The following is a 57,671-nucleotide window of genomic DNA, read 5'->3' as shown; positions in this document are numbered from 1 at the left end:
GGACCACATCCAGCATAAAAGATGTTAATTAACTCATCAGGATAGGCTTTTTGTTTTTCTTGAATGGCCATAACAACAGCTTTCAAGAACTTTACGGTTCTTTTATAATCTAATAGGCATTGGGCAGCGTGATTCAAGCCTAAAGCTTTTCCTTTTGCGGTAGGAACAGCAGCTAAATACTCTATTTTAGTGTCAAAGTCAGTAATCTCAGTTATTTTCTGAAAAAGCACATAGATTTCATTTACACTTTTTTCTATCTCAGTTTGATTGTAGGGTTCTTTTAATAATGAAAAAGATAATTTTTTAATGTCAAGAATCGATTTCTTTTTAGTCATAGTTGGTATTTAAATTCTCATTTCATTTTTATTTTAGCTGAGAGAAGCTAGTAATTTGGTGTACGCGTTGAGGTTGCATATCTATAGAATTCATATGTTACCTAGCATAGCATAAGAGTTATTTTGAACTGTCGGTCACAACAGCAACAATTCTTAAAGGTGCTCCAGTACCTCCTTCTATTTTCATAGGCAAGGCAATAATTTCAAAGCCATTTACAGGTAATTTATCCAGATTGGTGAGATTTTCAAAGGCAGGAATGCCTTTTTCAAGAAGGATAACGTGACTTTTAAAATATTCAGATTGCCCGTAATCAATACTAGGGGTGTCAATCCCTATGGCATTAATATTGCGATTTTTCACTAACCATTCAGCAGCTTCAGGAGAAAGTCCTGGAAAGTGCAATAATTTAACGGCATCCTCTCCACGTTGGTCTGTCCCCATGTATTTGACTTTATCAGGGTAATATTTAGAAAAACCAGTTTGTATTAAAACAATACTTCCATCTGGAATTTCAGTACCTTGACTTTTCTCCCAGGCTTTAAAATCGTCTATGCTAACCAAATAGTCGGGGTTATTAATGGCTTTTGTATATACATCAATTTTAATAGCATTTCCTATTAACTTTTCAAGAGGTATTTCGTCTACAGTTTGCCCGTTTTTAGCAAAGTGAATAGGTGCATCTATATGAGTACCTCCATGCTCTGCAGTACAGAAGTTATTGGCAGAATAAAAATAGCCTTTATCTGTTTGTCCCTTAAAAACGGTATCTAATTTAAATTCTTTAGAGGTCACCCAATAAATAGTTTTATCGGAATAACTATGCGACAGGTCAATAACCCTTTTTTGCAAGGTTTTGGGTTCGCTTGTAGTACTGGTTTTCTCTTCAGGCTTTGCTTGGTTGTTACAGGCAATTAAGGTTAAAAATAATAGTGGATAAAAAATAGATACTTTCATTTTTATATGTTGGGTTTAACGTTTATGTTCTGGGCTATCAAATCCTACTTTACATCCAGCTTGCCATTCATCGGGTAAATTACCATATGCAGGTATACCACCGTTATCTTTGAGCATTCTGGCTAGGTGTAGGCAATTCCAGACCAAAAAAGTGGTATTTCTATTTGTGAAATCATTTTCAGGTCCGCCTGAATTTTCATCCATATAAGAGGGGCCAGGTCCAGCTTCTCCCATCCAACCAGCATCAGCTTGAGGCGGAACGGTATACCCAATATGAGAGAGTGAAAATAATATATTCATTGCACAATGTTTAACACCATCTTCATTTCCCGTAATTAACGTAGCGCCTACTTTTCCGTAATCTCTATACTGCCCTTTTTCATTAAATTGGTGTGTGTAGCCATACATACGTTCTAATGTTCGGTTACAGACCGATGATTTCTCTCCTAACCATACCGAGGTACAAAGAATAAGTATATCGCATTCATCTACTTCTTTTTGGATGATTGGCCAATCGTCTCTGTCCCATTCTGGGGTTTTAGACATATCCAAACCTAGACCGGCAGGAATCACATAATCTACAGGCCTGATAATTTTAGTAGTCGCACCATTTGCCTCAAATATTTTTTGAGCAATTTTTATAAGCCCTTCCGTATGAGAAAGAACAGGCGTTCTGTTTAATGTGCAATTTAAGAACAAAACTTTTAAATCATCATATTTTGCGGGTGGTTGTTCACAATGCCTTTTGGTCATGGTTTTTAGTTGTTCGCTCATTATTTAAAGTTTTATTTATGCCTACTCTAAATTGGTTTTCGGCTTTTCCGTTTTGCTAATGATTATATAGTTGAAGTGATTATTACAAATCGTAAGTACTTACGCATAAATATAGATATTTTTTTGATTAACTTAAAATTGTACTTAATATAGAATAAAAAGCTGTTTCCCAAAATTACCACTCTTTGTCCTTTTATAACAGTTGATTGATGGTATGGCTGTTTTATTTTTGCTGTATTAATTAAAAAATATAAAAAAATGAATAAAAGAGCATTAATAATAGGAGGGAGCAGTGGTATTGGAAGAGCTACTGCCGAAAATTTACTAAATGAAGGTGTAGAAGTGCACGTAGTTGGGACGAATGACAATAAATTGCAAGCGTTTAAAATTGAAGCTAGTGAAAACTTGTTTACTCATAAGGTTGATATTACCAATAGGCAAGAGGTAGCAGGGTTAAAAGAAACTATTTCATCGTTTGATAACTTGGATTACCTGGTTAATGCATCTGGTATTTTTGGTCCTAAAGCATTTTTAGAGCATACCGAAGTAGATTACGATTCGTATTTAGATTTAAATCGCGGTTTCTTTTTTATTACACAGGAAGCAGCTAAAAAAATGGCTGAAACATCTGGTGGAGCTATTGTGAATGTGGGTTCTATGTGGGCGAAACAATCTGTAAAAGCAACCCCGTCTTCTGCTTATTCTATGCAAAAGGCAGGGTTACATAGTTTAACACAACATTTGGCTATGGAATTGGCAGATCATAAAATTAGAGTAAACGCAGTATCACCTGCAGTGGTTGAAACACCAGTATACGAAAGTGTTTTTGGAGGTAAAGAAGAAGCGCAAGATGCACTTCAAAATTTTCACGGATTTCACCCTATAGGAAGAAACGGAAAAGCACAAGATGTTGCAGATACTATTTCCTTTTTATTGTCTGATAAAGCATCATGGGTTACAGGTGCTATCTGGGATACAGATGGTGGCGTTATGTCTGGTAGAAACTAAAAAAATAAATTTTTAATAAGATTGTTTAAAAAATGATTTATACAATTGCGTACTTTAATACATGCCGAACTGAGAGAGTAGCTGAAGTGCTCAATATGGTATAGGACCCTATTTTAAACAGTCTTTTTTATTTAAGACACACTTTTGATTATGTACGATATGAACCACCTAAAAAAATTAGGTACATTAGGAAAACATGCAGAAAATGCCATGAAAGCATTTCAGTCTTTAGATAAAGAAGCATTGGATGATGGTACTATTCCTAAAAAATACAAAGAATTAATAGCCATAGCTGTTGCTTTAACAACGCAGTGTCCTTATTGTCTTGAGATTCATAAGAAACATGCCATTGAGGCTGGAGCAACCCAAGAAGAACTGGCAGAAGTTACTTTTGTTGCCGCGGCATTAAGAGCTGGGGCAGCTGTTGTTCACGGTACACATTTGATGCACGAATCTTAATGAAAATAAAACACTCAAAATATATTATTATTGGAGCTGGTTTATCTGGTTTAACCACAGCTTATAAACTTAAAAAGAGTGGGGAAGAAGACTTTCTTGTCTTAGAAGGACGTTCTCAATTTGGAGGAAGAATATGTACTTATGAAGGTATTGAGTTGGGAGCTACTTGGTTTCAAGAACATCATACATATTTAAGGGCTTTGTTAGAAGAATTAAATATGCAAAATTTTCATCAATACACCAGTGGTCAAAGTGTTCTAGTGTATAACTCTATGGCACCTGCTCATTATTTTGAAGTGGATAAAAATACACCATCAGCTAGTAGAATAGCTGGTGGTTCTATAATTTTAATTGAAAAGTTATCAGGGATATTAAAAGATAAAATCGTACTTAATTCTAGAGTCACTGAATTTATAGACGATAACGATAAAGTTGTTTTAAACACCGATGAAAATAGTGCATATTCGGCAGAAAAAGTAATTGTAACAATACCACCAAAACTAACATCAACATTAAAGTTTGAGCCCGAATTACCTAAGCATTTTATAGAGGTAATGAAGCAAACGCATACATGGATGAGTAATGCTATTAAAGTAGGATTGACCTTTGATACACCATTTTGGAGACATAAAAAATTTTCTGGCACCGTAATAGGTCAAATAGGACCGGTAACTGAATTATACGATCATTGTTCTGCAAATGATAAAATCTATGCCTTAAAAGGATTTGTAAATGAGGGGTTAAGGGATGTACTCCCAGAAGTTAGAAAAGAACGTATTTTAAGTTACTTGGAATCTTATTTAGGGAAAGAAGTTAGATTGTACACTAATTATTTTGAGAAAGACTGGTCTCAGGATCATTTTACGTCATGTGAAAATTTAAAATCGGTTTATATGAGCCCACACTATGGGAACGAATTTTTTAATAGGTTTTATATGCAAGGAAAATTATTCTTTTCTGGTACAGAAACCTCTCCTGTTCACGGTGGGTATTTAGATGGTGCTGTATATAGTGGGTTAAGAGCAGCAGGGCACATTCTCAATAATTAGTTTAACTTTGAAGTTAAAGATTATTAAATATTGTGGACAAGGACTCAATAAAAATAGAGCAATATCATCTTCATAAGGGGCATCCTGAAAAACTTCAATTCGAGGTTTATAATTTGAAAGATTATTTAGAAACTAGTGGTGTGCATGCCCAGCTGCCCCATTCGCATAGCTTTTATCAAATTTTATGGATTTATAATGAAGGGGGGATTCATTTTATAGATTTTGATGCCCATCCTGTAAAAGCGAATTCTATATTCTTTATTTCTAAAAATCAAATTCATTATTTCGATAAAGATGCCAATCATGAAGGAGTCCTTATTCATTTTAATGAAAGCTTTTTAATGCAGTCGGATGTTGATATTTTCCTTAAATACAATGTGTTTAATAATCGAGGAAAACCTTGCTATTGTATTACCGATGATATTATTGACTTAGCAAAGTCGTATATCGATCTTATTAAAAAAGAGAAAACTAAAGCAGCAGGTTTTGGGCATCAGCAGGTTATTAGATATTTGCTAAAATCGTTGCTTATTGTTTTAGAGAGAGCGCATCGCCAGAATAACGAAGAAAATATCCATTTAACTAAACAGTATGAACTACAATATTTACAATTTAGAGAGCTAATAGAACAGCATTATAATAAGAATTATACGGTTAGTGACTATGCCGATCTATTGCATATTTCAGCTAAAACACTAACAACAGTTACAAAGGCAGTTACAACAAAACCACCTTCAGCACTAATATCCGAGCGGATTATTCTAGAAGCTGAGCGTTTATTAGCTTTTACCTCGCTAAAAATTAACGAAATAGCTTATAAATTAGGGTTTGAAGACGCCTCATATTTTGTAAAGTATTTTAAAAGGCATCTTAAGAAATCGCCAACTCAGTACAGAGAATTAATTCTTAGTACTTAATACTGTTTCTAATGACATTCAATAGTACTGGAAACACTGTCTACGATGGGGGCAGGTGATATATAAGGTATACCAAGACCTAAACCGCGAATAATAAAAAGAAGACCGATGCAAACTACAAAAACAGGAATTGCTTTTTGTATTTTTTGCCTTGCCGTTCCTTTTAAAAAGTTACTTAAATAAATAGCCGAAGTCATTAGTGGTATGGTTCCCAACCCAAAAACAGCCATATAAAAACTACCTTTTAATGTGTCACCACAAGCAATAGCTCCAAATAAGGCCATATAGACAAGACCGCAGGGTAAAAAACCATTCAAGAAACCAATGGTTAAAAAAGTATCGCTTGTTTTCTTTTTTAAGGCACTTCCTAAAGCTGATTTTACTTTCGATATGAGTCTATAAATAGGTTTTGAAATATGGTATTTGTTAAATGTTTTTTGAGGAATTAAAACAATTAAAATCATTAAAATACCAGTTATAATAGAAAGCTGCTGTTGAAGTCCAAAAAGGTACAGGCTTTTGCCAATAAGTCCAAAAGCCAAGCCAATAATACTGTAAGCTAGTAGCCTGCCAAAATGATAAATAGTGATTTGAGATACTTTCTTATAAGCATTTGTTCGATCTAAAGGAAGCATAAAAGCAATAGGGCCACACATCCCCAGACAGTGGAAACTTCCTAAAAGGCCTAATATAAATGCTGAAACTAGCATACTTAAATAATTAATTCTTTAAATAAATAAGAAATTCTGTTATATTGTCAATTAAATTTAATGTTCCAACGACCATCTACCAAACGATTGTCAGGTATGAGCAAATTGGGTTTAGATAGTGAAATAGCAGTTTCAAAATCTAAGTGTTTGTTAGATGGTCTAAGTTGGAGCATTTCTTTTAGTATCATTTAATAATTAATAGATGCTTTAAATAAATAAGAAATTCTATTATATTGCCAATCAATTTTAATGTTCCAACGACCATCTACCAAACGATTGTCAGGTATGAGCAAAGTGGGTTTAGATAGTGAAATAGCAGTTTCAAAATCTAAGTGTTTGTTAGATGGTCTGTATAGGAACACATTTCCAGTAATTTTTTTAATGTCTATTGCTTCGGGAAATTGAATAACTAAACCTTCAGCTGTTTTCTTATATGTAATGTTTTCTTTTAATTTTTTTGCATTTTTTAATTTGTCTATATCTTTTTGATACACTAGTTCTTCAGCATAATAATCCTCTGTTACTAAGTCATGATCGTAAGCATCATCGACATTCATCGTAATAATAAAATACATTATAAAGCTTATAAAACCTATAAAGGCAATTATAATTCCTGTTCCCCAGTTTATTTTCATGACTCAATATTTTAAATTATCCTTGTATTTGATTTTAATGTTTTTTCCATCACTTTGTCATATCTCGAATCCATACAAATACTAAGATCGGTTGTTATGAATTTACCATTATAAAACAGACTGAATATTGTGGCTGGACTTGGAGCTTTTTGTGCCTGTTCCATAGATTCTAATTTAATTATTTTTAGTGGTAGGTTCCTGTTTTTTGCCGTTTCTATCAAAGAGTTTTTTGAATGAAATTCTGCAAAAGGACACCGATTAGAATAATAAACAACAAGGCCATTTTTTTCAGGACACTCCCCACTTTTAACAGACGTATTAAAAGTAGGAGAAGAAGCTTTTGGGTTTATTTTTTTTGCCAAAAGGCTAAATCCGCTTGAAATTTTTTCTACTTCTTCAAAGCCTTGATGGAGTAACCATTTTGTATCACTCATAAAATGAAATTTCTTAGTCCCGACAACAGTTACTAATCCATCTCTGTTTTGGTTTTTTGCATCTTCAATAGCAGTTTCTAATAATGCTTTTCCATATCCACTATTCTTATATTTTCCAGATACCCAAAGACAATTTATATTGATATAGTTTTCAGCTTTAATAGGGATCCAAGCATGTTCTGCTGGACCATACTCTATAAATACTTTTGCTCTTTCATCAATTCTACGAAAAACATAACCATTATTAAATTCTTTAGTCAGCCAATCTTTTTTACCTTGGTAGCTATCCGCACACTTCTTATCAGATATAGCACAGCAGATGTGTTCTGTTGAAATATTTTCCGAAGTCAAATTGATGAGCTGTTTCATTTTAATTTTTTTTGACTATAACTTATTTATAACTCCTTGGGCCTAAAAAATTGGCTGTTGTCGTTTCAATTAATTCATCGTTTGTGTATACACCTATCTTTATTTTGTTTCTATCGCCGGTTAAGGCAGCGTTGTTGATTTCTATAAATAGTGTACCTTCTGCAATGCCTTGACCTGGTACAACAAAACTATCGTGGGTAGCTACTAATTTTAGATTTCCTTTATGGGACATGAGCTTAAAGCTTACATTGTCAATATCCTTTGTTGTTTTGTTTACCAATTTGTAAGTAAATACATTGCTAATTATATTATTTTCTTTATGTTCGTATAGTTGCCCTGGTAGCCTTAAAACATTAGCTTCAACATCATTTCTTAAGAATAACATGCCAATTAATATACCAATCATAATGGTTAGAACAGCAATGTAACCTTTCATTCTTGCGGTGAGCTTAAAAGGAACTTTCTTTTCTATATTTTCCTCACTGGCATAACGAATCAACCCTTTTGGTAAATTAATGCTTTCCATAATATGATCGCATTCATCAATACAAGCCGTGCAGTTTACACATTCCAGTTGTGTGCCGTTTCTAATATCTATTCCTGTAGGACAAACATGGACGCATTGAAAACAGTCTATACAGTCACCATGCCCCAGAGCATTTCTATCTTCATTTTTTCTGAATTTCTTTCTGCCGTTTTCACCCTCACCACGTTTATGATCATAAGCAACCACAACAGATTTTGTATCTAAAAGAACACCTTGTAACCTTCCGTAAGGGCAAGCAATAATACATACTTGTTCTCTAAACCACGCAAAGACAAAGTAAAATACAGCCGTAAAGATTAATAGCGAAATTAAGGTGCTTATATGGTTAGAAGGGCCGTCTACTACATATTGGATTAACCGATCACTTCCAATTAAATAAGCCAAGAACACATTCGCAATCAAAAAGGATATAATAGCAAAGATGAAAAACTTAAGGCCTTTTTTTTTGATTTTTTCTGCATTCCATGGTTGCTTTGATAAACGAATTTGTTTTCCTCTATCCCCTTCTATCCAATATTCTATTCTACGGAATACCATTTCCATGAAAATGGTTTGCGGACAGATCCACCCGCAGAAAATACGACCAAAAGCCACGGTAAAAAGCGTGATGAAAATAACGCCAATGAGCATAGATATGACGAATAAATGAAAGTCTTGTGGCCAAAACGGGAACCCAAAAATATTAAAGCGACGTTCTAAAACATTGAATAATAAAAACTGATTTCCACCTATTTTAACAAAAGGAGATAGCAGTAAAAATGCTAGCAACCCATAACTAACCCATTTTCGGTATTTATAAAATTTTCCGCTAGGTTTTTTAGGAAATACCCAAGCACGTTTGCCTTCTTCGGTAACCGTGCCAATAGAATCTCTGAATATTTCATTTTCTGGGGTTTCCAATGTTTTTAGATTTTAGACCAGCTGGGTTTATGAAACTACCCAACTGGTCTTTCAACTTAGTTTAGTTTATAGTTTGCGTTGAATCTATGGTAATTTAATTAACGTTTTCAGCCGCTGTTTCTGCATTTTCATCTAACCAAACATCACCCTCAGGTGCTTTAGGGTTAGCGGGCGTTGTGCCTTGTAAGGTTAAAACATAACTTGCTACTTGTGCTATTTGCAAAGGTTTTAATTGTTGTTTCCAGGCAATCATACCTTTACCAGATCGTCCTCCTTCAGAGACTGTTTTAAAAACATTTTTAATACCCCCGCCTAAAATCCAGTTTTGGTCTGTTAAATTGGGACCAATACCACCACCGCCATCTGCCATATGACAAGCAACACAATTGGTTTCAAAAATAGATTTACCTGCACTTAAGTCTGATGCTTCGGTAAGTAATGTCACGGTATTTATATCGACTAAGTTCTTAGCTGTTTTTTTATAAGCCTCTATAGCCGTTTTTGCCTCTGCCAATTCGGTTTCCAGTTCATCAAATTGATTATCTCCATTAAAAACATGGTACTTCAATAAGTAAATAGCAGCGAAAACTATAGAGATGTAAAAACCATATAACCACCATGGGGGCAAATTATTGTCTAATTCTTTTATCCCATCGTAATTATGGTCTAAAATAATTTCCCCTTCTTCTTCAAGAGGTTTTTGACCAAGAAGTTTTGTATATGTCTTTTTAAGCCAGGTGAACTTATATTGTTTTTCTTCTAGAAACCGCGCTCTGGCTTCTTCATCTAGTTTATGAAGCATGACGTTTTCTAATGCTCCCACAATAGCTTCAATTGCTATCAAAATAAGCAATACTAAAAAGAGAAATAGTAATACTACTGGGTATTCGATAAATGCAGGTTTTTCACCAGAATCTACAAAGAATTCTACAGCCCCGAAAATAATAAAGAATGCTACGGGAACACGAATCCAAGATGGAACTAAATTTCTCATAATATATCGTCGTTTTGGTTGTCTAATGGAATGTTACTTACAGTTTTTATATAGTCTTTTTTAGCAGTAATAACCCACCAAAAAAGCACTACAAAAAAGATAAAAAAGATGAGCAAAGAAATCATCGGATAAATTTCGACGCCAGTAATGCTCTCCATATGGTTTTTTACAAATTTTAACATACTTTCTGTTTTTGATGGTTATTGTTGTGCTGTTTCTACTTTAATATCGGTGCCTAAACGCTGTAAATAGGCTATAAGTGCTACAATTTCCCTGTTCTTCATCTCTACAAATTCTTCGCCATTTTCAGTAGCATATTTTTTATCAGCTTCGTAGGTATTGGCAAAATCAGGATCGGTATATAGGTTTTGTTCTATTTGAGAGCCTTGAGCTAACATATCTTTTTGTGCATTGGCAATGTCTTCTTCAGTATAAGGAACTCCTAATGATACCATTGCTTTCATCTTGGCTTCAGTCATAGATTTATCTAATTTACTACTACTACCCGTGATTAACCATGGATAACGAGGCATGATAGAGCCAGAGGACGTACTTTGTGGGTCGTACATGTGGTTAAAGTGCCAATTATCAGAATATTTACCTCCCAGTCTGTGTAAGTCTGGCCCCGTACGTTTACTACCCCAAAGGAATGGATGATCGTAAACGAATTCACCAGCTTTGGAATATTCGCCATACCGTTCTACTTCACTTCTAAAAGGACGAATCATTTGAGAATGACAGCCCACACAACCTTCACGTATGTAAATATCACGCCCCTCTAATTCTAATGGTGTATAAGGTTTTATACTAGCTATGGTTGGAATATTGGATTTCACCATAATGGTCGGTACTATTTGAATAACACCTCCAATTAAAATAGCAACTGTCGCTAAAAGTGTTAATTGAACTGGTCTACGCTCTAACCAGGTATGCCATCCTTCATTAGCAGTACGTTTTTTAGTAACACGTTCTAGTGCTGGTGCTTCAGCTAATTCATTTTCAACGTTACTACCTTGTTTAATGGTTACTATAACATTGTAAACCATAATTAGCATACCAGCAATAAACATGGTACCTCCGATAGCACGCATCCAATACATAGGTATAATCTCGGTAACAGTTTCTAAGAAATTACCATAGGTTAGTGTACCATCAGGGTTGAACTGTTTCCACATACTTGCTTGTGTAAATCCAGCAACGTACATGGGTAAGGCATACATAATGATACCTAGTGTACCTATCCAGAAATGCAGATTTGCTAATCCAACTGAGAATAGTTTCGTTTTAAACAATTTAGGTACTAAGAAATAAATCATACCAAACGTTAAGAATCCATTCCATGCTAAGGCACCTACATGTACGTGAGCGATAATCCAGTCTGTAAAGTGGGCAATAGCGTTTACGTTTTTAAGGGATAGGGTAGGACCTTCAAAGGTTGCCATACCATAACCTGTAATGGCTACGACCATAAATTTTAAAACAGGGTCGGTACGTACTTTGTCCCAGGCACCACGTAAGGTTAAGAGCCCATTTATCATACCTCCCCATGATGGCATTAAAAGCATCACAGAAAAAGCAACCCCTAAGTTTTGAGCCCATTCTGGTAATGCTGTGTATAATAAGTGATGTGGACCTGCCCAAATATATATGAATATCAATGACCAAAAGTGGACGATGGATAGTCTATAAGAATATACAGGTCGGTTAGCGGCCTTAGGTACAAAATAATACATGAGCCCTAAAAATGGCGTGGTTAAAAAGAAGGCCACGGCATTATGTCCATACCACCATTGTACCAAGGCATCTTGTACTCCTGCATATACCGAGTAACTTTTTAATGCACTAACAGGCAGTTCTAAACTATTGAAAATATGAAGTACAGCAACAGTAACAAAAGTGGCTATATAAAACCAAATGGCAACATATAAATGGCGTTGTCTTCTCTTTAAAATAGTACCAATTAAATTCCATCCAAAAACAACCCAAATAAGTGCAATGGCAATATCGAAAGGCCATTCTAATTCGGCATATTCTTTCGATGTTGTATACCCTAAAGGTAATGTAATTGCCGCGCCTACAATAATAAGTTGCCAGCCCCAAAAGTTAATTTTACTTAAAGTATCATTAAACATTCTAGCCTTTAACAAGCGTTGTGTAGAATAGTAAACCCCTGCAAAAATAGCATTACCAACAAAAGCAAAAATAACGGCATTGGTATGTAATGGTCTTAATCGACCAAAACTAAGCCATGAAATTCCATCTGTTAGATTAGGGAACAAAAACATAAATGCTAGTAGTAGTCCTACTAACATCCCCACAACGCCCCAAAGCATGGTGGCATATATGAAATTTTTAACGATCTTATTATCGTAATGAAATTGCTGCATTTCCATAATTATAGTTTAATCTTTTTTGGTTAGTATTGTTTTATTGGAATTGTCTTTAACGAGTTCATCTTCAAATAACATTCTTACTGAAGGCGTATAACTATCGTCATACTGTCCCTTTTTTACAGCCACAATAAAGGCTATGAAGAAGCCAACAGCTACAATAATGCTTATAGCTAATAAAATATAAATAACACTCATACCTACTTGAAGTTACGGTTCAAAATTACTGTCATACCCATTGTTAAAAAATGACTTTTGTCATGTTCTATTTTTTAATTTAGTTTTCTTCCTATTATGTTTGTTGCTATGGTTGTAAAGGCCACAATACTAATGGAACTAAGTGGCATCAATATTGCGGCTACAACTGGCGCTAACTGTCCAGTCACGGCAAAATAAAGTCCGATAATGTTATATATAAAAGAGAGTACAAAACTCCATTTGATAATTTTTATAGCGGATTTAGATATTTTAATATAATTATATAACTGTTTGAATTTTGAGGCATCTAAAATAGCATCACAAGCTGGGGAAAAGACATTCACGTTTTCTGAAATAGCAATACCTACATTGCTTTGCGCCAATGCTCCAGCATCATTTAATCCATCCCCAATCATGAGTACGTTAGCACCTTCGTTTTGATGGTATTTAATGTATTCTAGTTTGTCTTCTGGCTTTTGATTGAAAAGTAATTTTGTTTTTGTTGGTAGTAGTTTTGTTAAGTTATCTTTTTCTCCTGCATTATCTCCTGAAAGAATGACCAGATCGTATTCTTTTTTAAGTGCATTAAAAAGCTGAGAAATACCCTTTCTATAGGCATTATAAAATGTAAATCTGCCTTTGTATTTATTATTGGTGCTAACGTGAACCGTGGTATTTAGTGTTGTTGTATCACTTGTATGGCCAACGAAAGGTGCAGATCCTATTTTGATATTATGCTCTTTATATTTTGCTTCTATTCCTTTTCCTAAAAATTCTTCATAGGTATCTAGGGTAAGAATATCGTGTTTATTTAGGATGCTATACAATGACCTGCTTAGTGGGTGGTTAGATCCTCGCAATGTGCTTTTTAATAAGGTTTCTTCATCAAATGAAAGATCGATGCCTTCATAACTTATGGATGTCTCTTTATTGGCAGTTATAGTACCAGTTTTATCAAAAATAATTGTGTTTATTTTTGATAATTGCTCAATAACACTGGCATTTTTTAAATAGAATTTTTTCTTTCCTAGTATCCGTAGGATATTTCCAAAGGTGAAGGGTGCAGATAGAGCAATGGCGCAGGGACAGGCAATAATTAAAACCGAAGTAAAAACATTTAATGCTTTACCGGAATCTGTTAATAACCAAAAAGAGGTAGCTGTTAATGCAATTAGTAAAATGGCAATCGTAAAACGTTTACTAATGCTATTGGTGATATTCGTAAAAGAAAGCGCTTTGTCCTTTTTAAACACATCGTTGCTCCAAAGTTGAGTTAGGTAGCTTTGTTCTACCGATTTTAATACATCAACTTCAATGCTACCATCCAGCTGTTTACCACCCGCAAATAGTTTGTCGCCAGATTGTTTCGATACCATTTTGGATTCGCCAGTTACAAAACTATAATCGATACGAGCGGTTCCTTTTATTAGGATACAATCAACAGGAATAAGTTCTTCGTTTCTAATAAGTAAACGATCCCCTTTTTTAATGTCATATACCTGTATGGATTCTTCTGTGCCTTCTGCTGTTATTTTTGTGATTCCAATAGGAAAATACGATTTATAATCGCGTTCAAAAGATAAAAATGTATATGTTTTTTGCTGAAAAAACTTTCCTAATAATAAAAAGAAGATGAGACCAGTCAAGCTATCAAAAAAGCCCGAACCTACATCAAAAATAATTTCGGTAGTACTTCTAATAAACAAAACTAAAACACCTAAGGCAATAGGAACATCAATATTTAGAATCTTAGATCGAAGCCCTTTAAAGGCAGAAATGAAATAATCTTGGGTAGAATAAAAAACAACAGGGAGCGAAAAGAAAAACATGAGCCATCTAAATAGATGTTTGTATTTTTCTATCCAAAAACCACCTACTTGAAAATATTCTGGAAACGATAGAAACATAACATTTCCAAAAGCAAAACCAGCAATTCCTAACTTGTATATTAAGGAGCGATCTACATGTTTTTTACCTACACTATAATCGTCTAAACTTATAAAAGGTTCGTAGCCAATGCTACTTAATAATGCTACTAGGTTTTTTAAGGTAAATGACTTATTATTAAAAGTAATCCGAACATTTTTTTTCCCAAAATTGACTATCGATGTACTTATCGCAGGGTTTAGCTTGTTTAAATTCTCTAAAATCCAGATACAAGAACTACAATGTATATGCGGAATGTATAACGTAACTATTTGAGTGTTATCACTGTTGAATTCTAATAATTGCTCAACAATTTTAGCATTGTCTAAAAAGTTGTATTTGCCCGCTATGTCCTTGGGAGTTGCCCCTGGAGCATACTGCAAGTCATAGTAGCAAGTTAAATCGTTTGCCGAAAAAATTTCATAAACAGTTTTACAACCATTACAACAAAATGATTTATCATCAAATATAATTGTAGAAGAAGTAGCATCTAACCCACAATGAAAACATGTGTTGTTGCCCATTATTATTTGCTCATTTATACCTGAAACAAAAGTCATAAATGATTTCACTTTATAATATGATAATTGTCATGTTTTATTTATTTTTACAGAACTTCAATTATTTGTTATGGGTAAATGTGAACAGTGCATTATCAAACAGTTTAACTCGCTTAAATCCTTGACTAAGGATGAGTTAGTACGTATTTCTAATTGTAAAACTTCTTACACTATAAAAAAGGGAACTGTCATTTTTGAAGAAGGAGAAGCAGTAAATGGCGTATATTGTGTTAAAGATGGTATTTGTAAGCTTTCCAAATTGAGTGAAAACGGGAAAGATCAAATAGTTAAAATGGTTGTAAAAGGCCAATTATTAGGGCAGCGCTCTCTGGTAAGTGATGAGAATTCCAATTTACAGGCAACAGCTTTGAATGATATGGAAGTTTGCTTTATTCCTAAAAGTGAAATTATTGCTGATTTGCAAAAGAACCCGAAGTTTTCATATGATGTGTTAAAAGATATGGCACACGATTTAAAAGAAGCTGATGATATTATAGTGAATATGGCTCAAAAATCTGTAAGGCAACGTCTGGCTGAAACTTTGATACATATACATAATAGTTTTGGGGTTAATCCAGATGGTACGCTTAGTGTTTTGTTATCTCGTGAAGATTTTGCAAATATAGTGGGAACTGCTACGGAATCTGCTATAAGAGTACTATCTCAATTTAAGAAGGAAGGACTCATTTCTACTATTGGAAAACAAATAAAGATTGAAAACATTGAAGGGCTGAAACGCATTGAATAGTTATAATAAAGTAAAAGAGAGACTGAAAAATATAATTTTTGTCAGTTCGAGCACAGTCGAGAATTAAAAGGGGGCTTTTTTAAAAAGATTTCAACTACGCTCAATCTGACATTTACTTTTTGAGACTTCTTTTATTTAATTCGTTGTTTCTGCTTCTATTTCTTTTACTGGAATTTCACCTACAGGAGCATTTTCTTTTTTAAGATACTTGTCTAAAAACTTAAGAATGCTACTATATGCTTCAATTTGATTTTCTTTCTTAATAAAACCATGTCCTTCATCTTCGAATAAAACATATTCTACGGGAACTCCATTTTTACGAACTCCAGCAACGATTTCATCAGATTCTACCTGTAAAACCCTAGGGTCTGTAGCACCCTGTAAAACAATTAAAGGTTTGGTTACTTTATCGGTATGAAATAAAGGAGATATTCTATGCAGTCTTAAGGAATCTGTCGTATGCGGATTTCCCAGCTCTTTATAGAGAGCATCTTTAAAAGATTCCCACCATGGCGGAATACTTTTAAGCGTACGAATCCAGTTTGTAACTCCAAATAGGTTAACGCCTACAGCAAACTCTTCTGGTGTATAAGTTAATGCGGCCATGGTCATGTACCCACCATAAGATCCACCCATAATACCAATTTTATTAGCATCGATTTCTGGTTGTGTGGCTAGCCAATTTTTGCCTTCGACACAATCTTGTAAATCTTTTTCACCATGATTAAGGTCGTCCATTTGATAAAAAGTTTTACCATAACCACTGCTTCCACGATTATTTACAGCCAGTACGGCATAGCCATGGTTTACAAGATATTGTGTTAGAGAATTAAAATTTTGTCTACTTTGCCCGCCTGGTCCACCATGTACTAAGACAAGTGCAGGCACTTTATTTTCGGTAGATGCCTGATGTGGTAAATAGTAAATGGCAGGAATTTCTAAACTATCAAAAGATTTATATCGAATGACTTTAGCAGTAACTAAATGATTGATGTCTATCTCTTTATTAAGAACATTGGTGAGTTGATGCTGTTCTTTGTTGACAAGATTATACGTGTATAAGTTTGAAGGGCTGTTAGAACCGCCAACATACATGCGCATCATGGTTTCATCTCTTGAAATCCCCACACTGGTTATACTGCCGTTTTGAAAATCTGGAACTTTTAAATTTTTACCTGATGCGATATCTCGTATTTCTATAGTGTTTTTGGCATCCTCATTTATGAAACTTACCATATACTTCTCATTGTGAGTAAAATAAATGCCGTTTATATCCCAAGGTCTTTCTAAAACTTTTTCTTTTTCGCCTGTAGCAATATGATATTTCATAACATATGAAAACTCAGCGCCATCATCTGTTGTATAATAAAGCGTTTCGTTGTTTAAAGAAAAGTCCTGAACAGAATTACCACTTTGATTGTCGTTTATTTTTGTAAGTGATTTGTTAGCTCTATTATAAATAAAAATATCGCTATCATTCGTGTTGATTGTTTTACTTAAAGCAAAGAGGCTCTTGTCACTGGAAATAGCATTAAAATTATAACCTTCATTATTTTGATAAATGAGTTCGGAAGCCATACTCTCAAGGGGCATTTCATAAACATCCATATAGCGTTTGTCTCGTTTATTAGAGCCATAAAAAAAACTTTTCCCGTCATGGGACCAACCATAAAAAGAGGACCTAGCCCCTTCATCTGGGGTTAGCTCTGTTATAGTGCTATCAATGTCTCGCATATATAAATGATAGATTTCATTCCCATTATTGTCAGCTCTGTACAGCATGCGCTCATCATTTGGAAAATAAGAAATACCAAAAATTGATGAAGAATCAGAAGCCGTTATTGGTGTAAACTCACCACCCGTTGTGGGAACGGTATACATATTATAAATCCCGGATCGATTACTAGAGACTAATAATTTTGATTTGTCTGGAGAAAAACTTCCTCCCCATACAGCGTCATTATCCATGAACTGTTCTATCGTGTACTCTTTTAGGTTAAGAGTGACTTCTTTGGTTTGTTTCTCCTTTTTACAAGAGAAAAACAAAATTAGAAGGACTAAGGTTACCAGTTTATTCATATCTAATTGGTTTTAAATGATTTTACATCTTTGAATGGGGATAATTTTATACTTTCTACTAAATTTTTGTAGGTCTTCCAATCTTTATCAAAAAACACATTTGTTTTTTCAAGTCCACTTTTTAAAGCTTCTTTGGCATGTTTTATTAGGATGGTTTCTGTTGTCGTTAACCCGTTTTGTCTAGATTTAACATAGCTATTTGCTGAATTAATTCGTTGACTAATAGTGACCTCTGGGTTACGAGTGATACCTTGCCTCTTATCTTCTTTTCCTAAAAACAAGTCAATAATAGTATTAACATCCTTGATAATATCCTTTGAAGCCTTTATTTGATCTTTATATAACTCCTTATCCAATTTCTTTAAATCAGATTGATACTTTTTAGCAATTTGTTTGCTTTCAACTAATTGTTTTACAGCATCAGCCATAGTCTGTATCATATTTTCAATATCCTTTGAAGCATTGTATACCTCATTGATGGCACGATCTGATTTATTTAAGCGCGGGTCATTTTTAACGGTAATCATTGTTTCCGAGATTTGATCCCCAAAACTTAATACTATTTTATAAGCGCCAGGTTTAACTTTAACGCCTCCAGGCTCATTTTTATTTTTGCTAATCTTTCTTGAAGCTCTATTGGGACCTTTTTCATTTAAATACCAAGTCCATTTATGTATGCCAGTTTCCTTAGGGGCTTTTCGCTTCAAGGTTCTTATTAAACGGTCTCCATCATAAATTTTCATAGTTAACGAATCCCATTTGACTACATTTTTGTCATCGTCCTGAACTCCTGTACTAGGCAAATCTGAAACGTATTTCAGAGGCTTATCCTCCTTTTCATCATCCGCTTCTTCTTTCTCTTTATTGGACGACTCTTTCTTATCGATGGTTACATAGTAGGATATTTGTGCGCCAGACCTTCTGTTTTTTCCATGGTATGTTGCATCACCTCCAAAGCGGGTACCAGTTGGCTGTTGATAGGCAGCTAGATAAGCAATAGGGGGTTGAAACAACTCTAGTTTCTGATTGAGTACTTGCTGGTTTTTAGCCATAGCCCGTAATGGACGAATATCGTCTAAAACCCATGCTGCACGACCAAAAGTTCCTATAACTAAATCATGTTCGCGAGGATGAATAACTAAGTCCTTTACTGGAACCGTAGGGAATCCTTGGGTCCATTTAACCCATTTCTTTCCCGCGTTTAATGAGATGTATAAACCGTCATCTGTTCCTAAAAATAATAAATTAGGGTTTTTAAGATCTTCCACTATTGATAACGTATAACTTTTTACATCCTTGTCATTAACGATACGTTGCCATGTTTTTCCATAGTTTTTAGTTCTGTAAGCATAAGGCGTATAATTAAAACGTCTATAATCATTGGCTATTAAAAGTGCTTCTCCTTTGTTTTTGTTAGATGCTTTTATTTGAGGAATCCAGCTACCAGCAGGTAGGTCTTTAATGTTTTTTGTGACATCAACGTAAGTTTGTCCGCCATTTTGAGTGATATGTACACGACCATCATCTGTACCAATCCAAAGCATGTCTTTTTCTAAGGGAGAAGGCTCAATAACTAAAATAGTACAGTGATTTTCTGCGCCAGTGGCATCCAAGGTTAGTCCGCCACTTTCACTTTGTTTTTGTTTTTCAGGATCGTTTGTTGTTAAGTCTTTAGAGATAACTTCCCAAGTTAAGCCCTTGTCTGTAGATTTATGAACAAATTGACTTCCAAAATAGATCGTGTTGGAATTAAAAGGATCGATATGGATAGCTGAGTTCCAATTAAACCTGAGTTTTACATTAGGATCGGGATGTGTTGGTCTTACTGTGTAATTATTCCCAGTTTCAGAATCGTATCTGCTTACAAAACCTTGTTGACTCATGGACCAACCAAATCGAGAGTCTTCTCTATCTGGAACCACATCAAAACCATCACCAAAACTTATTTCTTGCCAGTATGAATTCCTAATACCTTGAGACCGCCAAACATAGGCAGGACCTTTCCAGGAGCCATTGTCTTGCATACCTCCATAAACATTATAAGGAATATCATTATCCACATTTATATGATAAAACTGTGCTACAGGCAAGTTACCTATAAACCGCCAAGTTTTACCACCATCTTTAGTAATGTTTAATCCGCCGTCATTACCATCTATCATAAAATTACCATTATTTGGATGTATCCACCAAGCATGGTGATCAGGATGGATGCCATTATTAGATCCGTATGCAGGCATGAGCTGGGAAAAGCTCTTTCCGCCATCTTGACTAACATTCACATAAGTATATATGGTATAAAGACGATTTTCATTTTGTGGATCTACATAAATTTCAGAATAGTAGAAGGGGCGGTTGCCAATACCACTTTTATCATTTATTTTTTTCCATTTAAAACCACCATCTTCACTCTTGTATAGTGCATTTTTTTTAGCTTCTACAAGGGCATAAATGGTATTGGGTTTGTTTGCAGCAATGGCAATCCCTATACGCCCTAGGTTTCCTTTAGGTAAGCCGTCTTCATCACTTAGTTTTTTCCATGTTTGACCACCGTCATGAGTGATATGCAATCCTGAGCCTTCACCTCCAGAATTAAAAAACCAGGGATCGCGTTTATGTTCCCACATGGCTGCAATGAGTTTATTTGGATTTGTTGGGTCCATAACCAAATCGGCTGCTCCCGTTTTGTTATTAATAAATAATATTTTATCCCATGTTTTACCGCCATCCGTTGTTTTATAAACGCCTCGTTCTGGATGAATACCCCAAGGAGAACCAATAGCGGCAACATAGATGGTATTGGGGTTTGTTGGGTCGATAACAATACGGTGTATGTGACGCGTTTTTTCTAAACCCATCAATGTCCAGTTTTTGCCACCATCTAACGATTTGTAGATGCCATAACCGCCATTTAAGCTATTTCTAGGGTTTCCTTCTCCTGTCCCTGTCCAAATAACACTAGGGTTTGATTGTTGAATAGCGACCGCACCAATAGAAGCTGTAACCTCTTTGTCGAAAATAGGTTGCCATTTAATACCTCCAGAAGTAGATTTCCACAAGCCACCAGAAGCGGTGCCTACATACATGATGTCTGGATTTGTATGGACAACATCGATGGCTGTAACACGGCCAGACATGCCTCCAGGGCCAATATTTCGCGGCTGCATGTTTTTTAATAAGTCTATTGAAAATTCTTGGGATGATGTAGATATTGATACAAATAGTATCAAAAGGCAAAGCGTTTGTTTCATTTAAAATTTGATTAGTTTGAATAAAGGTAAGAAAAAGTTATCGTGAGAATCTTAATGAGATGTTAATATCATATTTTAGAAAAATATAGTATTTTTATACAGCTATGAAATATGATAAACCCATAAGAAAAGGATTTGTATTTAAAAAATATGAAACGCCTTATCAATCTCCTTTTGATAGGATTTTTGAAGTTTTTAAAGAACTCATCACCCACACTTCGGGCGATTTTGATGAAGCTATTGATTGGTTACGGGAATTGGATAAGGAATATAAACTGACTACTGACGATTATACGATTGATGATTTTATCGAGGATTTAAAAAAGAAGGGATATATTAGAGAAACCATTGATCCCGATGGTCATGGAAGTATGGCGATTACTGCGAAAACCGAACGTGCTATTCGTCAGCAAGCTTTAGATCATATTTTCGGAAAGATTAAACGTAGCGGACAGGGGAATCATAAAAGTAAAAGTATTGGTATAGGTGATGAACATACAGGCGATTTTAGAAATTATCAATTTGGAGATGCTTTAGATAAAGTATCGATGACCGAAAGTTTAAAAAATGCTCAGATCAATCATGGGATTGGAGACTTTAACCTATCTGAAGAAGATTTAGTTGTTGAGGAAACACTTCATAAATCACAAATGAGCACGGTTTTAATGATTGATATTAGCCATAGTATGATTCTCTATGAAGAAGACCGAATAACGCCAGCTAAACGGGTAGCCATGGCATTGGCCGAATTGATTACAACGCGTTATCCAAAAGACACTTTAGATATTTTAGTATTTGGAAATGATGCTTGGCAGATTGAGATAAAAGATTTACCTTATTTAAAAGTAGGGCCATATCACACCAACACGGTTGCTGGTTTGCAATTAGCGATGGATTTACTCCGAAGAAAAAGAAATACTAATAAACAAATTTTTATGATTACTGATGGAAAACCGAGTTGTTTGCGTTTGCCAGATGGTCAGTATTATAAAAATAGTAATGGGTTAGATAAGCATATTGTAAATAAATGCTATGCGATGGCGCAACAAGCAAGACGTTTGCATATTCCAATTACAACATTTATGATTGCCCAGGATAGTTATTTGATGCAGTTTGTAAGAGAGTTTACCTATGCTAATCAAGGAAAAGCATTTTATACTGGATTGAAAGGCTTGGGTGAAATGATTTTTGAAGATTACGAAACGAATAGAAAGAAACGTATTAGAGGAAGTTAAAAACATTAATAGTACTTGCTCCTCCCTTGTTTTAAGGGAGGCGGATTCCGATGATAATTGGAATTCGGGGGGGTAGTATATTTAAAGATTAATAAATAAAAACACCTCTTCCTCCCAGTTTTTATAAAACTGGAATTCATTCTCCTCTCAAATTTAAGAGGAGAGCAGTAATAATTAAGCTATAGAGCTGAATAATAAAAGGCGTATTAAGATTGGTCGAAAATACAAATTGAACTAGCTCCTCCCTTGTTTTAAGGGAGGTGGATTCCGATGATAATCGGAATTCGGAGGGTTAAAAATATCATAATGGAACAACAAATTCATTCATTAAAACATTTAAAAGAAAAACGAGCAGAATTAAGACAATCTTTGACACCAGCGGAAGCCTTTTTATGGAAGCATTTAAAAGCAAAGCAATTTGAGGGAAGACGTTTTACAAGACAGCATAGTATTAAAAATTATATTGTAGACTTTTATTGCTTTAAAGAAAAATTGATAATTGAATTAGATGGAGAAGTTCATAATAACGAAATCGCTCAAGAGAAAGATAGAGAGAGAACAAAAGTTTTAACAGAGTTGGGATACACAGTAATTAGATTTGAAAACAAAATGGTGTTCGAAAATTTAGCATCTGTTTTTATGGAGATAAAAGAAAATTTTAAATAAAACACCTCTTTCTTCCGATTAAATTTAAGAGGAGAGCAGTAATAATTAAGCTGTAAGGGTGAATAAGAAAAAGCGTGGAAAAAAGTTTTTAGAAATATAAATAGAACTTGTTCCTCCCTTATTTTTAAGGGAGGTGGATTTTCAAAAAGAAAATTCGGAGGGTTAAAAAAGCACAGAGATAAGTAAAAAGAATCAAGTACAGAGAATAAAAATATATGAATATAGATACAATAAAAACACTAGGCGACTTAAAAAAGTCAGGTTATCAATCAAAATCTATTAAAGATGAATTGAGGGAAAACCTCATTCAGAAAATAAAAAATAAAGAAACAACTTTTGAAGGCGTACATGGTTATGAAAATACTGTGATTCCTGAGTTAGAACGCGCTATTTTATCTCGCCATAATATTAATCTTTTAGGTTTGCGAGGACAAGCAAAAACCCGCTTGGCGCGATTAATGTTGAATTTATTAGATGACAATATCCCTTATGTAGAAGGTTCTGAAATAAATGACGATCCATTACAACCCATTTCAAGATTTGCAGTAGAGCTAATAAAAGAAAAAGGGGATAATACGCCTATTTCCTGGTTGCATAGGAGTGAACGCTTTGCAGAAAAACTAGCAACTCCCGATGTTACGGTGGCAGATATTATTGGAGATGTCGATCCTATAAAAGCAGCTAATTTAAAATTGAGTTATGCTGATGACCGAGTGATTCATTATGGTATGATACCAAGAGCCAATCGTTGTATTTTTGTTATTAATGAGTTACCCGATCTACAAGCTAGAATTCAAGTAGCCTTATTCAATATTTTACAAGAGGGTGATATTCAAATTAGAGGGTTTAAACTGCGATTGCCTTTGGATATTCAGTTTGTATTCACAGCTAACCCCGAAGATTATACCAATAGAGGTAGTATTGTAACACCTTTAAAGGATAGGATTGGTTCTCAAATCTTAACACATTACCCTATAGATATTGAAACGGCTCGATTAATAACAGAACAGGAAGCCAAGTTGGTTGAAGGGCAGAAACAAACTGTTTTGGTTCCAGATTTAGCCAGAGATTTATTAGAACAGGTTGTATTTGAAGCTCGTGAAAATGACTTCATTGATGCCAAAAGTGGGGTAAGTGCGAGACTGAGTATTACCGCCTTGGAAAATTTGTTGAGTACTGCCGAGCGTAGGGCTTTAATCTCTGGTGATAAAATTACCATGCTGCGTTTAAGTGATTTTGTCGGTATTATTCCATCTATTACAGGTAAGGTAGAACTGGTTTATGAAGGAGAGCAGGAGGGAGCAGCTGTAGTTGCTTATAATTTAATAGGCGAAGCTGTTAAAAGTTTGTTTGGTGAATTTTTTCCAAAGCTCGAAAAGCTAAAGAAGCAAGAGGATGAAACGCCTTATGATGCTATTATATCCTGGTTTTTTAATCAAAAAGATGGTTTTGAACTATTAGATGATTTGCGTGATAAAGAATATAGAAGTTTACTGGATTCTATTACGCCTTTAGATGATCTGTTAGGTGAGTATCAACCTAATTTGTCTAAACCAGATAGTTATTTTGTAAAAGAATTTGTGCTTTGGGCTTTAGTAGAGTTCAAACAATTAAGCAAGCAACGATTTACTGAAGGGATTCAATTTAAAGATCCGTACGGGAGTTTTATAAACGGGATTTAATTTAACTTTTTTGTAAGATCTGTTTTACGATTTAGTAGCGTATATATATGAAAATATAAATACCTACTTATGAATAAACGTTATCTTACAACCGTTTCCCTATTGTTTTTATTGATTAACCTTTCTAATGCTCAAATATCTCAAGTGAGTTTTTTGAATAGGGATTATGATTATGGCATACAGCCAACAAACATTCAAGCCAACGATTTATATGATGTCTATGTGGCATGGCGAAATGCTTTTGCAACACCATGTACAAATGGGAGATATAGAATAAAGTTTGACACGCCCACTGAAACAGTTTCCGAAGGTGTGGCTTACGGTATGTTGTTGTCTGCTTATGCAAATGATAAACAACTCTTTGATGGTTTATGGCTTTATTACCAAGATTTTTCTAATGCGAACGGTCTTATGAACTGGAAAATAGATGGTTGTTCGAGCGTTATTGGTCAAAATGGAGCTACCGATGCCGAATTAGATGCTGCTATAGCTCTAATGGTGGCAGAAAAGCGTTGGGGAAATGCTGGTGCTATAAATTATCAAAATGATGCAAAAGCATTAATAGCAGCTATAAAAAATCATGAAGTTGAGGCTAATACAAATGTCTTAAAACCAGGCGATGCTTGGGGGGGAAGTGTTAATACAAATCCATCGTACTTTACAACAGGTTATTTTAGGGTACTTGGTGAGTATACGAACGATGTCACATTTTGGAATGCCGTTGCCAATAAATGCTACAATATTATTGATGCTAATTTGTCTAAACAAAGCGCTGTTTATAATTTGGTGTCAGATTGGTGTGAAGCAGATGGGGATTATTCAACTATAGTATCCTGGGCTTATAATGAAGGGAAATCGTATTATTATGATGCAGCCAGAACCCCCTGGCGAATAGCTATAGATTATGTTTGGCATGGCCATTCGAAAGCATTAGAATATTCTGTTTTATGTAATAACTTTGTAACGGATAAAGGCGGTTTTGATCAGATTTATCCAGGCTATAATCAGACAGGTGTAGCAATCAATACAACTTATAAGGACCCAACATTTACAGGGGCTTATGCTACGGCAGGCATGTCTTCAAGTACCCAAAGTTTTGTAAATAATGGTTATGCTGAATTAAAAAATCAATCGACCAGTGCTTATTTCGGAGCTACATTAAGGGCTATTTATATGTTCGCACTTTCAGGCAACATGTATAATCCGTTAGAAGCGCCTGTTTTATCTATAACCGAATTGAATGATTTCTCTTTTGAAATATATCCTAATCCAACTTCAGATTACTTATTTGTAGATTTTAAATCTTCAAGACCCAAAACGATTGCTTTATATTCAATTGATGGAGCTAAGCTATTGAGTATACCCGTTAATGCTTCCGAAATAAGATTAGATATTCGTCATTTAAATAGCGGTATTTATCTCTTAAATATCGATGAGGAAAGTTATAAGATTGTTAAATTATAGTTTGTTCAGCAATTAAGAATAAAACTATTTAAAACTTAGCATTTTTAATGAATACCACTTCACTTTTTTGTTTAAAGAACAATTTATACACCTAAAATGAATTATATGCTTGACTGAGGTATCTATGAATAAAGTAATTTAGTACCTAATTAAAATAAGGCCATACAATTAATAGAATAAAATAGCTAATATATATGAAAAACAAAGCTATGTTTTTATTGTAATGGGCTATAACCTACAATATTAAATAATGAAAAAAATAAAAAAAGTACAATTACTTATTGCATTTTTCACACTAATTTTTAGTTTCCATATTAATTCGCAAACTGAATTATATATTGCTACAAACGGTAGTGATAATAATGATGGATCAATTAATAACCCATTAGCAACACTTTCAGCTGCTGTTGAGAAGTCTGTATCAACTGGGGCAAAAACAATTTGGATCAAAGAAGGTACCTATACTTTTGATCAAAGAATAAATCTGACCTCACAGCATTCAGGTTTAAAAATTAGTGGGTATCAAAATGATAAAGTTATTTTTGATGGAGGGACAAATATTAATCCAAATAATTTTTCTTTGGTTGAGGACGATTTATCGGGTCGTATTAAGAGTAGTGTTGTTGATAAATTATATTCAGCTCAGATTACAGATACGGAATTAATAGAGTTGCTTAAAAACCCAAATTCTTTGATTTCATTTAATGGTAAAGCTTTAAATATTGCAAGGTTTCCTAATGAAGGATTCGCTGTTTTTAGAAAAGAGCAGGTCATAAATGGAAACGAGTCTGTAAATACAACAGGGACATATGAAGACCCCAAAGGTCCTGTTTTTAAACTTCGAAGCCACACATATGATATTGATGCCTGGGAAAAGGAAATTATAAGAAATAAAAAGTTGCAAATGAAAGGCTATACATCTGCACTTTGGTTAAATGAAACTGCGTTAGTAGCTACAGTAAAATCTAATGGAGATTATATACGGCTAGTTAATGGTACAGCTTACGGGATTGAGACTAGAGAAGTAAATCGACTTAAAAAGGTTTATTTTACCAATATTCTCTATGAACTTGACACACCAGGCGAATGGTTTTTTGATGAAATAGATAATAAGTTATATGTATATCCAACTTCACCTATCTCGGAAAATTCAGAAATTTCACTTTGGACGGGCACAGAGTTTATCTATATTGATAGTGCAAGTGATATTACAATTGAGAAACTTCAGATACAAAATTTAGGAACAAGGCAAACAGGTGGAGATGGAGCCATCAATGTTAGAAATAGTTGCTCTCATATAAAAATAGCTGGTATTGTATTTAGAAATGTTTCCAATATGACTTCAATTAACTTTTGGCCCGAAACGTCAAATAGTATAATACAGAGTTGTGATTTTATTGATTCAGATGGTGTAAGATTCTATGGAGGTGGTTATGATAATAATTCTGCGGAAGCTGGAAATAATGTTATGGAGAATTGCCATTATACAGTGATTGATAGAAAAGATTTTTATGGTAAGGCTTGTGCTATTAAAGGTGTTGCAAATACGTTTAGAAACAATTTAATCCATAATACAAATGGGCAACCCTTCACTTTTTACGGCTTAGATCATGTGATTGAAAAAAACGAAGTTTTTAATACAGGGGTAGAAGAAGGAGATGGAGGTTCTATGTATGGAGGTAATGGATTGTTTACTTTTAATAATACGTTTAGGCACAATTTTTATCACCATATGATGACGTTTCCTGGAGACCCTTTAGGTAGAGCGGGCATTCATTTTGATGACTGGGATGCGGGTGATCTTACACATGAAAATGTATTTTTTAGAGGAGGTCAAAATGGTATAAAAATGGGATCTGGGGGACAGCATAAGATTCACCGAAATATAGTTATGGGCAGTGATCATGGGATTAAAAATTCAAACCGATTGGTTGACGACCCAATATATGCAAACGTATATAACGACTGCATGGATTTCCTTGTTAACGATCCTGAAAGCACAAACAAAAAAAATTATATTGGTAGGGCATTAAAAGTTGTTGGAATTAATGGTTGGCAAACTGGATTAACCGCAGATAACTGGATTGACCGTATAAGTCCATTTTGGGAAAATCGTTATCCACGTTTCGCTCAATTGATGAACGATTATTTTGCAAATAAGAAGATGCTTCCTTATGGCTGTGATTTTAGTGATAATTATTTCTATGATAATAATGATAATTTTGACAGCCCAACAGGAATTCCCAATACAGCGAATAGTACAGACATTGATCTAGGAATATTTACAAATCCAAATGCTTTGAATTTTAGTTATAATGGAACACAACCAGCAGGTTATCCAAATATCCCATTTGATCAGATTGGCTTGTACAAAGATGACTATAGATGTGATGTTCCTGATAAAAATGTTTACAGAAAGGCTGTGAAAGATTATTTTGCAGATAGGTTGGTTTTTCAAGAGCCTTATGATGATGCTACTGTTAATCAATTGACCTATTTTAACTCTGGTAAGGTCGTATATGAAACGATTTATTGTCTTAATACTGCTGTTGGAGATGATAGCTATACAGTAAAAGCCATAGGAGAAACCTGTGTAGATAAAGCTAACGGGCAAATAAAAATTCAAGCAAAAGATAGTGGTACCTATATTGCAAACCTTGATGGAGGTGCTGATATTAATTTTACTAACGAATGGACTATAGAAGATCTGGTTCCAGGCTCTTACGAATTATGTATTACCAATACAGTTAATAGCGCTACTCAATGTTATGGTTTAGACATAGAGTCAGGTACCTCGGTAACAGGGAAAGCAAGTACAAATTCAAAGGAAGTAGCTATTGAAATTGCAGAAGGAACATTACCTTTTGAAGTGCTTGTAAATAACGAAATAGTTTTGCAAACATCATCTCGTTCTTTTTCTGTAAATGCCAAATATGGTGATGTTATAAAAGTAAAAACAAGTGTCGATTGTGAAGGGGTATTCACTAAAACAATGGATGGTATAGTTTCAGTATCACCAAACCCCACGAAAGGAGATTTTGTTATAACGCTATCTATGCCTCTTAAAAATGTAACAATAGAGGTGTATAATATGTTTTCACAATTAGTTTCATCGAAAGTATATCCCGTTAATAATGGTAAGGCGCAATTAGATATAAATGGAAAGCCAGCAGGTATCTACTTTGCATCTATAAAAACTGGAAGTAAAAAACCAAAAGTTTTAAAAATTATAAAGGAATAAAATTGTTATAGGCCACTTATCTCTTAAAGTGTGTAAATAAAATTATTGAGGGCTTAGCTTATTAGTTGAGCCCTTTTCAGTATAGTTACAATTTTTTGGATCAATGTATTACTGTATATAACTATAGGAGTGTTTTATTAAATCCTAAAATTGCATGAGGGTCAAATTTACATTTTCAAGGCTTCAACTTATTGAAAAGATCAATTATCTGTGTTTGTCCTTTTTCTTGCAATATTTGCAAAGTAGATGTTCCTTTAGGACTGGTGTAATTAATATTAGCACCTCTTTTAACCATTGATATCGCCAATTCAAATTCGTTATGCTCTGAAGCAGAGAAAAGAGCTGTATTTAATTTATATTGTTCATCGTCAATAGTGTTTTCTTTTGGGAGCTGAGGTATTTTTTTAATCTCTAAATTAGAAATATTGTGCTTTTTTAATTCATCGACAACAACTTGACTAATAACAATATAGAAGTATTCGTGTTTGATCCTAAATACATTAGGCGCATTTTTTAGTTTGTTAGAATCGAGGATGACCTCTTTTGTACCACTTTGAGATTCATCAAAAAAGAAAGTAAACAAAGAAGCCTGGTAATTTAAAACATCGATTTCTAATAAGGGGTTTATTAAAAAATAGCTCATGGGTAATTTTATAGTCTCATCTCTGAGGCCTATAGGTATGTATTCGGTTGACGGTAAGTCACAAAAATTCATGAATATATCTTTAACCTTTTTATTAGCAATTAATTTTCCAGTACAGCCTAATACATCTCCCCATTTTTCTGTTCTTCGGGGTGTTCTGCCAATTGCGCAGCGGCAAACATATTATTCCAATGTGCTTTATGCTCTTTGTCAGAATAAAGATCTGTTAATAAGACATCGAAATTACTTTTTTCGTATATAACATTTTTTTCATATCTATACCTACCATCATATTGATGTACCCTTTTGTTGTCTACCTTATCTGAGAAAAAGAGATTTTTTACACTTATATATTGGTTTCTATTTCCGTAACTTATTAAAAAATAATACTCCATTTATTTATACTATATGAATTTTATTAGTGAGGTTTGGTAACTACCAATTCCCTCTATCTTTCACATTAGCTTCACAAAGTTTGATGATTTCAGCAATGCGCTTTTGTTTAGTCGCTTCTCTTTTAGCCTGATTAAACCAATATAAATAACCTTTCCTGTATGAAGGAGCAAAATTATTGAAATTATTAAAGGCGATAGGGTTTTTATCAAAAGCCAATTGCAGCGCTTCGGGCACAATACCTTTTTCCACATCATCTAAGGCATTCCAGCTCCCATTTTGTTTTCCAATTTCAATAATTTTAAAACCGCTTTCGTGCATTAAATTATTGTCCGTTAGTTCTTTTATGTGTCTCTTGTTTAGGGCACTCCATACACTTTTAGGGTTTCTTGGAGAGAATCGCTGTCGACGTTTACCATTACCCAAGCTTTTTACAGTAGAATCTATCCAACCGTAACAAAGTGCTACTTTTACTGCTTCTTCCCATCGCATGGAAGGTTTTTTAGTTTCTATTTTATAAAGAATAAGATAAATGCCATTGGAAACATTATGGTTTTTATCTAACCAGTCACGCCATTCTGTATCCGTCTTAAAATATAATTCAGTAATCTCCACTGTTTATAGTTTGTTTGTTTCGATATAAAAATCACGATCTACTTCAAAAGACATGATTTTTAATTCCGTAGCCATTGTTTTCCAGTCAGATTTTGGAAAGAGCCATTGGTCATATCCATTAATACGAACTTGAACAGGCATATCAAATTTATCAACGATATTGGTCCAACGATATTTCAATTCATTATTTTCGATAGAATATTCAAGTGTTGGGATTTTAGTTGTTCTAAGATATTGATTAAAAAACTCGGTAAGATCGATACCCGTTTTTTTACTTAAATAACTTTCAATTTGTTGGGTTGTAACTGTTTGGTGAAAAAAGTCCTTATTTAATCCACGTAAAATTTTTCGCCATTTTTCATCGTCCTCAATAAGTTGCCTAAGCGTATGTAACATGTTAGCGCCTTTAAAATACATATCACTAGACCCTCCGTTATTAACATTATAATACCCTATTAAAGGTCGGTCGTTTAGAATACTTCTTCGAGTACCAATCACATAATCGGCCGCAGCTTCTTTACCATAGTAGTAATCTAAAAATAGATTTTCAGAATAGGTTGTAAAACTTTCATGTATCCACATATCTGCCATGTCTTTGTTGGTAATATTATTAGCAAACCATTCGTGACCAGATTCATGTATAATGATAAAATCGAATTTTAAACCCCATCCTGTACCAGATAAGTCACTTCCTAAATACCCTTTTTTATACTGGTTACCGTAGGTCACACAGCTTTGGTGTTCCATACCCAAATAGGGGACTTCAACAAGTTTAAAACTATCTGCATAAAAAGGGTACTGACCAAACCAATGCTCGAAAGCTTTCATCATTTTGGGAACATCTTTAAAATGTTCTTTGGCTTTGTCTAAATTATCTTTTAAAACATAATAATCCAGATCCAGTCGCCCACCTTGTCCATTATAAACCTCAGAAAAATTAACATAATCGCCAATATTGATATTGACTCCGTAATTATTTATAGGGTTTTTAACAAACCAACTGTACGTTTTTGAATCTGTATATTGCTCTACACGTCTTAACCTACCATTGGAAATATTCATTAAACCTTTAGGCACATTGACGCTAATAAGCATGCTGTCTACCTCGTCATACATATGATCTTTACAAGGCCACCATACACTAGCACCTAAACCCTGGCAAGAGGAGGCTATGAAGTGGTTTCCGTTTTTATCCTTTTTCCATGAAATACCACCATCCCAAGGTGCTCTTACGGCTTCTTTAGGGAGCCCTTCATAATAAACTTCAATTGTATTTGTGGTTCCTGTTTTTTGCTTTTCAAGAAGGTTTATAAAATGGGCATTACCATCATGCTTTATTTTTAATTCTCTACCATTTTGAACAGCTTTGGTAAGGTGTAGTGGGGGCTGTAGATCAATTTGCATCACCGAATAATCTTTTAAAACGGTATATTGAATCGTATTTTTTCCCGAAATGAATTTTTTATCTGGATCTACTTTAATGTCTAGATGATAATAGTTTAAATCCCACCAAGAACGTTCTGGCGTTATAGAACCTCTTAAAGTATCTTGCCTAGTAAAATTATTTTTCTCTGAAAGTATTTCTTGGGCGTTTACAAAGGCACACTGAATTATTGAGAAAAAGAGTAATAGATATAAGCGGTAGATCATTATTTCAACTTTGTTCAAAATTAATTAAAAAGGTTCTTAAGGATTTGTTAATTTTTGGCTAAGTCATTATACTTCTAAAAATATTATTCAAAAACACTAGGTTTTTTCAAAAGGCAATACCCAACATAAAAGTTGTGATATTTGCCTAATTATTATGTGTGTTGAAAGCTCTATAAAAAATAAAAACGCCACGAAAATACATCCGGAGCGTTTTTAGAATTGAGTTAGTCACAAATTATTTCATTTATACTAAAAACAGTATTTATTTTCTTTAATCACTTTTTCGGCAATAATATGTCTTAATTCAATGATGTTTGGCATATTAACATATTTGATGTAACGTTTTAATCCCATAAGCATCATACGTTGCTCATCGCCTGAAGAGAATGAAATGATGGAGTGTTTACCAGCTGTTTCGATAACATCAATGGCATGAAATAAGTTTAACTTTGCCATGGCTATTTGTTCTTTTGTTTGATCTTCACCTTCTTTTTGGGCTATTTTTTCTGCGCGAAGAATGGCAGATTCGGCCAAATAGATCTGAATTAATATATCTGATGCAGCCAACATTAATTGTTGTTGCTCTTCAATTTTTTCACCGTATTTCTGTAAAGCAGCTCCAGCTACCATTAAGAAAAGTTTTTTAAGGTTCTTTATAATATTTTTTTCTTCAGAAAATAATTCAGAATAATCAGGTACGTCAAAAGAAGGAATGCCTACTAATTCATCTTTAACAGCCATGGCAGGTGTTAGTACATCTACATGACCTTTCATAGCTTTTTTGATAAGCATGCCTATGGAAAGCATTCTATTTATTTCATTAGTGCCTTCATAAATCCTTGCTATACGTGCATCTCTCCAAGCAGATTCAATAGGTGTCTCTTCTGAGAAGCCCATGCCCCCAAATATTTGAATACCTTCATCGGTGCATCTTTGCGTAAATTCTGAAACGGCTACTTTTAAAATAGAACATTCGATAGCATATTCCTCGACACCTTTTAGTTCAGCTTCTTGGTGCGTATCTTTTCCATTATGCTTTCTAAGTTCAATACGGTCTTCAATGTTTTTTGCAGCTCTATAGCTAGCTGCTTCTCCAACCCAACAGTTGGTTGCCATTTCTGCTATCTTCTGACGAATAGCACCAAAGCTGGAAATAGGTGTTTTAAATTGAACGCGTTCATTAGCATATTTAACAGATTCTGTAATAGTACGTCTTTGAGCATCTAAACATGCAGCTGCCAATTTAATTCTACCTACATTTAACGCATTCATGGCTATTTTAAAGCCGTTTCCTCTTGTAGATAACATATTTTCAATAGGGACAACAGTATCATTAAAGAATACTTGTCTTGTTGACGATGCACGAATACCTAGTTTGTGTTCTTCTTCCCCCATGGTAATACCATTAGGGTTTTCTGGATCGTATTCCACAATAAAACCTGTAATATTCTTATCGTCTTCAATGCGGGCAAAAACAATCATTAAACTACAAAATCCAGCATTAGAAATCCACATTTTCTGTCCAGTAATGCTATAACTTTTTCCATCATTAGAAAGTACTGCTTTGGTCTTTCCAGAATTGGCATCACTACCAGCACTAGGCTCTGTTAAGCAATAAGCACCGAACCACTCACCAGAAGCTAATTTTGGGACATATTTTTGTTTTTGTTCTTCGGTTCCATATAATGTAATAGGCATGGTTCCTATTCCTGTGTGGGCGCCAAAAGCTGTACTGAAAGAACCAGTGGCGCCAGATATATAGTCGCAAACCAACATGGTATCTACAAAGCCCATACCCATACCACCGTATTCTGCTGGTACAGAAACACTCAAAAATCCGAGTTCACCAGCTTTTTGCATACAGGATTCTGTTAAGGCATAGTCCTTTTTTTCAAATTGTGCTTTTTTTACCCAAATTTCTCTATCTACAAATTCAGTTACAGCTTCTTTCATCATCAACTGATCCTCATTGAAATCTTCGGGTGTGAATATGTCTTCACAATTGGTTTCTTTAACTAAGAATTGTCCGCCACGTAAAATATCTTTTTCTGATGCTTCCATTTTAATTATTATTTGGGTTGTTTTTAATTTAAAAATTCGAAAATACCACAAGCTCCCTGCCCAGTTCCAACACACATAGTAACGGCGCCATATTTTCCTTTCATATTGCGTTTGCGCATTTCATCAAATAGTTGTACAGATAGTTTAGCTCCTGTACACCCAAGAGGATGTCCGAGGGCAATGGCTCCTCCGTTCACGTTTACAATGTCAGGATTGAGGTTTAGTTCTCTAATTACAGCTAAAGATTGTGAAGCGAATGCTTCGTTTAATTCAATGAGCTCTAAATCTGATTGTTGTAAACCAGCTTGTTTTAATGCTTTTGGAATGGCTTTTACGGGACCTATTCCCATAATTCGGGGTTCAACGCCTGCCGCTGCATAGTTTACTAAGCGTGCAATGGGTTCCAGATTTAATTCTTTAACCATCTCTTCACTCATTACCATTACAAAGGCTGCTCCATCACTCATTTGAGAAGAGTTCCCTGCGGTGACGCTACCACCTTGTGCAAAAACAGGTCTTAGTTTGGCAAGCGCTTCTAAGCTTGTACCAGTACGCGGACCTTCATCTTTTGTTACTGTGTATGATTTATTAGCTTTTTTACCATTAGAGTCAATATAAGTTTGCTCTACTTCTATAGGTACAATTTGATCTTGAAAACGATTTTCGGCTTGTGCTTTTAAAGCTTTCATATGTGAATGGTAGGCAAATTCATCTTGATCTTCACGAGATACTTTAAATTGATTTGCAACAGCTTCGGCAGTATTTCCCATGCCCCAATAATAATCTTCGTGACCTGCCTTTACAATATCATAATTTAGTTCAGGCTTAAATCCTGTCATGGGTACGGCACTCATGCTTTCTGCACCTCCAGCAATAATGCAATCTGCCATTCCAGATTGTATTTTTGCCGTTGCGATACCTATGGTTTCTATACCAGATGAACAAAAACGATTTACAGTGACTCCTGGCACATCGACACTATCTAACCCCATTAAAGAGATAAGACGAGCCATATTTAAACCCTGGGATCCTTCAGGCATGGCATTCCCAACAATCACATCGTCAATGCGGGTTTTGTCTAATTGTGGTAATTCTTTCATCATGAATTGAATGGTTTCTGCAGCCAATTCATCAGTTCTTTTAAAGCGAAATACACCTTTAGGTGCTTTACCTACAGCTGTTCTATATGCTTTTACTATGTAAGCCTGTCTGTGCATATTTGTATTAAGATTTTAGTATTAAGTATTAAGACTTCATAAGTGATTTCTGAAGTGAATAATTCATTTTTGTAATTTCGAGAATTTCGTTAATGATAGGCCTTACTTTTTGCTCTGTTATTAAATTTAGCCTTTTAGATAAATATAATTGTGTTAATAATTCAAAGGAAGAACCATTCGCAATCCCTAAAAATTGTTTGAATTCCCCATTGGTATTTCTTCCTGCACCTTCAGCAATATTTGAAGGGATGGAAATGGCACTTCTTCTAAGTTGAGATGTTAAATTGAACTTCTCTTCTTTTGGGAAATTTTCGGATGCTTTATAACAGTTTTCCGTTATATCCATTGCTTTTTGCCATATTTTCAATTCTTCAAATCTATGCATAGTAAAAAATTTAATTCGATTTTCTATGTACTCCATACTTAATACTTCGTACTTATACACTATTTAATTACGAAGCGGTTTCCCAGTCTTCAACATATGCTGTATGCGTTCTAAGGTCTTCCGTTCGGTACATAAACTTAAGAAAGCTTCACGTTCTAAATCCAATAAATATTGTTCGGTAACTAGGGTAGGTTCGGATAAATCACCCCCTGCCATCACATAAGCCAATTTATTTGCTATTTTATGATCATGTTCACTTATATAATTTGCAGCTTCCATAGAGTCGGTTCCAACTAAAAACATACCTAAAGCTTGTTTTCCGAGTACTTTTACGTCTTTGCGTTTTACGGGCTGCGTGTAACCAGCTTCAGCCATTAATTTAGCGTGCGCTTTTGCAGTGGCTATCTGCCGGTCTTTATTAATAACGACAATATCTTTTCCTTTCTGAAGGACACCCAAATCGAAAGCTTCATAAGCAGATGTTGCCACTTTTGCCATACCGATGGTTAAAAAGTATTCTTGTAAAGTGTTTAATTCTACATCGCCTTTTCTAAAAGTATCAGAAGCCCTTAAAGCCATTTCTTTTGAACCAGCTCCGCCAGGAATCACACCAACACCAAACTCTACCAAACCGATATAGGTTTCTGCGGCAGCAACTACTTTATCGGCGTGCATTGATAATTCGCAGGCGCCACCTAAAGACATGCCGTGTGGTGCCGAAATGGTTGGAATCGCCGAGTAACGCATACGCATCATGGTATCTTGAAAATACTTAATGGCAGCATTAAGTTCGTCATATTCCTGTTCTACGGCCATCATGAATATCATACCAATATTAGCGCCAACTGAGAAATTGGCGCCTTGGTTACCAACAATTAATCCCTGATATTCTTTTTCGGCCAGATCAATGGCCTTATTAAGTCCTGCTAAAACATCCCCTCCAATCGTATTCATTTTAGACTGGAATTCACAGTTTAATATACCATCTCCTAAATCTTCAATGACTACCCCTGAGTTTTTAAATACTTCATTAGATTTTCTAATATTATCTAAGATGATAAAGGCATCTTGCCCAGGTATTTTTTCTTGTGTTTGCTTTGGAATATCGTAAGCATAAGTAGCACCTTCTTTTACAGAATAGAATGATTTGCTTCCTGCTTTTAACATATCGTTTACCCAGGGTGCTGGTGCTAAACCTTCTGCTTTCATTATTTCTATACCAGCCTCGACTCCTATAGCATCCCAAATTTGAAAGGGACCATGTTCCCATCCAAAACCAGCTTTCATGGCATCATCAATCTTATACAATTCATCTGTTATTTCAGGAATACGATTCGAGACATATGCGAATAGGGCAGCGAAACTTTTTCTGTAAAATTTGCCAGCTTTATCTTTACCTGAGACTAATACTTTGAACCGGTCTACAACCTTATCGATAGTTTTGGTCAATTCCAGAGTAGCGAATTTTGCTTTTTGTGCAGAGCGATACTCTAAAGTGTTTAAATCTAATGATAGGATTTCTTTTTTGCCTTCTGCAGAAACCGTTTTTTTATAAAACCCTTGTTTGGTTTTGCTTCCCAACCATTTGTTTTTTACCATGGTACTAATGAAACCTGGAAGTTTAAAGAGTTCCAGTTGTTCATCTTCTTTACAGTTTTCTGCAATACCATTTGCTACATGAACTAAAGTGTCCAAACCAACAACATCGACTGTTCTAAATGTAGCAGATTTTGGTCTACCAATAACAGGACCTGTTAATTTATCGACTTCTTCAATGGTTAGCTCCATATCTTTAACAGCGTGGAATAAACTCATGATACTAAAGATGCCAATGCGGTTTCCAATAAAAGCAGGAGTGTCTTTAGCCACGACAGATGTTTTTCCCAGGAATTGTTCGCCATACTCATTAAGGAATTCTAAAACCGAGGTATCTGTTTTGGGGCCAGGAATGATTTCGAATAGCTTTAAGTAGCGTGCAGGATTAAAAAAGTGTGTACCGCAAAAATGTTTTTGAAAATCTTCACTTCTCCCTTCACTCATAAACTTAATAGGAATACCAGAAGTATTACTGGTAATTAAAGTACCAGGCGTTCTGTGTTTTTCTAGCGATTCAAAAACCTGTTGTTTTATATCTAAACGTTCAACAACAACTTCCATAATCCAATCAACATTGGCAACCTTAGCAATATCGTCTTCTAAATTACCAGTTGTAATACGATTTGCAAATTTGGGATGATAAATAGGGGAAGGCTTTGATTTTAATGCTGTAGCAAGGGCATCATTAACCAATCTGTTTCTTACGCCTTTATCTTCGAGTGTTAAACCTTTGGATTTCTCTTTGTCATTTAGTTCTCTTGGGACTATATCAAGTAATAAAACATCGACGCCTATATTAGCGAAATGGCATGCAATACCACTTCCCATAATACCTGAGCCAATTATGGCCACTTTTTTTATTCTACGTTTACTCATTTTATACTACTACTCGTTTTGATTATATATTTTTTTATTCGTTACCAGTTCGTTAATGACTTCGGCGACTTCATAAAAACTGTTTAATTTTTCTTCAGAAACGTTATTTCTTATAGTTTCATTAAATGTTAAAACTTTATCTCTTGAATAGGTTCTTTTTTCAAGACCAAATTCAGTGAGAGAAATGATAACACCACGACCATCTTTTGGATTGGGTTTACGCTCAATTAGTCCTTTAGATTCCATCGTTTTCAATATTCTTGATAAACTCGTGGCTTCCATACCCATTTTAGGTCCTAAAGCGGTAGAAGGCGTTCCTTTTTCTGGGTCTATACTCAATAAAGTAAAGCCCGTTGCCATAGTACTATCAAATTTTGCAGCCTCTTCATTATACATTTTTTGCACTGCAAGCCATGTTGTCCTTAGTATATAGTCTATTGTTTTATCTTTCATAATATCTGGTTGGTTGGAGACCAAAGATATGAAAATTTATTATGCATGCATAATAAATTATATAAAACTTAACACAATTTAATTGAGAGAGTATTGAAAATGTGTTATATGATTTTTAAAGTTATGACCTATAGATTTTTTCTATTAAATCTACATATTTAGTCTTAATCACTTTTCTTTTCATTTTCATTGTAGGTGTTAAGTGGCCGGCGTCAATTGACCAAACATCTGGGGTTATTTCGAATTTTTTAATCTGTTCCCACTTACCAAAGTTTTTATTGGCATTGTCAATTTCTTCTTGAATGCGCTCTAATAACTTGGGGTTGGTGATGATATCATTTTTAGATTGGAAAGTTATGTTATGACGTCTTCCCCATTCTTCAACAAATTCGAAATTAATTTGGATTAAAGCGGCAGGCATTTTTTCGCCTTCTCCAATAATCATTATTTGTTCAATAAACCTAGATTGCTTAAATTGATTTTCTAAGAGGGCAGGAGCCACATACTTACCACCAGAAGTTTTGAACATTTCTTTTTTACGATCTGTAATTTTTAAGAAATTGTCATCATCAACTTCACCTATATCACCTGTATGGAAATAATTTTCAGTCATCACCTCCTTAGTTTTTTCAGGATCTTTATAATAACCAAGCATGACATTAGGTCCTTTAACCAAAATTTCTCCATCATCGGCAATTTTAACTTCAACATTGTCAATAATTCGACCTACGGTTCCAATCTTAATGCCTCCGTTAAAAGGGCAATTTACAGAAACCACAGGAGATGTTTCTGTTAGCCCGTAACCTTCTAGTATTTCCATTTTTGCAGCAGAAAACACCCTGATGAGTCGTTGTTGCAGTGCAGCACTTCCAGATATCAAGGTATTAATGTTACCTCCTAGTGCTTCTCGCCACTTATTAAAAATAATTTTGTTTGCTATTTTTAATTGAAACTCGTACCACCCGCCATTTTTACCATAGGGCTCATATTTTAAACCTAAGTTCACCGCCCAAAAAAACAATACCTTTTTTATACCTTTTAATTCTGTACCCTTGGCTATTATTTTATCATACATTTTTTCATAAAGCCTAGGAACTGCTGTCATAACTTGAGGTTTGACCTCTTTCAAGTTGTCGCTTATGGTCTCAATACTTTCTGCAAAATATATTTCTATGCCACAGTATTGATAGAGATATAGTATCATTCTTTCAAAAACATGACAAATAGGTAAGAAACTCAAGGCTCTAGATTTACCTATTTCTAGAGGGACTCTGGACATGCTATCTATAACATTAGATACCAAATTATTATGAGATAACATAACACCTTTGGGCTTACCAGTAGTGCCCGAAGTGTAAATTAAAGTAGCCAGATCATTTGGTTTAACGACTTCTTTTCTGGACTCAACTTCTTTTTGGTTGCTAGTATCTTCACCTAATTTTAAAACTTCTTTCCAGCTTTTTTCGCCTTCAATATCATTAAACGTGTAAACTCCTTTAAGTTTGGTATTGTCTTTTATAACATTGAGTTTATCTAAAACTTCCGCATCGGAAACGAAACAATAAATAGATTCAGAATGGTTTAAGACATATTCGTAATCTTCAGCAGCTATCGTTGGATAAATCGGCACATTTTGCGCACCAATTTGAAGGACACCTATATCTAAAACATTCCATTCTGTTCTATTAGTTGAAGAAATGACAGCGATTTTATCATTTGGTTGTACTCCTAAACGCAATAAACCTCTACTAATAGCATTGGCTTGGTTAACATATTCTTGAGTTGAAATAGAGTACCATTCACCTTTGTGCTTAGAAGTGAGTGCTTTATCTAAATTATAAGTTTCTAATTGATAATAAGGAAAATCAAAAATTCGTGTAACGTCTGCCATTTAAAATAGTTTCTTGTATTGCAAAATATGAAATTAAAAAGGATTTTCAAATTGCGTAAACAAAATAGAATTTTTATAACAGTTTATAAATGTTTTAGAAAGGGTATTTATCGATTTTCAAATTTTGGGGACCGTATTTTGTTATTTATTGTGAAATAACTTAAATAAACTGGTTTGTTTTAAATTATTATGAAAAATGTATCTAATTTATAATAATAAATGAGAAATCACATGAAATTAATCTCTTTGTTAAATTTTTATACCTGCTAAGGTTAAAAGTTTACATATTTTATTTTTAAAGTGATAAAACTCAAACGTTTTCGTTAAAAAATCCATAAAAAAAACTTCCATTTACTGATAATTGTCAGCTTTATAATTAGGTCCAGTATATAACTTTGAAATAGTAAAACAAACATGATTATATAAAATATTAATAAAAATAAAACAATGGAAGTAAAACAATTTAACTACGGAATTTGGACTGAAAAAGTCGATGTAAGGGATTTTGTTATTAATAACATTACTCCTTATTATGGAACATCAGAATTTTTGGTTGGCCCAAGTGCTAGAACTCAAAAATTATGGGAAGTATGCAAACAAGCTACTAAAGAAGAACGACAAAATAATGGTGTACGTTCTATAGATACAGAAACAATTTCGACAGTTAGCGCCTTTAATGCTGGATATATAGATAAAGATAATGAGGTTATTTTAGGATTGCAAACAGACGAATTATTGAAAAGAACCATGAAACCTTTTGGCGGATTTAAAGTAGTTCAAAAGGCATTGTCTGAGCATGGCGTAAAACCTAATGATGCCTTAACAGAATTATTTTCAAAATATGTTAAAACTCATAATGATGGGGTTTTTGACGCCTATAATGCTGAAATAAAAAAGTATCGTTCATTAGGCTTCTTAACTGGGCTTCCAGATAACTACGCACGTGGTAGAATAATTGGTGATTATCGTCGTGTAGCTTTATACGGAATTGATTTTTTGATTAAATCTAAACAGGAAGATTTAGCGAAAATTGAAGGGCCAATGAGCGATGCTGTTATTCGTTTACGAGAGGAAGTCTCTGAGCAAATAAAAGCATTGAAAGAAATCATTGAATTAGGAGGTAAATATGATTTAGATTTAAGCCGTCCTGCTGAAAATGCGAAAGAAGCTGTACAATGGACATACATGGCTTATTTAGCTGCTGTAAAAGAACAAGATGGCGCAGCCATGTCGTTAGGTAATGTGTCAACCTTTTTAGATATTTTTATTGAAAATGATTTACAGGAAGGGCTTATAACTGAGGAAGAGGCTCAAGAATATATAGATCAGTTTGTCATGAAACTTCGAATGGTACGTCATTTAAGAATGAGTGCTTACGATGAAATTTTTGCTGGTGATCCAACTTGGGTGACTGAAGCTATAGGGGGGATGTTTGAAGATGGGAGAACGAAGGTAACTAAAACCTCTTTCCGTTTCTTGAATACCTTATATAATTTAGGACCTTCACCAGAGCCTAATATGACGATTCTTTGGTCTGAAGATTTACCAAAAAACTTTAAAGATTACTGTGCTAAAGTATCTATAGACACATCATCAATTCAATTTGAAAATGATGCTTTGATGAGAGAAAGTAGAGGGTCTGACGATTACGGAATAGCATGCTGCGTATCGCATCAGGCATTAGGGAAATCTATTCAGTTTTTTGGAGCACGTACTAACTTGGCCAAAACATTATTATTAGCTATTAACGGTGGCCGTTGTGAAATAACAGGCACTAAAATGGTTGATGGTATTGAAGCTTGTGATTGTGAGTATTTAGATTTCGATAAAGTCATGGCTAACTTTAAAATAGCCATGAAAGATGTGGCGCGCGTGTATAATGATTCTATGAATATTATTCACTACATGCACGATAAATACTATTATGAAAAAGCTCAAATGGCACTAATTGATACCAACCCAAGTGTCAATATAGCTTACGGTATTGCTGGTTTATCAATTGTGGCAGATTCTTTGTCAGCAATTAAATATGCTAAAGTAAAGCCAATTAGAAATGAAGAAGGTTTAACGGTTGATTTTAAAATAGAAGGAGAGTTTCCTTGTTATGGTAATGATGATGATAGGGTAGATGTTTTAGCTGCTAATGCGGTGGCCGATTTTAATAATGAGTTAAAGAAGTTGTCAGTTTATAAAAATGCTGAACCAACTATGTCTGTGTTAACCATCACATCGAATGTTGCTTATGGAAAGAAAACAGGAGCAACACCAGATGGTAGGGCAAAAGGTATTCCATTTGCACCAGGGGCTAATCCGATGCATGGTCGTGATTCACAAGGTGCTATAGCATCCTTAAACTCGGTAGCAAAAATCGATTATAAAGATTCTCAAGATGGTATTTCTAATACTTTTTCAATAGTGCCAAAGTCTTTGGGTGCTAATGACGAAGATAGAATCGAAAATTTAACATCCATTTTAGATGGTTATTTCTTAAGGAATGCACAGCACATTAATGTTAATGTATTAAATAAAGAAACTTTACTTGATGCTATGGAGCATCCTGAGGAATACCCACAATTAACAATTCGTGTTTCTGGTTACGCTGTTAATTTTGTAAGATTAACAAAAGAGCAGCAATTAGAAGTTATAACACGTTCTTTCCACGAGTCCATGTAGTTTTATTAATATTTCTAATTAAGAAGTATCTGCAAAAGGAGCATCATGCTTCTTTTGCGGATACTAATTTCAAAAAATTGTCCTATCAAAACAGAAGAGAACATATTAAGAGTGCATTCTATTGAATCCTTTGGAACGCATGATGGTCCTGGAGTTCGTATGGTTATATTTTTACAAGGATGTAAATTAAAGTGCTTGTATTGTCATAATCCAGACACAATTAATACAACAGGAGGTAAACTTTACCATATAGATGAGTTGGTAGATATGGCGTTGAATATGAAATCATATTTTGGCAAAAAAGGAGGGGTCACAGTTTCAGGAGGCGAGCCTTTGTTGCAGTCTAAAGAATTAATCCCTTTTTTTAAACGCTTAAAAGAAGAAGGTATTCATACTAATATTGACACTAATGGTAGAATATTAAACCATTTTACAGAAGAATTATTAGATACCTATGCAGATTTAGTCATGTTAGATATAAAGCATATGACTGAAGCAGGATATGAAGCTTTAACAGGAATGCGTAATAAAGAAACCACTTTCACTTTTGCTAAACATAGGGAGGCTTCAGGGAAAAAAATGTGGTTAAGGTATGTGCTTATACCAGAGATTACTAATAAACCTGAACTTTTGCATCAAATGGGGACGTATTTTAAGGATTACAAAACCATTGAAAAAATTGAACTTCAACCTTATCATAAGTTAGGTATTCATAAGTGGGAAGCTTTAGGTTGGGATTACCAACTAAAAGATGCACGCGAGAATACAGAAGAAGAAATTGATGCCGCAGTCGAGATTTTAAAAAATTACTTTAAAGAAGTTAAAATAAATTAAAAAGTGTTGCTCGTTATCAACACTTAAATATAAATATTATGCAAACACAAAAACTTAAGAATCGTTGGTTAATAGCCGCTTCGGCAGTTGGAATACATATTTCAATTGGATCGGTTTATGCTTATTCTGTTATGACCAACCCCGTAAAAGATATTTTTGATGTTGATGGTAGTGTTATAAAATGGGCATTTAAAATTGCTATTTTATTATTGGGGCTATCTGCAGCATTTTTAGGTAGATGGGTAGAGAAAGTAGGACCAAAAGTAAGCGGTACAACAGCTGGATTATTTTACGGCTTTGGTATTTTAGGTTCTGGGCTTGCTGTTCAATTAGAGTCGTTAACGCTGTTTTACCTTTGCTATGGTGTTATAGGGGGGATTGGATTAGGTCTTGGATATATTACACCAGTAAGTACTTTGGTAAAATGGTTCCCAGACAGACGTGGCTTGGCGACAGGAATGGCCATTATGGGCTTTGGTTTTGCGGCTTTAATTTTTGGGCCAGTGATGCAATCGCTTTTTGATGCTGTGGGTGTATCGAATGCCTTTTACATTTTAGGCGCTATATACATGCTATTGATATTGTCTTCTGCAAGATATATTGAAAGACCACCAGAAGGGTATATGCCAGAAGGTTTTAAACCAGGAGAGGGTAAAACTATTAAAGCAGATATGGCAAATATAGATGCGAATGCTTCACTAAAAACGGCACGTTTTTATTACATCTGGATTATGATGTTTATTAATATTGCTTGTGGTATTGCCATTATATCTGCAGCAAGTCCGATGATGCAAGAGAAACTTAATTATACACCCATGGAAGCAGCAGCAATTGTAGGACTAATAGGTGTTTTCAATGGACTGGGTAGAATCATGTGGTCCAGCCTTTCAGATTACTTAGGACGCGCAAATACTTATATCATATTTTTTGCTTTTCAAATTCTGGCTTTCTTTTTCTTGCCAAAAATTTCAATGGAATTAGCTTTTCTAGTCGTTTTATTTACAGTTATCACTATGTATGGAGGGGGCTTTGCAACGTTGCCAGCATTTTTAGGTGATTTATTTGGAACCAAACAATTAGGGGCTATACATGGTATGGTACTAGCAGCCTGGGGATTAGCAGGAGTTGTAGGTCCTACAATTTATGATGTTGTTAAAAATGCTACGGGATCATTAGATGCTACTTTAGAGGTCTTTGCAGGTCTATTTGTTATAGCACTTATAGTATCATTATTAATGAAACGAACGGTAAATCAAGCTTATAAAAAGATAAATAAAAAACTAAATTTTGCTTAGCGCATTGTTTTGTCTTAGTCGAGAAAAGCCCTTTTAAAATTAATTGAAAGGGCTTTTTTATGACTATGTTTTTTTAGTTTACTTTTCAATCCATTTTCGAGCATTCACAAAAGCTTCTAACCAAGGAGATACTTCGTCTTGTCTTCCATCTGGATAGTTTGCCCAATTCCACTGGAATGTCGAACGCTCTATATGTGGCATCGTTACTAAATGCCTCCCTGTTTTATCACACATCATAGCTGTGTTAAAATCGGAACCATTGGGGTTATGAGGATATTCTTCGTAGCCATATTTTGCAACAATATGATATTGGTCTTCAGCATATGGTAAATCAAATTTCCCTTCACCATGAGAAATCCAGACCCCTAAAGTGTTTCCAGCCAGTGTTGAAAGCATTACAGAGTTATTCTCCTGAATTTTTACCGAAGTAAATGAACTCTCATGCTTGTTAGAATCATTATGGCGCATTTTACCATGTATTTCATGATCTGGGTTGATTTCTTCAAGTTCCATAAACAGTTGGCAGCCATTACAAATGCCAACTGATAAAGTATCTTCTCTATCAAAGAAATTTTGAATAGCCTTTTTCGCTTTTTCGTTATATTTAATCGCACCTGCCCACCCTTTGGCAGATCCCAATACGTCTGAGTTGCTAAACCCACCAACGGCACCTAAAAACTGAATATCTTCAAGAGTTTCCCTGCCAGAAATCAAATCGGTCATGTGGACATCTTTTACATCAAACCCAGCTAAATACATAGCATTAGCCATTTCACGTTCAGAATTACTGCCTTTTTCACGAAGAATGGCTGCTTTAGGTCTATTGCCGTTTAGTTCTGGTAGTTTTCCAGTAAATTGTTTAGGAAATATATATTGTAAAGGTTGATTTTTATAATTGTTAAATCTATCTTCAGCTAGGTCATTTGCTGTTTGTTTTTGATCTAATAAGTATGATGTTTTGTACCAAACATCACGTAATCTGGAAACTGTCATTGTAAACACTTCAGTATGGTTAATAATACTTAAAGTATCACTTTCTGTCACTTTTCCGATGTTATGAAATTTAATATGCGCATCATTTAAAACAGATTCAATCGAATTGTCTTTTGACTGAATAACAATTCCTGAATTTTCAGAAAATAATAATTTGAATGCGTCTTTTTCACCTAAATTAGATACATCCAATTCAGCACCAAGATTAACATCAGCAAAGCACATTTCTAAAAGTGTTGTAATCAATCCACCAGAGGCTACATCGTGTCCTGCCACGATTTTCTCGTCTCTTATTAAATTTTGAATGGTATTGAATACGTTTTTAACGTAAGTAGCGTCTTTTACATTTGGGGTTTCATTACCTATTTTATTGACTATTTGGGCAAATGAACTTCCTCCCAATTTAAAATCGTCTTGTGATATGTTGATGTAGTATACATCTCCGCCTTTTTTGTTGAAAACAGGTTCTATGACTTTAGAGATATCGTTGCAGTTTGCTCCAGCAGAGATAATAACGGTTCCTGGAGCTATAATTTCTTCATTCGGATATTTTTGTTTCATTGATAAAGAATCTTTTCCTGTTGGAACATTAACTCCTAAATCAATTGAAAATTCTGAAACAGCTTTCACTGCTTCATATAAACGCGCATCTTCTCCTTCATTTTTACAAGGCCACATCCAGTTTGCAGATAATGAAACGGATTGCAGTCCATCTTTTAAAGGTGCCCAGATAATATTGGTCAAAGCCTCAGTAATAGAATTTCTACTGCCAGCAACAGGATTAATCAATCCAGAAATAGGGGAGTGTCCAATAGATGTTGCGATACCTTCTTTACCTTTATAATCTAATGCCATGACACCAACATTATTTAAAGGTAATTGTAGGGGGCCTGCGCATTGTTGTTTGGCAACCTTTCCACCAACACATCGATCTACTTTATTGGTTAGCCAGTCTTTACAAGCAACTGCTTCTAATTGTAATACCTGATCTAAATAATCGTAAAAGTTATCAGAATTATAACTCACATCACCGTATATTCTATTGACGGTTTTATCGGTCATTATTGTTTTAGGGGAGCTCCCAAACATATCTTCCATAGCTAAATCCATTGGTTTGTTACCTTTGGTTTTAGATTGGAATGTAAAGCGATCATCACCAGTAACATCCCCAACGGTATACATTGGAGAACGTTCGCGATCTGCAATTTTATGAAGCGTTTTTATATGTTCTTCGGAAATCACTAAGCCCATACGTTCTTGAGATTCGTTACCTATTATCTCTTTATCAGAAAGCGTAGGATCTCCAACAGGTAGGGCATCTAAATCTATTTTTCCACCTGTATCCTCAACAAGTTCAGATAAGCAGTTTAAATGACCACCAGCACCATGATCATGAATAGAAACAATAAAATTTTCGTCGCTTTCTACCATGCCTCGAACAGCATTTGCAGCTCGTTTTTGCATTTCTGGATTAGAACGTTGTACCGCGTTTAATTCGATACCAGAAGCAAATTCTCCAGTGTCGGCACTAGAAACCGCAGCACCTCCCATTCCTATGCGATAATTTTCACCTCCAAGAATGACTATTTTGTCTCCCGTTTTTGGTGTATCTTTTAAAGCTTGATCTATTTTACCGTAGCCTATGCCTCCAGCTTGCATAATTACCTTATCGAAACCAATTTTACGAGCATCTTCTTCATGTTCGAAAGTTAGCACAGAGCCACAAATAAGTGGTTGCCCAAATTTGTTACCAAAGTCAGAAGCTCCATTAGATGCTTTTATTAAAATATCCATAGGTGTTTGATACAACCATTTGCGTTCCTCAACAGCTTTTTCCCAAGGACGATTTTCTTCTAATCGGGAGTATGATGTCATATAAACAGCCGTTCCCGCTAGAGGAATAGACCCCTTTCCACCAGCTAGCCGATCTCTAATTTCTCCGCCAGAACCCGTAGCAGCCCCATTAAAGGGCTCAACAGTTGTGGGGAAGTTATGTGTCTCTGCTTTAAGTGAAATAACAGATTCGAATGCTTCTGTAGTATAGTAATCTGGAACATCTGCCCGTTTTGGAGCAAATTGTTCTACTTTAGGCCCTTTTATAAAGGCTACGTTATCTTTATATGCAGAAACAATATCGTTAGGGTGTTGTTTTGATGTTTCTTTTATTAGCTTGAAAAGTGATATTGGTTTTTCTTCACCATCAATAACAAATGTTCCGTTAAAGATTTTATGGCGGCAATGTTCTGAGTTTACTTGTGAAAAACCAAAAACTTCGGAATCAGTTAGTGGTCGGCCTATTTTTTTTGAAACACCTTCTAAATATTCAACTTCTTCATCGCTTAATGATAAACCTTCTTTTTGATTGTAAGCAGCTATATCTTCTATATCAAGGATAGCTTCTGGTTTGATATCAATGGTGAAAGAATTTTGATTCAATCCATTGAATTTTTCTGAAATCATAGGATCGAATGCTTTAAAATCCTTAGAAATAGCTTGAAATTCTTCAATTCTAATAATATCAGAAATCCCCATGTTTTGAGTTATTTCTACAGCATTGGTGCTCCAAGGGGTTATCATGGCAGCACGTGGACCAACAAAAAAAGCATCGAGAGATGCTTGTTCTATTTTGGGCTGGTTGCCAAATAACCACACTAATTTTGATGTGGCTTCTGTTGATAATTCTTTTGTTGTTTGAACAGCAAATATCTTGCTGGTTACGTTTCCAAAGAAATGAATCATTATGTCTTAATTTGTGTGTGTTTAAAGAAAGTGCAAATTTACTTCTTTTTGGTCGAATTTCTTGTAAAAATATGCTCGGGATAATTGAGAGTTATTCACGAGGTTTTGAACATAGAAAAAATACATTGTTTATAAACAAACAAGGCAAACTAATTTGGTTTACGCTTGTTTCTTTATTTATATATCCGTAAGAAACTATCTTAAATTGGGAGCGATTTAATAGAGCTTAATGTTTTTTTAGCCAATTCTGTTTTTTCAGGGAACAATTCTTTGCCTTTAATATCTTTGGCAATACTGGATATGCGCTCTTTTGTCGTTTTAGACATAGAAAGCACTTTTGTAGCTTTTAGTATTTGTTTTTTTCTTCCCATTTTTTCTAAATGTTATACAAATTTACTTCATTTTTTCTTAAAAACCAAAATACCAATGTATTCGTTTTCAGGGATATATTGTGTTAAATTGGCTTTTTTTTCATTTGTCAACCCAAAAAAGGCATACTCTTTACTTAGTTCAATGAAATTTTTATTTACGTAGTACCGGTAAGTTTTAATTCTTCTGTTAAAGTTTTTGCAAATATCATCACAGTTCTTTTTGCAATTAGACTCACAAAGTGCTTTAAATTTATCGGCACTATCGCTACCTTGTACCCAAATAGCAGCATCTTCATTTTCTTTAAAGAATTCTGGGATGGTATTAAGAACGGTACTAAATACTTTTCTCATATCACCATTATTACTATTGGAATCATCAAAAATATTACCATTTTCTTCATTGTAGTCACCAAACCCTAAATTATAGATTACTTTTCCGTTTCTTTTGGCAACTGGGGTATATTCTATAGCTTTAATTATTGACCTATGTCCTTTACTTTCAAATAGGTATTGGATTTTTCTGGTTTTAGATTTTAGTAGTTCGGTTTTGTAGGCAGGTATGTTATTCAATATCTATAATTTTTGCTAGGCTAAAGGTAATACTTTTTTTACGTAATGTGATATGCCGTTATTATTCCTGCTAAGGCAGGAATCCATTATAATACTTTAGTTTAATTTATAAAATTTCTACCTTAATAGAGCAAGTTCAATACATGTCTCAGGAATTTAAAAATACTTTTTTAAGATAGAAAACACAGAACCATAATAAGAATGTCCAAATAAATTTAAATGCACCAGAAGGTAGTAAAATTGATAGATTTCTATTCTTGCTGAGGTGTTTTTGTCGCTTTTTAAATTTGAGAAATACGCTTCATAAAAAGATGTATCAAAGCCACCAAATAGCTTGGACATAGCAATATCCACTTCATAATGACCATAATAGCTAGCGGGATCAATTAAATACGGTGTGCCATCTTTAGAAATAAGATAATTACCACTCCATAAATCACCGTGTAATAAGGCTGGTTTTATATCTACAAACAGTGACTCTAAGACGTCTTCAATTTTCTGAATAGATGGGCACTCGTTTTTAGAAAGCAACCGCTTTTGTTGAGCTAGCTCTAGTTGCGGTAATAAGCGTTCGTAAATGTAAAAATCTAACCAGGTTTTATGTTGCGTGTTACTTTGCGCTAAGCTCCCAATAAAATTGTCCTGACCTAAGCCAAAATCTTCAGACGTACATTTGTGTAATGCAGCTAATTGAAGTCCTAAGTTTTTAGAATCTTCAGATGAAGGAGATTTGTTTTCAATAAATTCCATTAATAAAAAGGCAGTATCTTCAAAAGTATCGTAAGCTAAAACCTTTGGTGTTTTTATAGTACTTGTTTTGCGAATCAACTGCAGCCCGTGGGCTTCAGATTGAAACATTTTTTTAGCATTAATTGCTCCATTTAATTTTAAGAAATAGGAATTTTTTGGAGTGTCAATACGGTATGCCTTTGAAATATCACCACCTTGAACGGAAAAAACTTTAATTATGGATTCTTTAAGAAGGGTTGATACATATGATCTTAAATCATGGTTCATCACCTTTTTCGTTTATAATGACTTTGAACAATTTGATCAAGAAATACTTCTGTTTTAACATGATTAAACACTAGTGATTTAGGAAGGACATCAAATAACGGAATACCATCGCCCAATAGAATTGGAATGGTTGAAATTCTTAGCTCGTCAATTAAATCGGCTTTAAGAAAATTTTGAACTGTTTTGCCACCATCTATGTACAGGTTGAGAAATCCTCTGTTATGGATAGTATTTAAAACATCCTTTTCGTTGCCTTTTAGTAAGGTTACTTTTTCTTCAAGTGCTTTAGGGGTTTGATTTAAAGAATAACTTAATACAAATACATGCTTTTTATAGGGCCAATCTATACCAAAATTAAGAACCGTTTCGAAGGTTGTTTTACCCATCACGATGGCATCTATTTCATCCATTAAATCATAATAACCCATGCCATTTTGTTCTGGGTTTGGAATCATATCCAACCAATCTAGCTCACCGTTTTTACCAGCAATAAAACCGTCTAAGCTTTTACCAATAAATACAATGTTTTTATATTTCATATCATATTTGAGTTTGTTTAAATAAAATAAAAAGACTCAGAAATATATTTAAAGCTAAAGAATTTAAAGTTCCTTTCTAAGCTTTTTGGGGTGTTATCTTGTATCAAAGATAGCTACTACAAATATATTTTTGGAATCAAACCTGTAAAACAAAGTTGTTTGTTTTGTAATGACATATTTTCTTAAACCCTTTTTAATTTTCGATTCAGGAAAGGATTCTGGTTGGTTTCGAATAATTTGGACAGAAGTATCTAATTTCTCAATAAACCCTAGTTTTACCTGTAAAGACCACTTTTTAATTAAAAAAGAGAAAAGTTGTTCTGATTTCTTTTCAGCAGTTTTAGAAATTACAACTTTTCTATTCATTTATTTGTGTTTCTGGATAAATGAATCGTAATCAGTGACTTTTCCATTTTTAATTTCTAGAGAAGCTTTTTCAATTTCTTTTTTTTGTTCAGGTGATAAGCCGTTCCAGAAATCAGTAGTTTTTTCTTTTTTTAATAACTTTTCGAGACGCTCTATAATATCTTCACTTTGAATTTTTAGAAATTCTTTAATGAATTCTAATTTTCTGGTTTGTAAATCCATTCACAGAGTTTTTACCAAAGATAAAAAATATAGCTATTTTTAGCGGACTACTACTCGGTACTTTTAGTTGTGAGATATAATAATTTAACCTTTTCTTTCCAAAAGAGCCATGTAGAACCCGTCAAAACCAGAAGTATGTGCTAGAACCTTTTTGTCTTTTACTAAAGAAAAATTTGTACCTGCTTCAGATTTTAAAAAAGCTTCCACTTGGTTTTGATTTTCTGATGGTAGTACAGAGCAGGTCGCATACACCAGCTTTCCGTTTGGTTTTACCATTTTAGAATACTGCTGTAATACTTCTTGTTGGGTCTCTCTAATGCGATCTAAAAATTCAGGTTCCAGTTTCCACTTAGCATCTGGGTTTCTACGCAATACGCCTAAACCAGAACAAGGTGCATCTATTAAAACGCGGTCTGCTTTATTGTATAATTTTTTAATTGGTTTAGTAGAATCAATAACTTTTAGTTCCACATTATGAACACCGTTACGTCTCGCTCTAACTTTTAATTTTTTGAGCTTACTTTCGTAAATATCCATAGCAACAATTTGACCTTTATTTTCCATCAGCGAAGCAATGTGCAATGTTTTGCCACCAGCACCAGCACATGTGTCGACCACTTTCATGCCTGGTTTTACATCTAGAAAATCGGCCACTAACTGCGATGATGCATCCTGAACTTCAAAAAAACCATTTTTAAAGGCATCAGTTACAAAAACGTTAGCGCGTTCAACTAATTTAAGAGCAGAGTTGTAACCCTTAATAGGTTCGGTTTCGATGCCTTGATCGAAAAGTATATTTTGTAATTTTTCTTTGGTGGTTTTTAGGGTGTTGGTTCTCAAAATAACATCAGCTTGCTCATTTTGCATCGCTATTTCTTTAGTCCACTTCTCTTCACCTAATTCCTCTAAACCAACATTATCTATCCAATCTGGAATGGATTCTCTAAATTTTCTGATTTTCGAAAACTCATCAAAACGTCCTTTTATTTTTCGGGTAGGCGTCTTTTCGAAATATTTCCAATCTGGTAGTTTTATACCTTTCAAAGTTGCCCAAACAGCAAACATACGCCATAAATTATCTCTATTAAAAGGCTCTTTTACTTCGGCGATTTCAGCGTACAAACGTTTCCAGCGTACAATGTCATAAGTCGTTTCAGCTACAAAAGCTCTATCTCTGGCCCCCCAGCGTTTATCTCTTTTTAGGAGTTGCTGAATAACTTTATCGGCATACTTACCTTCATTAAAAATTAAGGTTAATCCGTCTATAACTGAAAAGCAAAGATTTCTATGTAATCGCATGTTATTTAAATAAGGCTGCAAAGTTACATTTAATTCAGCAATTAATTTCCTAATTTGCGTGCATTAAAAGAATCCCTTGGCAGAGCAAAATTTTATTAATGATCTAAATGCAGGAAAACAATCGGCTTATAGTAAGTTGATTGATGATTTTCAGGACAAGGTATTTGCGACTTGCATATCATTTGTGCCCAATAAAGAAGATGCTGAAGATATAGCTCAGGATGTTTTTATGGAGGTTTTTAATTCTATTCGTAAATTTAAAGGGAATTCTAAACTGTCAACTTGGATATATCGTATTACAACTAATAAATGTTTAGAATTTATAAGAAAAAGGAATACTAAAAAACGTTTTGCTTTTTTACAATCCATAATGGGTAACGACCTACCTATGGATAAAACGAAATACTTTACAGAGATGAACCATCCTGGAATTATTTTAGAGAATAAAGAAAAAAGTGAAACACTATTTCTTGCTATTAATCAACTGTCCGAAGATCAGAGAACTGTATTTACACTTAGCAAGATAGATGGAATGAGCAATAAAGAGATAGGAGAAATTATTAATAAAAGTCTGTCTTCGGTGGAGTCTCTCATGTTCAGGGCGAAGAAAAATTTACAAGGGTTATTAGAGAATTATTATAAAAATGAAAAGTAACGCAAGTTTTTAAAAGTTATGGCATCTAACTATATATAACATGGAAATAAATAAAAACATAGAGGATAAGGTTAAGGATACTTTAAGTGCAGTGGACACTATCGAAGCCGTTAAGGTATCTCCTTTTTTTAAGGATAAAACCATGCAAAAGTTGTTTACAGAGAAAGAAGAAGTGCCATTAATTGGAACATGGTTTTCTCCTAAATTACAATTGGCAACTTTAGTCTGTTTTATTGTTTTAAACATATTGGCCTTTACACAGCTTGACGATAACAAATATGATGAAGATATAAGCGAGTTTGCAGAGACATATGGTTTGTCTTCAGGTTCAGACACATCATTGTTTAATTAAATAAGAGATTATGAAAAAGAACGCACTCTTATATGTATTGTTGCTATTTTTAATAGTCGTTAATGGTTTTTTTCTATTTAATTACTTGGGAGGTTCCAACAAAACAGAAAATAACAATCAGCCTAAAGGCAAAGGACCTGTTGGTTTTATTGTTAAAGAATTAAACTTTGATGAAGACCAAATGTTTCAATTAGAAGACCTTAATAGAGAACATCATCATATAATGAGAGGTATTGGAGGAGAGATCAAGCAATTAAAAGAGGCTTTGTTTAACCAAATATTTGATAAGTCATCCAGTGAAAATAGCATAGATTCTATTACGAGCATGATAGGTGAAAAAATAAAAGAAAGGGATATAGAAACTTTTTATCACCTTAAAGCTATTGAAGCATTGTGTAATGAGCAACAAAAAGAAAAGTTTAAAAAAATAATTAATGAAGCGCTTCATAAAGAAGGCAGAAAAGAGCAAAGACCTCCTTTAAGAAAAGGCGGTCCAGGGTTTGGGCCACCGCCACCAATGCATTAATTTTGCTTCATTTTATAGGGCTTTCAGATATTGAAAGTCTTTTTTTTTGAAAAAAATAGAATTTCGCGCAAGGTTTAATTACGAACTGCATCTAAAAAGACAAATCTCAAATAAAACAATGAAAGTTAAAAGAGCAGCCTTAGTTATTAGTATTTCATTTTTGGTGATATCTGTATTGATTTTAAACCTTTTGGTGATTTTTTCATCATATTAAAAAATAGACCTATGAAAAATTTAAAAAGAATATTAATTATATCTCTATTAACTACCATCATTTTTTTTGCATGCTCTAATGGAGATGATTCTACAACTATAGCAAACGAAGATGGAAATGAACAACCTGCCGATACGGATTATGATATAAGTGCTATTCTTTCAAAATTTGAAGGAACGGGGTTGTCTTATGAAGTAAATGGAAATACGGTTACATTTACAACGCAAGATTTACCGAATCATACAAGTCCATATTGGCCGACAAACAACCCCTTATATGAAGCGTATAATGGTACAAATCCTAATTGGAATATAAACCCTAATACGATTAGTGCACAAAATATAGTTTTTACAATGACGTTAAACCCAGCCGAGGCTGCGAATAAGCAAGTAACAGGTCTAGGGCCAATTGGTATTTCAAGAAATGGCGTTGTGTTTTTTAATCAGTACGCTGGTCCAGATCAGCCGTTAACCAATGAAATTGATTCGTTCGATCAATGGTTGGGACATCCGCAGCGTACAGGGCAATATCATTATCATATAGAACCTACCTATTTAACCCAGCAATTTGGAGAAGATGCTTTTCTAGGGCTTTTAGCGGATGGTTTCCCTGTTTATGGTCCTCTTGAAAATGGTGAAGTTATAACCAATGAGGATTTAGATGCCTATCATGGTCATACTTCTGTAACTGCAGATTTCCCAGAAGGAATTTATCATTATCATATAACCAGTGAAGATCCTTACATTAATGGGAATGGCTATTTTGGAACACCTGGAAATATTACTAATTAGGTGATGATCAAATTAAAACATATCATCTTTTTTGTAGGTGTCCTGTATGCTTGTAATGCTTTGGATTCCGAAAGAGTTCTCAAAGCGTCAGATCCTAATTTGCAGCTTGATAATGGTGTTCTGTTGTATAAAAACACGGCATTTACTGGGAATTTACAAACGTACTATGTTAGTGGGAATTTGAAATCTGATATTGAATATGTAGCTGGTAGAAAAGAAGGTTACGAGAAACATTGGTTTGAGAACGGTTCAAAATCTATGGAGCGTTTATATATAAAAGGAGTTAAATCTGGAGTTCATAAAGCTTGGTGGAATGATACCATTCTTAAATTTGAATATCATTTTAATGAAAAGGGCGAATATCATGGTATAGTTAGAGAATGGTATGAAACCAAGCAATTGTACAGGGATTTTAACTATGTAAATGGAAAAGAAGTTGGTCGTCAGCGTCTTTGGAAACCAGATGGTACTATAAAAGCTAATTATGAAGTAGTCGGAGACGAACGGTTTGGTTTAATAGGGTTAAAAAAATGTTATACGGTAACAACAAATAGCGACGAAATTAAATGAAGTATTCTATTTTAATAGCATTCATTTTTATTATTGCTTCTTGTAAAAACAAGCAAATAGAAAATAGCGACATTGCAAAGTTGCCTTATTTTAATAGTGCCGATTTTACCCCAGAATGGCATAAAGCGACACACAGAATCCCAGAGTTTTCTTTTCTTAACCAGAATGGAGAAACTGTTACTAATGAAACGTATAAAGGGAAGATTTATATCGCTGATTTCTTTTTTACCAGTTGCCCTGGTATTTGCCCCAAGCTTACCAAAAATATGGGAAGTATTCAGGAGGCTTATAAAAATGATAAAGATATTATGATGCTTTCTCACACGGTCATGCCTTGGA

Annotated in this window: 52 protein-coding genes (2 of these 52 cut by a window edge); 19 read left to right on the top strand and 33 right to left on the bottom strand. The window is 34.3% G+C overall.

Translation table 11 applies throughout. The features are described from left to right. The 3 genes from HHX25_RS04470 to HHX25_RS04460 all read right to left on the bottom strand — a co-directional run. Positions 1-335, bottom strand: the 5' end (the start) of a protein-coding gene (locus tag HHX25_RS04470; RefSeq protein ID WP_169670579.1) for an SAM-dependent methyltransferase. The gene continues 673 nt to the left of window position 1, outside the view; 335 of the gene's 1,008 nt are visible here — the first part of the coding sequence; it begins with the start codon at positions 333-335; the stop codon falls past the left edge of the window. A gap of 118 nt (positions 336-453) precedes the next feature. Continuing rightward, the gene (locus tag HHX25_RS04465; RefSeq protein ID WP_169670577.1) at positions 454-1,290 is read right to left on the bottom strand and encodes a cyclase family protein; all 837 of its coding nucleotides are present in this window, start codon (positions 1,288-1,290) and stop codon (positions 454-456) included. A 15-nt stretch (positions 1,291-1,305) separates the two neighbouring features. Then, positions 1,306-2,064 carry a flavodoxin family protein gene (locus HHX25_RS04460; RefSeq protein ID WP_169670574.1) on the bottom strand — a complete coding sequence of 253 codons (759 nt, stop codon included), beginning with the start codon at positions 2,062-2,064 and terminating at the stop codon, positions 1,306-1,308. 258 nt (positions 2,065-2,322) lie between these two features. Here HHX25_RS04460 and HHX25_RS04455 point away from each other — a divergent pair, with 258 nt between their 5' ends. The 4 genes from HHX25_RS04455 (at position 2,323) to HHX25_RS04440 (ending at position 5,497) form a co-directional block, all read left to right on the top strand. Further along, positions 2,323-3,072 (top strand): SDR family NAD(P)-dependent oxidoreductase, encoded by a 750-nt coding sequence (locus tag HHX25_RS04455; protein ID WP_169670572.1) that lies wholly within the window; start codon positions 2,323-2,325, stop codon positions 3,070-3,072. A gap of 159 nt (positions 3,073-3,231) precedes the next feature. Then, on the top strand, positions 3,232-3,531 hold the full coding sequence (locus tag HHX25_RS04450) for a carboxymuconolactone decarboxylase family protein (RefSeq protein WP_240964232.1): 300 nt from the start codon (positions 3,232-3,234) through the stop codon (positions 3,529-3,531). Next, on the top strand, positions 3,531-4,580 hold the full coding sequence (locus HHX25_RS04445; RefSeq protein ID WP_169670568.1) for a flavin monoamine oxidase family protein: 1,050 nt from the start codon (positions 3,531-3,533) through the stop codon (positions 4,578-4,580). The genes HHX25_RS04450 and HHX25_RS04445 overlap by 1 nt, the downstream gene beginning before the upstream one ends. 32 nt (positions 4,581-4,612) lie before the next feature. Further along, complete coding sequence (locus HHX25_RS04440; protein ID WP_169670566.1) at positions 4,613-5,497, top strand: AraC family transcriptional regulator; 885 nt, start codon at positions 4,613-4,615, stop codon at positions 5,495-5,497. A gap of 8 nt (positions 5,498-5,505) precedes the next feature. Here the strand turns inward: HHX25_RS04440 and HHX25_RS04435 are convergent, their stop codons facing one another. The 10 genes from HHX25_RS04435 to HHX25_RS04390 form a co-directional block, all read right to left on the bottom strand. Further along, complete coding sequence (locus HHX25_RS04435; protein WP_169670564.1) at positions 5,506-6,207, bottom strand: sulfite exporter TauE/SafE family protein; 702 nt, start codon at positions 6,205-6,207, stop codon at positions 5,506-5,508. 47 nt (positions 6,208-6,254) lie between these two features. Further along, complete coding sequence (locus HHX25_RS04430; RefSeq protein ID WP_205957991.1) at positions 6,255-6,395, bottom strand: hypothetical protein; 141 nt, start codon at positions 6,393-6,395, stop codon at positions 6,255-6,257. Then, positions 6,396-6,842, bottom strand: coding sequence for a FixH family protein (locus HHX25_RS04425; RefSeq protein ID WP_169670562.1), 447 nt, complete (start codon positions 6,840-6,842; stop codon positions 6,396-6,398). It lies immediately after the preceding gene. Between the two features lie 11 nt (positions 6,843-6,853). Further along, positions 6,854-7,645, bottom strand: coding sequence for an N-acetyltransferase (locus tag HHX25_RS04420; protein ID WP_169670561.1), 792 nt, complete (start codon positions 7,643-7,645; stop codon positions 6,854-6,856). A gap of 22 nt (positions 7,646-7,667) precedes the next feature. Beyond that, positions 7,668-9,092: a cytochrome c oxidase accessory protein CcoG gene (gene ccoG, locus HHX25_RS04415; protein WP_169670560.1), complete on the bottom strand. Its 1,425-nt coding sequence runs from the start codon at positions 9,090-9,092 to the stop codon at positions 7,668-7,670. Positions 9,093-9,186: 94 nt separating this feature from the next. Further along, positions 9,187-10,086, bottom strand: a complete 900-nt coding sequence (locus HHX25_RS04410) for a cbb3-type cytochrome c oxidase N-terminal domain-containing protein (protein WP_169670559.1) — start codon at positions 10,084-10,086, stop codon at positions 9,187-9,189. Then, positions 10,083-10,268, bottom strand: coding sequence for a CcoQ/FixQ family Cbb3-type cytochrome c oxidase assembly chaperone (locus HHX25_RS04405; RefSeq protein ID WP_169670557.1), 186 nt, complete (start codon positions 10,266-10,268; stop codon positions 10,083-10,085). The genes HHX25_RS04410 and HHX25_RS04405 overlap by 4 nt, the downstream gene beginning before the upstream one ends. Positions 10,269-10,286: 18 nt before the next feature. After that, on the bottom strand, positions 10,287-12,479 hold the full coding sequence (ccoN, locus tag HHX25_RS04400; RefSeq protein WP_169670555.1) for a cytochrome-c oxidase, cbb3-type subunit I: 2,193 nt from the start codon (positions 12,477-12,479) through the stop codon (positions 10,287-10,289). 9 nt (positions 12,480-12,488) lie between these two features. Then, a complete protein-coding gene (gene ccoS, locus HHX25_RS04395) occupies positions 12,489-12,674 on the bottom strand; it encodes a cbb3-type cytochrome oxidase assembly protein CcoS (protein ID WP_135876947.1) in 186 nt (61 codons plus the stop codon). A 74-nt stretch (positions 12,675-12,748) separates the two neighbouring features. Then, positions 12,749-15,124 (bottom strand): heavy metal translocating P-type ATPase, encoded by a 2,376-nt coding sequence (locus HHX25_RS04390; RefSeq protein WP_169670926.1) that lies wholly within the window; start codon positions 15,122-15,124, stop codon positions 12,749-12,751. Positions 15,125-15,230: 106 nt separating this feature from the next. Here HHX25_RS04390 and HHX25_RS04385 point away from each other — a divergent pair, with 106 nt between their 5' ends. After that, entirely contained in the window at positions 15,231-15,908 is a 678-nt protein-coding gene (locus tag HHX25_RS04385) for a Crp/Fnr family transcriptional regulator (RefSeq protein ID WP_169670553.1), read from the top strand. Between the two features lie 135 nt (positions 15,909-16,043). Here the strand turns inward: HHX25_RS04385 and HHX25_RS04380 are convergent, their stop codons facing one another. Together HHX25_RS04380 and HHX25_RS04375 are read right to left on the bottom strand one after the other, a co-directional pair. Then, entirely contained in the window at positions 16,044-17,987 is a 1,944-nt protein-coding gene (locus tag HHX25_RS04380; protein ID WP_169670551.1) for a S9 family peptidase, read from the bottom strand. A gap of 2 nt (positions 17,988-17,989) precedes the next feature. Continuing rightward, positions 17,990-21,238, bottom strand: a complete 3,249-nt coding sequence (locus HHX25_RS04375) for a WD40/YVTN/BNR-like repeat-containing protein (RefSeq protein ID WP_169670549.1) — start codon at positions 21,236-21,238, stop codon at positions 17,990-17,992. Between the two features lie 104 nt (positions 21,239-21,342). On the opposite strand from HHX25_RS04375, the gene HHX25_RS04370 reads away from it, so the two are divergent. The 5 genes from HHX25_RS04370 (at position 21,343) to HHX25_RS04350 (ending at position 29,526) form a co-directional block, all read left to right on the top strand. After that, the gene (locus tag HHX25_RS04370) at positions 21,343-22,473 is read left to right on the top strand and encodes a vWA domain-containing protein (RefSeq protein WP_169670547.1); all 1,131 of its coding nucleotides are present in this window, start codon (positions 21,343-21,345) and stop codon (positions 22,471-22,473) included. 306 nt (positions 22,474-22,779) lie between these two features. Then, the gene (locus tag HHX25_RS04365; RefSeq protein ID WP_169670545.1) at positions 22,780-23,139 is read left to right on the top strand and encodes an endonuclease domain-containing protein; all 360 of its coding nucleotides are present in this window, start codon (positions 22,780-22,782) and stop codon (positions 23,137-23,139) included. 215 nt (positions 23,140-23,354) lie between these two features. Next, positions 23,355-24,821 (top strand): sigma 54-interacting transcriptional regulator, encoded by a 1,467-nt coding sequence (locus HHX25_RS04360; protein WP_169670543.1) that lies wholly within the window; start codon positions 23,355-23,357, stop codon positions 24,819-24,821. 69 nt (positions 24,822-24,890) lie between these two features. Then, positions 24,891-26,285, top strand: coding sequence for a glycosyl hydrolase family 8 (locus HHX25_RS04355; RefSeq protein WP_169670540.1), 1,395 nt, complete (start codon positions 24,891-24,893; stop codon positions 26,283-26,285). 250 nt (positions 26,286-26,535) lie between these two features. Further along, complete coding sequence (locus HHX25_RS04350; RefSeq protein WP_169670538.1) at positions 26,536-29,526, top strand: T9SS type A sorting domain-containing protein; 2,991 nt, start codon at positions 26,536-26,538, stop codon at positions 29,524-29,526. 175 nt (positions 29,527-29,701) lie between these two features. Here HHX25_RS04350 and HHX25_RS04345 read toward each other — a convergent pair whose 3' ends face one another. The 10 genes from HHX25_RS04345 to HHX25_RS04300 form a co-directional block, all read right to left on the bottom strand. Further along, positions 29,702-30,271, bottom strand: a complete 570-nt coding sequence (locus HHX25_RS04345; RefSeq protein WP_394352855.1) for a hypothetical protein — start codon at positions 30,269-30,271, stop codon at positions 29,702-29,704. A 17-nt stretch (positions 30,272-30,288) separates the two neighbouring features. Further along, the gene (locus HHX25_RS04340) at positions 30,289-30,564 is read right to left on the bottom strand and encodes a hypothetical protein (protein WP_169670534.1); all 276 of its coding nucleotides are present in this window, start codon (positions 30,562-30,564) and stop codon (positions 30,289-30,291) included. A 40-nt stretch (positions 30,565-30,604) separates the two neighbouring features. After that, positions 30,605-31,177: a YdeI/OmpD-associated family protein gene (locus HHX25_RS04335; protein ID WP_169670532.1), complete on the bottom strand. Its 573-nt coding sequence runs from the start codon at positions 31,175-31,177 to the stop codon at positions 30,605-30,607. A 3-nt stretch (positions 31,178-31,180) separates the two neighbouring features. After that, on the bottom strand, positions 31,181-32,827 hold the full coding sequence (locus tag HHX25_RS04330; protein WP_169670530.1) for a M1 family metallopeptidase: 1,647 nt from the start codon (positions 32,825-32,827) through the stop codon (positions 31,181-31,183). 249 nt (positions 32,828-33,076) lie between these two features. Further along, entirely contained in the window at positions 33,077-34,888 is a 1,812-nt protein-coding gene (locus HHX25_RS04325; RefSeq protein ID WP_169670528.1) for an acyl-CoA dehydrogenase family protein, read from the bottom strand. A 23-nt stretch (positions 34,889-34,911) separates the two neighbouring features. Continuing rightward, on the bottom strand, positions 34,912-36,105 hold the full coding sequence (locus HHX25_RS04320) for an acetyl-CoA C-acyltransferase (RefSeq protein ID WP_169670526.1): 1,194 nt from the start codon (positions 36,103-36,105) through the stop codon (positions 34,912-34,914). A 28-nt stretch (positions 36,106-36,133) separates the two neighbouring features. Continuing rightward, a complete protein-coding gene (locus tag HHX25_RS04315; protein ID WP_169670524.1) occupies positions 36,134-36,490 on the bottom strand; it encodes a four helix bundle protein in 357 nt (118 codons plus the stop codon). A 63-nt stretch (positions 36,491-36,553) separates the two neighbouring features. Beyond that, positions 36,554-38,962, bottom strand: a complete 2,409-nt coding sequence (locus HHX25_RS04310) for a 3-hydroxyacyl-CoA dehydrogenase/enoyl-CoA hydratase family protein (RefSeq protein WP_169670507.1) — start codon at positions 38,960-38,962, stop codon at positions 36,554-36,556. Between the two features lie 9 nt (positions 38,963-38,971). Next, positions 38,972-39,415, bottom strand: coding sequence for a MarR family winged helix-turn-helix transcriptional regulator (locus HHX25_RS04305; RefSeq protein ID WP_169670505.1), 444 nt, complete (start codon positions 39,413-39,415; stop codon positions 38,972-38,974). A 121-nt stretch (positions 39,416-39,536) separates the two neighbouring features. Further along, positions 39,537-41,306 (bottom strand): AMP-dependent synthetase/ligase, encoded by a 1,770-nt coding sequence (locus tag HHX25_RS04300; RefSeq protein WP_169670503.1) that lies wholly within the window; start codon positions 41,304-41,306, stop codon positions 39,537-39,539. Between the two features lie 447 nt (positions 41,307-41,753). Here HHX25_RS04300 and pflB point away from each other — a divergent pair, with 447 nt between their 5' ends. From pflB to HHX25_RS04285, 3 genes are read left to right on the top strand one after another with little or no spacing between them, the layout of a single operon-like run. Continuing rightward, positions 41,754-43,979, top strand: a complete 2,226-nt coding sequence (gene pflB / locus HHX25_RS04295) for a formate C-acetyltransferase (protein WP_169670501.1) — start codon at positions 41,754-41,756, stop codon at positions 43,977-43,979. Between the two features lie 45 nt (positions 43,980-44,024). Beyond that, positions 44,025-44,813, top strand: coding sequence for a pyruvate formate-lyase-activating protein (gene pflA / locus HHX25_RS04290; RefSeq protein WP_205957990.1), 789 nt, complete (start codon positions 44,025-44,027; stop codon positions 44,811-44,813). A gap of 38 nt (positions 44,814-44,851) precedes the next feature. Further along, on the top strand, positions 44,852-46,108 hold the full coding sequence (locus tag HHX25_RS04285; protein ID WP_169670499.1) for an L-lactate MFS transporter: 1,257 nt from the start codon (positions 44,852-44,854) through the stop codon (positions 46,106-46,108). Positions 46,109-46,186: 78 nt separating this feature from the next. Here the strand turns inward: HHX25_RS04285 and purL are convergent, their stop codons facing one another. The 8 genes from purL to HHX25_RS04245 form a co-directional block, all read right to left on the bottom strand. Continuing rightward, positions 46,187-49,840 carry a phosphoribosylformylglycinamidine synthase gene (purL, locus tag HHX25_RS04280; RefSeq protein WP_169670497.1) on the bottom strand — a complete coding sequence of 1,218 codons (3,654 nt, stop codon included), beginning with the start codon at positions 49,838-49,840 and terminating at the stop codon, positions 46,187-46,189. Positions 49,841-50,040: 200 nt separating this feature from the next. Further along, on the bottom strand, positions 50,041-50,211 hold the full coding sequence (locus HHX25_RS04275) for a hypothetical protein (RefSeq protein ID WP_169670495.1): 171 nt from the start codon (positions 50,209-50,211) through the stop codon (positions 50,041-50,043). Positions 50,212-50,238: 27 nt separating this feature from the next. Then, a complete protein-coding gene (locus tag HHX25_RS04270; protein ID WP_169670493.1) occupies positions 50,239-50,781 on the bottom strand; it encodes a DUF6934 family protein in 543 nt (180 codons plus the stop codon). Between the two features lie 156 nt (positions 50,782-50,937). After that, the gene (locus HHX25_RS04265) at positions 50,938-51,798 is read right to left on the bottom strand and encodes a fructosamine kinase family protein (RefSeq protein ID WP_169670491.1); all 861 of its coding nucleotides are present in this window, start codon (positions 51,796-51,798) and stop codon (positions 50,938-50,940) included. Next, the gene (locus HHX25_RS04260) at positions 51,798-52,337 is read right to left on the bottom strand and encodes a dihydrofolate reductase family protein (RefSeq protein ID WP_169670489.1); all 540 of its coding nucleotides are present in this window, start codon (positions 52,335-52,337) and stop codon (positions 51,798-51,800) included. Before HHX25_RS04260 ends, HHX25_RS04265 begins: the two co-directional genes overlap by 1 nt. Positions 52,338-52,430: 93 nt before the next feature. Further along, positions 52,431-52,703, bottom strand: coding sequence for a type II toxin-antitoxin system RelE/ParE family toxin (locus HHX25_RS04255; RefSeq protein WP_169670486.1), 273 nt, complete (start codon positions 52,701-52,703; stop codon positions 52,431-52,433). Next, positions 52,704-52,925, bottom strand: coding sequence for a hypothetical protein (locus HHX25_RS04250; protein WP_169670484.1), 222 nt, complete (start codon positions 52,923-52,925; stop codon positions 52,704-52,706). An 84-nt stretch (positions 52,926-53,009) separates the two neighbouring features. Next, positions 53,010-54,224 carry an RsmB/NOP family class I SAM-dependent RNA methyltransferase gene (locus HHX25_RS04245; protein ID WP_169670481.1) on the bottom strand — a complete coding sequence of 405 codons (1,215 nt, stop codon included), beginning with the start codon at positions 54,222-54,224 and terminating at the stop codon, positions 53,010-53,012. Positions 54,225-54,300: 76 nt separating this feature from the next. On the opposite strand from HHX25_RS04245, the gene HHX25_RS04240 reads away from it, so the two are divergent. The 6 genes from HHX25_RS04240 to HHX25_RS04215 form a co-directional block, all read left to right on the top strand. Next, positions 54,301-54,879 carry an RNA polymerase sigma factor gene (locus HHX25_RS04240; RefSeq protein ID WP_169670479.1) on the top strand — a complete coding sequence of 193 codons (579 nt, stop codon included), beginning with the start codon at positions 54,301-54,303 and terminating at the stop codon, positions 54,877-54,879. 40 nt (positions 54,880-54,919) lie between these two features. Beyond that, positions 54,920-55,231 carry a hypothetical protein gene (locus HHX25_RS04235; RefSeq protein ID WP_169670477.1) on the top strand — a complete coding sequence of 104 codons (312 nt, stop codon included), beginning with the start codon at positions 54,920-54,922 and terminating at the stop codon, positions 55,229-55,231. 10 nt (positions 55,232-55,241) lie between these two features. Beyond that, positions 55,242-55,757 carry a Spy/CpxP family protein refolding chaperone gene (locus tag HHX25_RS04230; RefSeq protein ID WP_169670475.1) on the top strand — a complete coding sequence of 172 codons (516 nt, stop codon included), beginning with the start codon at positions 55,242-55,244 and terminating at the stop codon, positions 55,755-55,757. A 225-nt stretch (positions 55,758-55,982) separates the two neighbouring features. After that, complete coding sequence (locus tag HHX25_RS04225) at positions 55,983-56,762, top strand: YHYH protein (RefSeq protein ID WP_169670473.1); 780 nt, start codon at positions 55,983-55,985, stop codon at positions 56,760-56,762. A gap of 3 nt (positions 56,763-56,765) precedes the next feature. Next, a complete protein-coding gene (locus tag HHX25_RS04220; RefSeq protein ID WP_240964230.1) occupies positions 56,766-57,332 on the top strand; it encodes a toxin-antitoxin system YwqK family antitoxin in 567 nt (188 codons plus the stop codon). Beyond that, on the top strand, positions 57,329-57,671 hold the 5' portion of the coding sequence (locus HHX25_RS04215) for an SCO family protein (RefSeq protein ID WP_169670471.1). It continues 287 nt past the right edge of the window; 343 of the gene's 630 nt are visible here — the first part of the coding sequence; it begins with the start codon at positions 57,329-57,331; its stop codon lies beyond the right edge, outside the window. The genes HHX25_RS04220 and HHX25_RS04215 overlap by 4 nt, the downstream gene beginning before the upstream one ends.

Source organism: Flavivirga algicola, assembly GCF_012910715.1.
GTDB classification, from domain to species: Bacteria; Bacteroidota; Bacteroidia; order Flavobacteriales; family Flavobacteriaceae; genus Flavivirga; species Flavivirga algicola.
The sequence above is the reverse complement of the archived record's forward strand: the minus strand, read 5'-3'. Positions and strand labels throughout refer to the sequence as shown.

Bases quoted from the DNA above. Each gene is read 5' to 3' on its own strand.
- ccoS (WP_135876947.1), bottom strand. From the start codon at position 12,674: ATGAGTGTTATTTATATTTTATTAGCTATAAGCATTATTGTAGCTGTT.
- HHX25_RS04360 (WP_169670543.1), top strand. From the start codon at position 23,355: ATGAATATAGATACAATAAAAACACTAGGCGACTTAAAAAAGTCAGGT.
- HHX25_RS04275 (WP_169670495.1), bottom strand. From the start codon at position 50,211: ATGGGAAGAAAAAAACAAATACTAAAAGCTACAAAAGTGCTTTCTATG.
- HHX25_RS04435 (WP_169670564.1), bottom strand. From the start codon at position 6,207: ATGCTAGTTTCAGCATTTATATTAGGCCTTTTAGGAAGTTTCCACTGT.
- HHX25_RS04450 (WP_240964232.1), top strand. From the start codon at position 3,232: ATGAACCACCTAAAAAAATTAGGTACATTAGGAAAACATGCAGAAAAT.
- HHX25_RS04460 (WP_169670574.1), bottom strand. From the start codon at position 2,064: ATGAGCGAACAACTAAAAACCATGACCAAAAGGCATTGTGAACAACCA.
- HHX25_RS04330 (WP_169670530.1), bottom strand. From the start codon at position 32,827: ATGATCTACCGCTTATATCTATTACTCTTTTTCTCAATAATTCAGTGT.
- HHX25_RS04425 (WP_169670562.1), bottom strand. From the start codon at position 6,842: ATGAAAATAAACTGGGGAACAGGAATTATAATTGCCTTTATAGGTTTT.
- HHX25_RS04255 (WP_169670486.1), bottom strand. From the start codon at position 52,703: ATGAATAGAAAAGTTGTAATTTCTAAAACTGCTGAAAAGAAATCAGAA.
- HHX25_RS04235 (WP_169670477.1), top strand. From the start codon at position 54,920: ATGGAAATAAATAAAAACATAGAGGATAAGGTTAAGGATACTTTAAGT.
- purL (WP_169670497.1), bottom strand. From the start codon at position 49,840: ATGATTCATTTCTTTGGAAACGTAACCAGCAAGATATTTGCTGTTCAA.
- HHX25_RS04445 (WP_169670568.1), top strand. From the start codon at position 3,531: ATGAAAATAAAACACTCAAAATATATTATTATTGGAGCTGGTTTATCT.
- HHX25_RS04260 (WP_169670489.1), bottom strand. From the start codon at position 52,337: ATGAAATATAAAAACATTGTATTTATTGGTAAAAGCTTAGACGGTTTT.
- HHX25_RS04390 (WP_169670926.1), bottom strand. From the start codon at position 15,124: ATGGGCAACAACACATGTTTTCATTGTGGGTTAGATGCTACTTCTTCT.
- HHX25_RS04315 (WP_169670524.1), bottom strand. From the start codon at position 36,490: ATGCATAGATTTGAAGAATTGAAAATATGGCAAAAAGCAATGGATATA.
- HHX25_RS04325 (WP_169670528.1), bottom strand. From the start codon at position 34,888: ATGGAAGCATCAGAAAAAGATATTTTACGTGGCGGACAATTCTTAGTT.
- HHX25_RS04380 (WP_169670551.1), bottom strand. From the start codon at position 17,987: ATGAATAAACTGGTAACCTTAGTCCTTCTAATTTTGTTTTTCTCTTGT.
- HHX25_RS04250 (WP_169670484.1), bottom strand. From the start codon at position 52,925: ATGGATTTACAAACCAGAAAATTAGAATTCATTAAAGAATTTCTAAAA.
- HHX25_RS04230 (WP_169670475.1), top strand. From the start codon at position 55,242: ATGAAAAAGAACGCACTCTTATATGTATTGTTGCTATTTTTAATAGTC.
- HHX25_RS04405 (WP_169670557.1), bottom strand. From the start codon at position 10,268: ATGTTAAAATTTGTAAAAAACCATATGGAGAGCATTACTGGCGTCGAA.
- HHX25_RS04340 (WP_169670534.1), bottom strand. From the start codon at position 30,564: ATGGAGTATTATTTTTTAATAAGTTACGGAAATAGAAACCAATATATA.
- HHX25_RS04410 (WP_169670559.1), bottom strand. From the start codon at position 10,086: ATGAGAAATTTAGTTCCATCTTGGATTCGTGTTCCCGTAGCATTCTTT.
- HHX25_RS04465 (WP_169670577.1), bottom strand. From the start codon at position 1,290: ATGAAAGTATCTATTTTTTATCCACTATTATTTTTAACCTTAATTGCC.
- HHX25_RS04225 (WP_169670473.1), top strand. From the start codon at position 55,983: ATGAAAAATTTAAAAAGAATATTAATTATATCTCTATTAACTACCATC.
- HHX25_RS04355 (WP_169670540.1), top strand. From the start codon at position 24,891: ATGAATAAACGTTATCTTACAACCGTTTCCCTATTGTTTTTATTGATT.
- HHX25_RS04365 (WP_169670545.1), top strand. From the start codon at position 22,780: ATGGAACAACAAATTCATTCATTAAAACATTTAAAAGAAAAACGAGCA.
- HHX25_RS04420 (WP_169670561.1), bottom strand. From the start codon at position 7,645: ATGAAACAGCTCATCAATTTGACTTCGGAAAATATTTCAACAGAACAC.
- ccoN (WP_169670555.1), bottom strand. From the start codon at position 12,479: ATGGAAATGCAGCAATTTCATTACGATAATAAGATCGTTAAAAATTTC.
- pflA (WP_205957990.1), top strand. From the start codon at position 44,025: ATGCTTCTTTTGCGGATACTAATTTCAAAAAATTGTCCTATCAAAACA.
- HHX25_RS04350 (WP_169670538.1), top strand. From the start codon at position 26,536: ATGAAAAAAATAAAAAAAGTACAATTACTTATTGCATTTTTCACACTA.
- HHX25_RS04430 (WP_205957991.1), bottom strand. From the start codon at position 6,395: ATGATACTAAAAGAAATGCTCCAACTTAGACCATCTAACAAACACTTA.
- HHX25_RS04320 (WP_169670526.1), bottom strand. From the start codon at position 36,105: ATGCACAGACAGGCTTACATAGTAAAAGCATATAGAACAGCTGTAGGT.
- HHX25_RS04305 (WP_169670505.1), bottom strand. From the start codon at position 39,415: ATGAAAGATAAAACAATAGACTATATACTAAGGACAACATGGCTTGCA.
- pflB (WP_169670501.1), top strand. From the start codon at position 41,754: ATGGAAGTAAAACAATTTAACTACGGAATTTGGACTGAAAAAGTCGAT.
- HHX25_RS04300 (WP_169670503.1), bottom strand. From the start codon at position 41,306: ATGGCAGACGTTACACGAATTTTTGATTTTCCTTATTATCAATTAGAA.
- HHX25_RS04310 (WP_169670507.1), bottom strand. From the start codon at position 38,962: ATGAGTAAACGTAGAATAAAAAAAGTGGCCATAATTGGCTCAGGTATT.
- HHX25_RS04455 (WP_169670572.1), top strand. From the start codon at position 2,323: ATGAATAAAAGAGCATTAATAATAGGAGGGAGCAGTGGTATTGGAAGA.
- HHX25_RS04265 (WP_169670491.1), bottom strand. From the start codon at position 51,798: ATGAACCATGATTTAAGATCATATGTATCAACCCTTCTTAAAGAATCC.
- HHX25_RS04285 (WP_169670499.1), top strand. From the start codon at position 44,852: ATGCAAACACAAAAACTTAAGAATCGTTGGTTAATAGCCGCTTCGGCA.
- HHX25_RS04375 (WP_169670549.1), bottom strand. From the start codon at position 21,238: ATGAAACAAACGCTTTGCCTTTTGATACTATTTGTATCAATATCTACA.
- HHX25_RS04220 (WP_240964230.1), top strand. From the start codon at position 56,766: ATGATCAAATTAAAACATATCATCTTTTTTGTAGGTGTCCTGTATGCT.
- HHX25_RS04245 (WP_169670481.1), bottom strand. From the start codon at position 54,224: ATGCGATTACATAGAAATCTTTGCTTTTCAGTTATAGACGGATTAACC.
- HHX25_RS04370 (WP_169670547.1), top strand. From the start codon at position 21,343: ATGAAATATGATAAACCCATAAGAAAAGGATTTGTATTTAAAAAATAT.
- HHX25_RS04385 (WP_169670553.1), top strand. From the start codon at position 15,231: ATGGGTAAATGTGAACAGTGCATTATCAAACAGTTTAACTCGCTTAAA.